General features: G+C 38.4%; 58 protein-coding genes (1 of these 58 running past the window's edge). 34 read left to right on the top strand and 24 right to left on the bottom strand.

Features of this window, described 5'->3' with window-relative positions; translation table 11 throughout:
- The 4 genes in view from VB118_09660 to VB118_09645 are tightly spaced (at most 30 nt apart) and all read left to right on the top strand, a layout consistent with a single transcriptional unit that may run on beyond the window.
- Positions 1-539: the 3' portion of a hydratase gene (locus tag VB118_09660; protein MEA4832863.1), read on the top strand. 1,738 nt of this gene lie to the left of the window's left edge; 539 of the gene's 2,277 nt are visible here — the last part of the coding sequence; the start codon falls outside the window, past its left edge; the stop codon is at positions 537-539.
- A 30-nt stretch (positions 540-569) separates the two neighbouring features.
- Positions 570-1,766: an NADP-dependent isocitrate dehydrogenase gene (locus tag VB118_09655; GenBank protein ID MEA4832862.1), complete on the top strand. Its 1,197-nt coding sequence runs from the start codon at positions 570-572 to the stop codon at positions 1,764-1,766.
- 30 nt (positions 1,767-1,796) lie between these two features.
- Positions 1,797-3,770 carry an SDR family oxidoreductase gene (locus tag VB118_09650; protein ID MEA4832861.1) on the top strand — a complete coding sequence of 658 codons (1,974 nt, stop codon included), beginning with the start codon at positions 1,797-1,799 and terminating at the stop codon, positions 3,768-3,770.
- Positions 3,767-4,951 carry a PHP domain-containing protein gene (locus VB118_09645; protein ID MEA4832860.1) on the top strand — a complete coding sequence of 395 codons (1,185 nt, stop codon included), beginning with the start codon at positions 3,767-3,769 and terminating at the stop codon, positions 4,949-4,951. Before VB118_09650 ends, VB118_09645 begins: the two co-directional genes overlap by 4 nt.
- Positions 4,952-5,118: 167 nt before the next feature.
- Here the strand turns inward: VB118_09645 and VB118_09640 are convergent, their stop codons facing one another.
- The 11 genes from VB118_09640 to VB118_09590 form a co-directional block, all read right to left on the bottom strand.
- A complete protein-coding gene (locus VB118_09640; GenBank protein MEA4832859.1) occupies positions 5,119-6,120 on the bottom strand; it encodes a DUF4340 domain-containing protein in 1,002 nt (333 codons plus the stop codon).
- A 234-nt stretch (positions 6,121-6,354) separates the two neighbouring features.
- Positions 6,355-7,794 (bottom strand): Gldg family protein, encoded by a 1,440-nt coding sequence (locus VB118_09635; protein ID MEA4832858.1) that lies wholly within the window; start codon positions 7,792-7,794, stop codon positions 6,355-6,357.
- A gap of 20 nt (positions 7,795-7,814) precedes the next feature.
- Complete coding sequence (locus tag VB118_09630; GenBank protein MEA4832857.1) at positions 7,815-8,678, bottom strand: ABC transporter permease; 864 nt, start codon at positions 8,676-8,678, stop codon at positions 7,815-7,817.
- Positions 8,675-9,793, bottom strand: coding sequence for an ABC transporter ATP-binding protein (locus tag VB118_09625; GenBank protein MEA4832856.1), 1,119 nt, complete (start codon positions 9,791-9,793; stop codon positions 8,675-8,677). Before VB118_09625 ends, VB118_09630 begins: the two co-directional genes overlap by 4 nt.
- Positions 9,794-9,975: 182 nt before the next feature.
- Positions 9,976-11,862, bottom strand: a complete 1,887-nt coding sequence (locus VB118_09620; GenBank protein ID MEA4832855.1) for a beta-N-acetylhexosaminidase — start codon at positions 11,860-11,862, stop codon at positions 9,976-9,978.
- Positions 11,863-11,981: 119 nt separating this feature from the next.
- A complete protein-coding gene (ispF, locus tag VB118_09615) occupies positions 11,982-12,455 on the bottom strand; it encodes a 2-C-methyl-D-erythritol 2,4-cyclodiphosphate synthase (GenBank protein ID MEA4832854.1) in 474 nt (157 codons plus the stop codon).
- Positions 12,456-12,476: 21 nt separating this feature from the next.
- Entirely contained in the window at positions 12,477-13,253 is a 777-nt protein-coding gene (gene ispD / locus VB118_09610) for a 2-C-methyl-D-erythritol 4-phosphate cytidylyltransferase (GenBank protein ID MEA4832853.1), read from the bottom strand.
- Between the two features lie 26 nt (positions 13,254-13,279).
- On the bottom strand, positions 13,280-13,819 hold the full coding sequence (locus tag VB118_09605) for a 2-oxoacid:acceptor oxidoreductase family protein (protein MEA4832852.1): 540 nt from the start codon (positions 13,817-13,819) through the stop codon (positions 13,280-13,282).
- Positions 13,816-14,568 (bottom strand): thiamine pyrophosphate-dependent enzyme, encoded by a 753-nt coding sequence (locus VB118_09600; GenBank protein MEA4832851.1) that lies wholly within the window; start codon positions 14,566-14,568, stop codon positions 13,816-13,818. Before VB118_09600 ends, VB118_09605 begins: the two co-directional genes overlap by 4 nt.
- A gap of 34 nt (positions 14,569-14,602) precedes the next feature.
- On the bottom strand, positions 14,603-15,661 hold the full coding sequence (locus VB118_09595; protein MEA4832850.1) for a 3-methyl-2-oxobutanoate dehydrogenase subunit VorB: 1,059 nt from the start codon (positions 15,659-15,661) through the stop codon (positions 14,603-14,605).
- 34 nt (positions 15,662-15,695) lie between these two features.
- Positions 15,696-15,908: a 4Fe-4S binding protein gene (locus VB118_09590; protein MEA4832849.1), complete on the bottom strand. Its 213-nt coding sequence runs from the start codon at positions 15,906-15,908 to the stop codon at positions 15,696-15,698.
- 275 nt (positions 15,909-16,183) lie between these two features.
- On the opposite strand from VB118_09590, the gene VB118_09585 reads away from it, so the two are divergent.
- The 10 genes from VB118_09585 to VB118_09540 are packed head-to-tail and all read left to right on the top strand — an operon-like array spanning position 16,184 to position 25,619.
- Entirely contained in the window at positions 16,184-16,504 is a 321-nt protein-coding gene (locus VB118_09585) for a hypothetical protein (protein ID MEA4832848.1), read from the top strand.
- A 7-nt stretch (positions 16,505-16,511) separates the two neighbouring features.
- On the top strand, positions 16,512-18,488 hold the full coding sequence (locus VB118_09580; protein MEA4832847.1) for a V-type ATP synthase subunit I: 1,977 nt from the start codon (positions 16,512-16,514) through the stop codon (positions 18,486-18,488).
- A 28-nt stretch (positions 18,489-18,516) separates the two neighbouring features.
- Positions 18,517-19,002: a V-type ATP synthase subunit K gene (locus VB118_09575; GenBank protein ID MEA4832846.1), complete on the top strand. Its 486-nt coding sequence runs from the start codon at positions 18,517-18,519 to the stop codon at positions 19,000-19,002.
- A 10-nt stretch (positions 19,003-19,012) separates the two neighbouring features.
- Entirely contained in the window at positions 19,013-19,621 is a 609-nt protein-coding gene (locus VB118_09570) for a V-type ATP synthase subunit E family protein (protein MEA4832845.1), read from the top strand.
- Positions 19,622-19,637: 16 nt separating this feature from the next.
- Positions 19,638-20,642 carry a V-type ATPase subunit gene (locus tag VB118_09565; GenBank protein ID MEA4832844.1) on the top strand — a complete coding sequence of 335 codons (1,005 nt, stop codon included), beginning with the start codon at positions 19,638-19,640 and terminating at the stop codon, positions 20,640-20,642.
- Between the two features lie 27 nt (positions 20,643-20,669).
- Positions 20,670-21,026 (top strand): V-type ATP synthase subunit F, encoded by a 357-nt coding sequence (locus VB118_09560; GenBank protein ID MEA4832843.1) that lies wholly within the window; start codon positions 20,670-20,672, stop codon positions 21,024-21,026.
- A gap of 2 nt (positions 21,027-21,028) precedes the next feature.
- Positions 21,029-22,816 carry a V-type ATP synthase subunit A gene (locus VB118_09555; protein ID MEA4832842.1) on the top strand — a complete coding sequence of 596 codons (1,788 nt, stop codon included), beginning with the start codon at positions 21,029-21,031 and terminating at the stop codon, positions 22,814-22,816.
- A gap of 20 nt (positions 22,817-22,836) precedes the next feature.
- The gene (locus VB118_09550; protein ID MEA4832841.1) at positions 22,837-24,213 is read left to right on the top strand and encodes a V-type ATP synthase subunit B; all 1,377 of its coding nucleotides are present in this window, start codon (positions 22,837-22,839) and stop codon (positions 24,211-24,213) included.
- Positions 24,214-24,242: 29 nt separating this feature from the next.
- Entirely contained in the window at positions 24,243-24,905 is a 663-nt protein-coding gene (locus VB118_09545; protein ID MEA4832840.1) for a V-type ATP synthase subunit D, read from the top strand.
- A 39-nt stretch (positions 24,906-24,944) separates the two neighbouring features.
- Entirely contained in the window at positions 24,945-25,619 is a 675-nt protein-coding gene (locus VB118_09540) for a hypothetical protein (GenBank protein MEA4832839.1), read from the top strand.
- A gap of 110 nt (positions 25,620-25,729) precedes the next feature.
- Here the strand turns inward: VB118_09540 and VB118_09535 are convergent, their stop codons facing one another.
- The gene (locus VB118_09535) at positions 25,730-26,080 is read right to left on the bottom strand and encodes a hypothetical protein (protein ID MEA4832838.1); all 351 of its coding nucleotides are present in this window, start codon (positions 26,078-26,080) and stop codon (positions 25,730-25,732) included.
- 22 nt (positions 26,081-26,102) lie between these two features.
- On the bottom strand, positions 26,103-27,206 hold the full coding sequence (gene prfB / locus VB118_09530; GenBank protein MEA4832837.1) for a peptide chain release factor 2: 1,104 nt from the start codon (positions 27,204-27,206) through the stop codon (positions 26,103-26,105).
- Between the two features lie 258 nt (positions 27,207-27,464).
- On the opposite strand from prfB, the gene VB118_09525 reads away from it, so the two are divergent.
- Positions 27,465-28,256, top strand: a complete 792-nt coding sequence (locus VB118_09525) for a sugar-binding protein (GenBank protein ID MEA4832836.1) — start codon at positions 27,465-27,467, stop codon at positions 28,254-28,256.
- Between the two features lie 227 nt (positions 28,257-28,483).
- On the opposite strand, the gene VB118_09520 is transcribed toward VB118_09525, so the two are convergent.
- Genes VB118_09520 through spoVAC form a run of 3 tightly spaced genes read right to left on the bottom strand, consistent with a single transcriptional unit; the run spans position 28,484 to position 30,285 of the window.
- Positions 28,484-28,837: a SpoVA/SpoVAEb family sporulation membrane protein gene (locus tag VB118_09520; GenBank protein ID MEA4832835.1), complete on the bottom strand. Its 354-nt coding sequence runs from the start codon at positions 28,835-28,837 to the stop codon at positions 28,484-28,486.
- A 3-nt stretch (positions 28,838-28,840) separates the two neighbouring features.
- Positions 28,841-29,842: a stage V sporulation protein AD gene (locus VB118_09515; protein MEA4832834.1), complete on the bottom strand. Its 1,002-nt coding sequence runs from the start codon at positions 29,840-29,842 to the stop codon at positions 28,841-28,843.
- Positions 29,839-30,285, bottom strand: a complete 447-nt coding sequence (gene spoVAC, locus VB118_09510; GenBank protein ID MEA4832833.1) for a stage V sporulation protein AC — start codon at positions 30,283-30,285, stop codon at positions 29,839-29,841. The genes VB118_09515 and spoVAC overlap by 4 nt, the downstream gene beginning before the upstream one ends.
- 559 nt (positions 30,286-30,844) lie before the next feature.
- Here spoVAC and VB118_09505 point away from each other — a divergent pair.
- From VB118_09505 to VB118_09495, 3 genes are all read left to right on the top strand, one after another.
- Positions 30,845-31,435: a hypothetical protein gene (locus VB118_09505; GenBank protein ID MEA4832832.1), complete on the top strand. Its 591-nt coding sequence runs from the start codon at positions 30,845-30,847 to the stop codon at positions 31,433-31,435.
- A 347-nt stretch (positions 31,436-31,782) separates the two neighbouring features.
- Positions 31,783-32,778 carry a phosphodiester glycosidase family protein gene (locus VB118_09500; GenBank protein MEA4832831.1) on the top strand — a complete coding sequence of 332 codons (996 nt, stop codon included), beginning with the start codon at positions 31,783-31,785 and terminating at the stop codon, positions 32,776-32,778.
- Positions 32,779-32,798: 20 nt separating this feature from the next.
- Entirely contained in the window at positions 32,799-34,241 is a 1,443-nt protein-coding gene (locus VB118_09495) for a hypothetical protein (protein MEA4832830.1), read from the top strand.
- 372 nt (positions 34,242-34,613) lie between these two features.
- On the opposite strand, the gene VB118_09490 is transcribed toward VB118_09495, so the two are convergent.
- From VB118_09490 to VB118_09470, 5 genes are all read right to left on the bottom strand, one after another.
- A complete protein-coding gene (locus VB118_09490) occupies positions 34,614-35,105 on the bottom strand; it encodes a hypothetical protein (GenBank protein ID MEA4832829.1) in 492 nt (163 codons plus the stop codon).
- 76 nt (positions 35,106-35,181) lie between these two features.
- Positions 35,182-36,762, bottom strand: coding sequence for a glycosyltransferase family 39 protein (locus VB118_09485; protein ID MEA4832828.1), 1,581 nt, complete (start codon positions 36,760-36,762; stop codon positions 35,182-35,184).
- Positions 36,746-38,701, bottom strand: a complete 1,956-nt coding sequence (locus tag VB118_09480) for a hypothetical protein (GenBank protein ID MEA4832827.1) — start codon at positions 38,699-38,701, stop codon at positions 36,746-36,748. The genes VB118_09485 and VB118_09480 overlap by 17 nt, the downstream gene beginning before the upstream one ends.
- Positions 38,702-39,065: 364 nt before the next feature.
- Positions 39,066-40,658: a HAMP domain-containing sensor histidine kinase gene (locus tag VB118_09475; GenBank protein MEA4832826.1), complete on the bottom strand. Its 1,593-nt coding sequence runs from the start codon at positions 40,656-40,658 to the stop codon at positions 39,066-39,068.
- Positions 40,648-41,316 (bottom strand): response regulator transcription factor, encoded by a 669-nt coding sequence (locus tag VB118_09470; protein MEA4832825.1) that lies wholly within the window; start codon positions 41,314-41,316, stop codon positions 40,648-40,650. Before VB118_09470 ends, VB118_09475 begins: the two co-directional genes overlap by 11 nt.
- Positions 41,317-41,834: 518 nt before the next feature.
- On the opposite strand from VB118_09470, the gene VB118_09465 reads away from it, so the two are divergent.
- Positions 41,835-42,989 (top strand): MFS transporter, encoded by a 1,155-nt coding sequence (locus VB118_09465; GenBank protein MEA4832824.1) that lies wholly within the window; start codon positions 41,835-41,837, stop codon positions 42,987-42,989.
- Positions 42,990-43,001: 12 nt separating this feature from the next.
- Here VB118_09465 and glpK read toward each other — a convergent pair whose 3' ends face one another.
- The gene (gene glpK, locus VB118_09460) at positions 43,002-44,504 is read right to left on the bottom strand and encodes a glycerol kinase GlpK (GenBank protein ID MEA4832823.1); all 1,503 of its coding nucleotides are present in this window, start codon (positions 44,502-44,504) and stop codon (positions 43,002-43,004) included.
- A 379-nt stretch (positions 44,505-44,883) separates the two neighbouring features.
- Here glpK and VB118_09455 point away from each other — a divergent pair, with 379 nt between their 5' ends.
- The 15 genes from VB118_09455 to VB118_09385 all read left to right on the top strand — a co-directional run bounded on the left by VB118_09455 (position 44,884) and on the right by VB118_09385 (position 56,606).
- Entirely contained in the window at positions 44,884-46,071 is a 1,188-nt protein-coding gene (locus tag VB118_09455) for a DUF3048 domain-containing protein (GenBank protein ID MEA4832822.1), read from the top strand.
- A gap of 27 nt (positions 46,072-46,098) precedes the next feature.
- The gene (argS, locus tag VB118_09450) at positions 46,099-47,826 is read left to right on the top strand and encodes an arginine--tRNA ligase (GenBank protein MEA4832821.1); all 1,728 of its coding nucleotides are present in this window, start codon (positions 46,099-46,101) and stop codon (positions 47,824-47,826) included.
- Between the two features lie 39 nt (positions 47,827-47,865).
- Positions 47,866-48,591 carry a YebC/PmpR family DNA-binding transcriptional regulator gene (locus VB118_09445; protein ID MEA4832820.1) on the top strand — a complete coding sequence of 242 codons (726 nt, stop codon included), beginning with the start codon at positions 47,866-47,868 and terminating at the stop codon, positions 48,589-48,591.
- 23 nt (positions 48,592-48,614) lie between these two features.
- Complete coding sequence (locus VB118_09440) at positions 48,615-49,388, top strand: RNA methyltransferase (protein ID MEA4832819.1); 774 nt, start codon at positions 48,615-48,617, stop codon at positions 49,386-49,388.
- A 56-nt stretch (positions 49,389-49,444) separates the two neighbouring features.
- On the top strand, positions 49,445-50,134 hold the full coding sequence (locus VB118_09435; protein MEA4832818.1) for a site-2 protease family protein: 690 nt from the start codon (positions 49,445-49,447) through the stop codon (positions 50,132-50,134).
- 6 nt (positions 50,135-50,140) lie between these two features.
- Complete coding sequence (locus VB118_09430; protein ID MEA4832817.1) at positions 50,141-50,893, top strand: segregation/condensation protein A; 753 nt, start codon at positions 50,141-50,143, stop codon at positions 50,891-50,893.
- Positions 50,883-51,458 carry an SMC-Scp complex subunit ScpB gene (gene scpB / locus VB118_09425; GenBank protein ID MEA4832816.1) on the top strand — a complete coding sequence of 192 codons (576 nt, stop codon included), beginning with the start codon at positions 50,883-50,885 and terminating at the stop codon, positions 51,456-51,458. The genes VB118_09430 and scpB overlap by 11 nt, the downstream gene beginning before the upstream one ends.
- Before the next feature lie 22 nt (positions 51,459-51,480).
- Positions 51,481-51,981, top strand: a complete 501-nt coding sequence (locus tag VB118_09420; GenBank protein ID MEA4832815.1) for a hypothetical protein — start codon at positions 51,481-51,483, stop codon at positions 51,979-51,981.
- Positions 51,982-52,075: 94 nt separating this feature from the next.
- Complete coding sequence (locus tag VB118_09415; GenBank protein MEA4832814.1) at positions 52,076-52,735, top strand: hypothetical protein; 660 nt, start codon at positions 52,076-52,078, stop codon at positions 52,733-52,735.
- Entirely contained in the window at positions 52,704-53,159 is a 456-nt protein-coding gene (locus VB118_09410) for a GerW family sporulation protein (protein MEA4832813.1), read from the top strand. Before VB118_09415 ends, VB118_09410 begins: the two co-directional genes overlap by 32 nt.
- A 117-nt stretch (positions 53,160-53,276) precedes the next feature.
- Positions 53,277-54,563: a D-alanyl-D-alanine carboxypeptidase family protein gene (locus VB118_09405; GenBank protein MEA4832812.1), complete on the top strand. Its 1,287-nt coding sequence runs from the start codon at positions 53,277-53,279 to the stop codon at positions 54,561-54,563.
- A 6-nt stretch (positions 54,564-54,569) separates the two neighbouring features.
- Positions 54,570-55,283, top strand: coding sequence for a pseudouridine synthase (locus VB118_09400; protein ID MEA4832811.1), 714 nt, complete (start codon positions 54,570-54,572; stop codon positions 55,281-55,283).
- A gap of 4 nt (positions 55,284-55,287) precedes the next feature.
- Positions 55,288-55,689, top strand: a complete 402-nt coding sequence (locus VB118_09395) for a hypothetical protein (protein MEA4832810.1) — start codon at positions 55,288-55,290, stop codon at positions 55,687-55,689.
- A 3-nt stretch (positions 55,690-55,692) separates the two neighbouring features.
- Positions 55,693-56,034, top strand: a complete 342-nt coding sequence (locus VB118_09390; protein MEA4832809.1) for a DUF6054 family protein — start codon at positions 55,693-55,695, stop codon at positions 56,032-56,034.
- 62 nt (positions 56,035-56,096) lie between these two features.
- Positions 56,097-56,606: a GNAT family N-acetyltransferase gene (locus VB118_09385; GenBank protein ID MEA4832808.1), complete on the top strand. Its 510-nt coding sequence runs from the start codon at positions 56,097-56,099 to the stop codon at positions 56,604-56,606.
- Between the two features lie 257 nt (positions 56,607-56,863).
- Here VB118_09385 and VB118_09380 read toward each other — a convergent pair whose 3' ends face one another.
- A complete protein-coding gene (locus VB118_09380; GenBank protein MEA4832807.1) occupies positions 56,864-57,076 on the bottom strand; it encodes a cold-shock protein in 213 nt (70 codons plus the stop codon).
- A 192-nt stretch (positions 57,077-57,268) separates the two neighbouring features.
- Complete coding sequence (locus tag VB118_09375) at positions 57,269-57,592, bottom strand: hypothetical protein (GenBank protein MEA4832806.1); 324 nt, start codon at positions 57,590-57,592, stop codon at positions 57,269-57,271.
- Positions 57,593-57,671: the final 79 nt, after the last annotated feature.

Here is a 57,671-nt window from a genome sequence, read left to right as displayed (position 1 = left end):
CAGAATTTGCGCTTTTCAGAAGAGTGCCGGAATATGTAGGCAGAGCAAAACTGATAAGATCCACAGATGAACAGAGAAGAGAAGGCGTCATTTCCGAAGAACTCGCAAATGTGTATAATAAGCTTGGAATAAGCGCTGAAAAAGCGCAGAAAACAGCATTAGGAAGCGTTATTTACGCCAATAAACCAGGAGATGGCTCCGCCCGCGAGCAGGCGGCTTCATGCCAGCGCGTTCTCGGCGGCTCTGCGAATATTGCGAGAGATTACGCGACAAAAAGATACAGAAGCAATCTGATAAACTGGGGTATAATACCTTTTATACTGCCCGCAGATCAGGAAGTTAATTTCAAGTCGGGAGATTTTATATATATTCCTGATGTAAAGAAAAATATTGCCGAAGGAAAACAGAATTTTGTTGCAAAGGTGGTTTCCGGCAATGATATTTACGAAATAAAGCTGAAATGCTCCGAACTCACGGATGACGAAAAGAGCATTATTCTTTCAGGCTGTCTTATTAACGAATATGCTAAGAAACTCTAAAAGCTGTTTATAATAAATGTGGGGTACAACATGGATAAAATTATAATGAAAACGCCGCTTGTCGAAATGGACGGCGACGAAATGACACGAATCATATGGCAGCAAATTAAAGAAAAGCTCATATGTCCATTCGTAGAGCTCAACACGGTTTATTTTGATTTGGGATTAAAAAAACGCGACGAAACATCAGATAAAATAACCGTTGATGCGGCGGAAGCTATAAAAAAATATGGCGTGGGAGTTAAATGCGCAACAATCACGCCAAACGCGGCGCGTGTAGTTGAATATAACCTTAAGGAAATGTGGAAAAGCCCGAACGGGACAATAAGAGCAATCCTCGACGGTACCGTATTTCGCGCGCCCATTCTTATAGACAGCATTAAACCAGTTGTACGCACATGGAAAAAGCCGATTACCATAGCGCGTCATGCATACGGTGACGTTTATAAATGTGCGGAGATAAGAGTTATAAAGCCTGGAAAAGCAGAGCTTGTATTTACGTCCGATGACGGCGAAACAATTAAAAAGCCGATATTCGATTTCAAATGCGGAGGAGTTTTACAGGGACAGTATAATAAAGACGATTCTATTTGCTCTTTTGCGTATTCATGCTTTAAATATGCCCTCTCAACCAAACAGGATCTATGGTTTTCAACAAAAGATACCATTTCCAAAATTTACGATCACACCTTCAAGGATATATTTCAGGAAATATTTGAACGAGATTATAAAACAGAATTTGAAAAGGCCGGTATTACTTATTTCTATACACTTATAGATGATGCTGTAGCGAGAGTGATTCGTTCTGAAGGCGGTTTTATATGGGCATGTAAAAATTATGATGGTGATGTTATGAGCGACATGGTTTCAACCGCATTCGGTTCGCTTGCTATGATGACAAGCGTGTTGGTTAGCCCCGATGGAAATTATGAATATGAAGCGGCTCACGGAACAGTGACTCGCCATTATTATAAGTATCTTAAAGGTGAAAAGTGTTCGACAAATCCTATTGCGACTATATATGCCTGGACCGGCGCGCTCAGAAAACGCGGTGAAAAAGACAACACACCGGAGCTTTGCGCTTTTGCCGACAAACTTGAGTCGGCATGTATCAAGACGCTCAACGACGGAGTAATGACAAAGGATCTGATTTCACTCTGCGATAATCCGGATGCCAAAGCAGTCAATACCGACGAATTTCTTGACGAAATAGCAAAACGGATATAACCATTTTATGTTAAAGGAGAGCGAACGGAAATGGGCTTAAATGAGCTTGTAGGAATGTCAAATAAATACGGCAGCAACACGGATTATGTTATTGCGGGCGGCGGAAACACATCATACAAGGATGATTCTGTAATATATGTAAAATCAAGCGGAAACACGCTTTCAGATATCACACAGGATGGTTTTGTAGCTCTTGACCGGATGAAGCTGTCGATAATATATGATAAAGAATATTCGAAGTCAGATGATGAAAGAGAAGCGTCTGCGCTTGAGGATCTTATGGCTTCGCGTCTTGTCAAGGATGCGATTGCAGGAAAAAGGCCGAGCGTGGAAACGCTTTTACATAATTTGTTTCCTTTTTCGTATGTACTTCATATTCATCCTTCTCTTGTGAACGGACTTACTTGTTCTTTTGACGGCGCATCAATCTGTGATGAGTTATTCGGAGAAAGCGCAGTCTGGATAGATGAAACAAAGCCCGGATATAAGCTTGCCAAAGAATGCGAATCCGCGCTTTTCGATCATAAGCGTTTCTGCGGAATAGACGCACAGATACTTTTCATTCAGAATCACGGTGTGTTCTTCGCAGCCGATACATGTGATGAAATAGATAAGCTTGTGGAAAGCGTATTTTTAAAACTGAAGGAAACTGTTTCAAACGAGCCTGATATTATAGAATCCGCGGAGACTGATTACGATTCCGTATTTACGCTTTTGCCTGTCGTCAGGATGCTTTATAATCCGCAATTGCCTTCAACCGTGCTTTTTTACAGCTCTCCTGCAGCTCAGGAGTTTTTAAAAGATGCCTCTTCATTCGCGCCGCTTATGCGTCCGTTTACGCCTGATCATATAGTTTACTGCCGAGCTTTTCCGCTTTTCATCGAGCGTGGAAGCACAGATGATGAAACGGCATTTTTGTTGAAAAAAGCGTTTGAGGCATATGCAGAAGATTACGGATATAAACCAAAGGTTATTGCTGTCACCGGGCTAGGCTTTTTTATATGTAACAACTCAAAAAAGAACGCTGATATTGTGAAATCGCTTTTAATAGACAGCATAAAAATAGCATATTATGCAGCTTGCTTTTCACATCCTCGAAATATGAGCGATGAACTGTGCGAATTCATTATTGGATGGGAAGCAGAAAGCTACAGAGCCGGCCTTTCTGAAAAAGGAGCACATCGTCTTTCCGGAAAAGTTGCCATCATAACAGGAAGTGCGCAGGGCTTCGGTAAAGGCATCGCGGAACGTCTCGCAGCAGAGGGCGCGTATACCGTGATCGCTGATATCAACTATGAAGGCGCGTCAATATGCTCGCAGCAGATCAATGAAAAATATAAATACGCTTTCGCTCTTCCGGTAAAAGTGAATGTTACCGATGAAAAAAGCGTCGAAAGCATGATAAAAACGACGGTAATGAATTTTGGCGGAATAGATATCTTTATAAATAATGCAGGAATTGTACGAGCCGGAAGTCTTGACGAAATGTCATTTGAAAGCTTTTCGCTTGTGACAGGAATTAATTACTCGGCTTATTTTCTTTGCGCTAAATACGCATCAAAGGTTATGAAGCGTCAATATGAATTCGCTCCGGATTACTATACCGACATAATTGAAATAAATTCAAAATCGGGTCTTACCGGAAGCAATAAGAATTTCGCATATGCAGGAAGCAAATTCGGCGGCATCGGACTTACTCAATCATTCGCACTTGAGCTTGTGCAGTATAATATAAAAGTTAATGCGATATGTCCGGGTAATTTTTTTGAAGGTCCGCTTTGGTCTGATCCTGAAAAAGGACTTTTTATTCAATATCTCAAAGCCGGAAAGGTGCCGGGCGCCAATTCGGTGGAGGATGTTAAGAAGTATTATGAAGAAAAGATACCGATGAAACGCGGATGCAGACCAGAAGACGTTGTTAAAGCAATATTGTATATCATTGACCAGAAATATGAAACAGGACAGGCTTTGCCGGTTACCGGCGGACAGGTAATGCTGAATTGAAATTTGAAGAGTTATATAAGTCGTTGTATTCGCCGGATCAAAACGAACGTATACTAACCGCCGATAAAATGGCCCAAGAATATAAAAACAACGGTTTAAATAGAAGCTCTGATCCGGCATACGTAAATAACCACATTCACACAACATTTTCTTTTTCACCGTACACGCCGTCAGCTGCCGTTTACGAAGCTTTTTCTAGAGGGCTGGTAACTGCCGGCATAATGGATCACGATTCGTTGGGCGGATCGCAGGAATTTATCAAAGCAGCAGAAGCATTTGGCATTGCTTCAACCGTAGGGACTGAAATAAGAGTAAGCTTTTCCGGCACACCTTTTGAAAAAATAAAACTGAATAGCCCTGACCAAAAAGGGATAGCATATGTTGCCGTTCACGGAATCCCGCATCAGAATATTAAGAAACTCCAGTCGATGCTTGCCCCTTACAGAGAAAAAAGGAATATAAGAAACCGCCAAATGATTGACAGGATAAATTCAATTGTTGGCGGCTGTGGACTGAAGCTTGATTTTGAAAATGATGTTATACCGATTTCCGAGTATAATAACGGCGGAACCATAACGGAAAGACATCTTTTATTTGCGCTCTCAAAAAAAATAAGAGCATGTTATTCGTCTCCTGATGAAATAATATGTTTTATCAGAGAAAGAATGAATATCGAAATCCCAGACAAGGTTTTATCTCGGATTAAAGAAAACAATCCCGCTTATATTGAATATGATCTGCTCGGATTATTAAAACAAAGCCTTATTAAACGAATATATATCGATGCCGATGATGAGCTGATGAATGTCAGGGAATACATAGAAATAGCACGCTCTGTCGGCGCATTAAGCGCATACGCATATCTCGGTGACGTGAAAGCTTCTGCCACAGGCGATAAAGCAGATGAAGAATTTGAAGACGGATTTCTTGACGAGCTTTTTTATTATTTAAAAGAGACAGGCTTCGATGCAGTTACTTTTATGCCTTCGCGCAATACGCTTTCACAACTCAACAGAGTAATGTCGCTGTGTGATAAATTAAGCCTGTTTCAAATCAGCGGCGAGGATATTAATTCACCGAGACAAAGCTTTATCTGTGACGCGATATCAAGGCCTGAATTCAGGCATCTCATTGCATCGACATGGAAGCTTATTGAGCATGAAAAGAATAAATCAAAATGATTTTGGAGGGTTTTGGCTGGTTTTTCAACTGCTAAAACCTATGCTGTTCGAAAACGGCATTTTCAATAGACATTAAATATTGCCCATGTGTTAAAAACCCGCACATAAAGAAAAGCCGCGACAAAAGGTTGAAGACTTTTTATCGAGGCTTTTTGCTTTTGAATATATTATTCAAACAGAGCCAGCATTGAATTAACGGTTTCTTTATCGGCAAGATAAGTTATTTTTGAAAAATCGACTGTAAACAATACTTTGTCAGGAAGCTCCGAAGGTGATACACCAAAATGTATGCTGTATTTGGAAAGCTTGTTTTCTACATCTTCCGGAATACTGCCATTATTCTCTCCGTCCGTCAATTCTCCGATAAGATCCTCTACGGATTTATCGCTTGATACATCGCCGTATAAGAATGTAATTGTTTTTCTGTTTTCTTTAGAAAGAGAATAAGTCGACAATTCATTATCTTCGGTATTATAATCGTAATAATTGCCGGTATTTATAGTTGTAAACAGTTTATACATAGCTGCAACCTTATCAGAATCGGTGATTGTAATATCATTCTCGGAGTCGGTCCCGGAAGAAAGCCTGAAAGCAACTGCTTTTTCGCTGTCAAATGTCGGAATGGTGTCGAGAACAGCAAGATCTTTTAAAGTATGGTTAAAATAATCGCTGAGAGCGCTTAACACCATATATACCTTTCCGGAGCCGTCTACCATAAAATAATTACATGCATTGAACAAATTATAATCGCCTATTAAATAAGTATAATTTGTTCCGTCTGAATAAGTTATTTTTATAGTATAATTCGGATGATCAAAACCGTATTGAGATATATCTGACGGGTTTTCCTCAACAAAACGTTCGGCACCGATAGATGCGATAGCCGTAGCCATTGCTGTTACCGCGGTCGTATCAAGAGGAAAGCTCCTGTCTGATGAAAGATACCATTTATCTGTATCTTTTTCAAATGACAAGGTTTCAGTCTGAGAGACGTACTCAATTTTACAAATATTTATATAATCAAAATCCGCGAGCATAATTTTTGAGGAACCGGTATCTGTCTCTCCGGTATCAGCAGGTTGTTCGCTATTTGACAATACGGCATATATAATTGAAAAGGCTCCGACAACGACGACAAGGATGACAAGTGTGATGATTTTCTTTTTCATTAATAAAGCCATGCCTTTCCGCCGAACCGTAAACTTTTGGCGGTTTCGGCTTGCTGGAATTATGGTTTTTTATTAACTCGGCAATTAAATTAAATTTGCTGTATAGGAGAAAAAAGCCCATATATAAGAATTTTTCTTCTCTTTAAGCGGTATTTATTTAAACGCCGAGTTAATAATTGCAAAGTTAATAAACCGCAATTGAAAAATTTGTTTGTAAAATTTAAGACCGTAAAATTATTTTTTACGCCGTCTCAACCATATTGACAAACCTATAACTATCACAGCCAACGGTATCACTAAGGTGAAAACGACACTCCACAAGGTATACTGTCCTTCGGTCAATAAAAGATATTCACTTGAAAGACGTTTTGACAGAATTGAAATCGAAGAAGTCTTTTCGCATAACAAACTTACAGAAGACATAAAAAATTCAAGGTTGCTGTATGCGTTTGTGAGTATAAACGGCGATGAATACCATATAAATTTACTGCCTGTATCCTTATTTGATGTGAGCGCTCCGACATAAAACGGCCCCTCTTCATTGCCTGTTTCCTTTTCGGCGCTTGTCGATTCCTTATCCTTTACGAAAGCGCTGTCTGAGGTAATTATAAGAGGCGAAACAGTGCCAACCCCTGCTGTCTCGGTCTTTTTAATGCCATGAGCAAAAGGCGTGAGAATATATACATTGGAATTTGTCATAAGCGCCGACACATCGCTGTCAGTCAGCTTAGGAAGGAGATAGTTCTGATACTTAGTATAATATCCTGAGGAAGGATCTATTATTACGCCATCGGAAGAACAAAGTCCGTTATACGTACACAGCTTTGTAATGTTTGGCATTCCTTCGGTAGTATAGTAGTTCATATATGTTATAAGAATGACTTTTCCGCCTGATTGCATATATGACAGCAAAAGCGTTGATTCTGTCTCCGTAATATCAGTAGTGGGATTGTTTATCAAAACGCAGTTTGCGTCATCCGGTACCGCAGACAATGATTCAAGTCTGAGCTCTCCGGTTTCTATATTCTCAAATTTTATTAATGATGTAACATCAGCGGTAAGAGCGGTCTCTCCGTGTCCCTGAAGAGTATATATTTTAGGGAGAGAAGGGCTTGTGACATAATCAATGGCGCCGGTAAATACGCTTTCCGCGGCAAAATATGAAGCAGTCGGCATTTCACCGTAAGACTGATAATAGTATTGCTGCATTTCAGTCCATTGGTCGTATGGAATATATTCTGTCACGTAGATATCGTTGTAATCAATAGCAAAGCTGCGTTTATTGTTTACTACGATGACACTGTTTGAATTAAGTGTTTCGGTTGTATAATCAGTTATAAATGTCGGACGAAGAACCGGATCCACCTTTTGAATTTTGATCTTTGAATTAAGAGCGGCATATCTGTCGAGCATTTCTACGATTTTAGTGTCTTCGCTGCCGGTCTCGGCTATCAAATAAAAAGTTATATCATCATTAAGCGATTTTATGATAGATTTTGTCTGTTCGGATAATGAAAAAACTTCTGAAGAAGTTGTATCAAATTTTGTAAAATTTGCCGGAAGCTTTGATATAACCAGATTCAATATAATAGCAAGAGCGATCACAACAAGCGAAACAACAGTGTTGTATGTTCCAATTTTTACTATTTTCGATTTTGATAAATTCTTATTCATGTTTTCGATACCTCCTATAATCAAGACCAGCGTCTTTTATCAAGGGATTGAACTGTAAAGAAAATAAATATCCCGATAATAGACAGATAATATATAACCGCCGAGAGGTCGAATATCCCGAGAACAAAGCTCTGGAGGCGATCAAAAAGAGAAATCGATTTCAGAAAGCCAGCAAATCCACCCTCAAAAAGGCTTTTATTTAATATATATACAGCGATTACAGCGATTTCACAAACAGAAAAAGAAATAACCGCGACAGGATAACTCTTCGTCAGCGTATATGTCACAACGCCCACTATCAGAGCTAATAAGGAAAAGGCAATCAACGAAGCAATTGCGCTTGTCGGTATCAGAGAAGAAAGCGATGACATGAGATATATCAATAAAAAAGTTCCGAAGCTTATTACAGCTGAAATGATTTGGCTCTCTGTAAGGGATGATATAAATAGACCTATCGAAATAAGTGATGAACCAAGAAGCATAAATCCAAAAAGCGTACTGTATGAAGTAAGCAAATCAACTTTACCAAAAAAAGACAATACAACCGGGCAAAGCATCATTACCGCAACAGCGAAAAGGAAGACGGTCGCCATCGATAAAAACTTTGCCATGACAATTTTATGAAGCGGCACCGGCAGTGAATAAATCAGCTGATCGGTTTTATTATGTTTTTCCTCCGCGAGAGCGCGCATTGTAATAATAGGAACCACAAGCAGAAACACAAAGCTTACTGTATAAACGCAATATTCAAAATTCGCATTTCCGCCGCGCAGATTCGTCGCGCTGAAAAATATACCGGTCATAAGAAGAATAAAAGCTATAAATATCCATCCGCTCATATTCTGAAAATACGATTTCAACTCTTTTTTATAAAAGGCGTTCATTTATTTTCTTCATCTCCTTCTTTGGGCATCTCAAACATCTTTTTATATGCTTCTTTGTCGTCGGTGTTTATTGCCGAAGCGGAAGAATCATCTGTATTTTCTTTTTTATCTTCGTCTTCTTCATCAGAATTTTCTGAACTCTGATTATTTTCAATGCAGGTGGCGTTCGAGTATACATCGCTGTGATCTTCTTTAGTGAGTTTCAGGAATATTTCTTCAAGTCCGATTTTCTGAGTATCCATATTAAGTATAATTGAATTTGTATTCCTGAGCTTTAAATAAACCTGTTCTCTTATATCAACTGAGGAGGCGGTTTCAATCGTGTATTCATATACATATTCGCCCTCTTCGGCGAGTTGTGAAACAGCAATATCAAACGATGGATCAATTGAATAAAGAATTGACATGACAGAAGATTTGTCGCCTTTAATTACGATTTTCATTATGTTTGTGACGTCGGTAAGGTTTTCAATTGTATCGCTGGCGACAAGCTTTCCCTTGGAAATTATCATTATATAGTCACAAATAGCGCTGATTTCAGAAAGGATATGGCTTGAAAGAATTACAGTGTGATCTTTGCCCAGAGAACGGATTAAATCACGTATTTCAATTATCTGTATCGGGTCAAGCCCTACCGTCGGTTCGTCAAGAATAATAACTTCCGGTGAATTCAGCATTGCTTGAGCGATGCCGACACGCTGTTTATACCCTTTAGAAAGATTTTTGATAAGTCTGTCCTGAACATCGGTTATCTGCGTTTTCTCCATAGCATCAAGGACATTTGCATAAATCATGTCATGCGGAACACCTTTTGCTTCAGCCACAAAGGACAGATACTCATTCGGTGTCATATCAGGATATAGAGGAGGGAATTCGGGTAGATAGCCGACAGAGCGTTTTGCTTCTACTGGATTTTCATATATGTCGTATCCATTTATACTTACCGTACCGCTCGTTGCGGCAAGGCATCCGGCGATGATATTCATTGTTGTCGATTTTCCTGCGCCGTTCGGACCGAGAAAGCCATATATCTTTCCATGCTCGATCGAAAAGGAAATATCCGACACAGCAGTATTATCGCCATATTTTTTTATCAGATTTTTAACTTCAATCAATGCGATATCCTCCGTTTTTAATATAGAAAAATAATAACTCAAATATGTGTATTTTCGGTGATGTATATGGGTATATACACAATATTTGATTGATAATGTCCTAATTATTAAATCAGAATTTTTATGTAATCCGACGGAAGTATAATAACCTCCGTCGGATTAACTGTAAATACGCTTTAATATTAATTAACAAAAGATGAACGGCTTGCAGAGAAAAGATATCCGTATCCGTTTGTGAAAACATTCGGTTCGAGTCTCGGAGTTGAAAGCTCATCGATTCCGGTTATTTCGCCGTTTATATACTTTGTAACTCTGGATATAGCCGTTTCAACTCTCGCTATTACTGTGCCATATCTTAAGTCGAACACTTCAAAGCCCATAGGCTTGTTGATAGTATACCAGTCCGAACGATGAAAATCCTTCAACTCGCACATTCTCTTTTTCAGCTCGTATAAACGCGGCAGAAGCTTTTGTAGATTTTCCTTGCTGCCGCTCTTATATGCCTCGATAAGCCTCATGCCAATGGAAGCTTTGTATTCAAGAGCACGCGCAACGAGCTTGTAATAAGTGAACATGGAATTATATTCGCCGTTCTGCGTTTCATATTTTTCATATCTTTCGGCGCAATCTCTGAAATGCTTTTCATATTTTTCGCAGTCATTTTCGAAAAATCTGTCATTGAAGCCGAGCAGAACATCATTCCACATAAAAGTTTTTGAGTATACAGCGTATCCTTGTCCATTTGTATTATGCTCCGGAAGAGCATCAAGATTTCCGAGGTCAAGAAGCTGGTCATATTTGATTCCGGTACAAAATTCAAACCGTTTAGAAAAGGCTTCGGCATTATAAGGGCCATTAAAGCTTATTTCGGCATACAGCTGAAGCCCCTGAAGTGTTGAATAAATATGCGCTTCCGTATTGTCGTCGCCCCAGATGGTACAGAAAACTTCGTCTATATTTTCTTCAACGCATACCTGCAAAGCGGCGTCTGTATAGGATATGGAAGGAATAACGCGCGGTGCAATAGAATACCATGTGTGAACCGCTCCGGCAAATACAGGTTTTGTGCCAAATTCATAATGGCGTTTGATATATGTCCTGTAAAAATCCTTATCGTCTCTGTAATAATCCCAATATACAAGCTGAACATCCTTTGGATATGCATCAAGCACTTCTTGAGGTATCACTACATCTTTATCGTAATACCCGCCTGATTTTGTAGCGCTTGAGAAGAACATATCGCTCCATATCATCGGTTTGAGTCCGTATTTATGACATATTGCTTTAACTCTGTCAAGATGCTCAAGCATTATATCAAATCTGCGGCGATAGCCGTGAAGCTTCAAATATTGACCTTCACCGAGATTTTCCGCTTCGTCCATACCTATGTGTATACGCTTTGATCGCACATTCTGAGACGCGGCCTTTATCATTGCATCTATAAAGTCATATACTTTTTCTTCACCGACAAGTAAGGTGTCCTTATCCATGCGCATACCATGATATGTGAACCACCAGCGGAGCGCATCTCTTAAATGCGCGAGAGTCTGTATGCACGGAATCAGTTCAATACCAAGCGCATAAGCATAATCATCCAGTTCTTTGATTTCTGCTCCTGAATATCTGCCGCGCATGTATCCGAAATACGGATAGCCCTCTACCTCATAATTATCTTCGCAATAAAGCATGAACATATTCAGTCCCATTATTGCTTCGCGGCGCAAAAGCATTTTAACGGCGGGAAGATCCGGAACGGCATTTGACTGAGCCACATCATACATTGCGCCGTTCAAAGTGAAACGAGGATGTTCTGTTATTTCAAAGGATTTTTCACCATAAGAAAGGTGTTCGAGCAAAAGCCCGATTCCTCTGTAAAAATGAGCTTTTTCATAATAAGTAATTTTTGCTTTATATCCTTCGCAGGAAACGCAAAGCTTCATTTCACCGGTTTTTTCATATGATACACATACGGAATCTCCGAAATTGGAAACAGTTATTCCTAGATCGTCCGAAAGAAGCATCAGCCCTTCTTCAAGGGAGGGATCGGAGGGAGAAAGATAAAGATTCATACTATACTCCTTATGTTTTATTTTTGTTTGTTCACGGTCAGAATTTAGCATTGGATGTATATTTATTAATGAGGCAATTATATCTGCTCATAATAATTCGAGGTAATAATTGCGTGGCTTTATACTTTCATTAAAAGTGCTGTTGCTTGAGCAGCTATTCCGAGTTCCGCGCCGGTAAAACCGAGACCTTCTTCAGTTTTTGCTTTAACGGAAACAAGAGAGCTTTCGATATTCAATGCTTCTGCAATCTTTTTTTGCATAAGCGGTATATATGGCATAAGCTTTGGCTTTTGGGCAATAACCACAGAGTCAATATTGATTATCCGATATCCGGCGGCGATGATCTTCTTGTTTGCAGCTATAAGCAGCTCTGACCCGGATATGTCTTTATATTTTTCGTCGGTATCGGGAAAATTTGTGCCGATATCTGAAAGGTACGCCGCTCCGAAAAGCGCGTCGATTATTGCATGCGCAAGAACATCCGCGTCTGAATGACCAAGAAGACCGAATTCATAAGGAATGTCGACGCAGCCAATAATAAGTTCTCTTCCTTTTACAAGCTTATGAACGTCATAACCTGTTCCTATTCTCAGGCACGTAAGGTCCATATCTTTTCATTCTCCCTTAAGTCTGGAATTGATAATTGAAGAAATAAGCTTTTCATCTCCCGGATAAGTCAGCTTTAAACTGAAATTACCGGTATCATATATACGGACTGTAAAACCGGCACGTTCGCAGAGCGCGCAGTCGTCAGTCGCCGTAAATCCGCCTTTTTGTGCCGCTGCAAGCGCAGACCGATAGATATCAGAGGAAAACACCTGCGGAGTGAAAACCGAAACCAGCCCTTCTCGGTCGGGCGTTTCGGTAACGCGGCGTTTGTTATCAATACGCTTAATTGTGTCAGATAAAGCGCGTCCGCAGGCGCACGCACCGCATTGCCGCACTTTTTTTGCAAGAGTGTCGATTTCTTTCGAGGTGACAAGCGGTCTGGCCGCGTCATGAATTGCGATGTATCTGCATTTTTTATCAGTGGCGTAAAAGCCGTTTGCGACTGATTCCGCTCGCGTCGCCCCTCCGGCTACTACTTTGACTGCTTTGGAATATTTGCCGCAAAAAGCGATGGATTTCATAATATCGAGTTCATCCTGTCGCGCGACGATGATAATTTCATCGAAAAAAGTACTGTTTTGGAATGCTTCAAGAGAATATTCGATAACGGTTTTATCATTGATTTTCAAAAGTTGCTTTGATATTCCGCCCATTCTTGCGCCGCTTCCGGCAGCCGAAATTACAGCGCTCATAAAGCATGAATCGCCGTTAAAAATATCGGTAACTTTGTCAAGCGTTTGAGAAACAACCGAGGTTATCTGCTTCAGCTTTTTGAAATCCATAATAAAACCGTTATATGAAATCTATATTATATTGTGTAATTATACCCTAAATCAAGAGCTTTTTTATTTATTTCTATCAGGTGAGCCTTTGACGCGGGAATAGATTCTGTGAGCAGCTTAAGAAAATAATCATATTCGAACATTTGTGTCTTGGCAATGATGGCTCCGAGAAAAATGACGTTTGCCATTCCGGAAAGATTGTTTTTTTCAGCAAGCTCGGAAGCGGGTATATAGAAAGCTTTTATATCGCTTCTCACGCATTTTCTGGATATAAGGCTGCTGTCTATAAAGACTGAACCGCCGGATACGACGGATGATTCGAATTTGTCCAGAGAAGGCAGGTTCATAGCAATAAGGATATCGGGTTCTGTGACGAGAGGAGAACCGATTTGATCGTCTGATATAATAACAGAGCAATTGCATGTACCGCCGCGCATTTCGGGGCCGTATGAGGGAAGCCATGTTACGAATTTATCTGCGTGCATCGCGGTTTTTGCTATTTGTTTTCCCGCAAAAAGAATGCCCTGTCCACCGAAGCCGGCAAGCAGAATTCTGTACATATTCATTTTACCTCCTTTTCGCCTGTAGTATCTTTATACACTCCGAGAGGATAATAAGGAATCATATCCGTTCTTATCCATTCAAGAGCCTGCTCGGGTGTTTTGCCCCAGTTAGTCGGGCAGGATGACAAAACCTCTACAATTGAGAATCCAAGACCTTTGATCTGTGTTTCAAAAGCTTTTTTAATTGCTTTTTTAGCATTTTTAATGTTCTTTACACAATCGACAGCGACTCGCTCGGCATAAGCGGTACCGGAAAGAGTGGAGAGCATTTCACATACTCTAATGGGGTTGCCTTGAATTTTAACGTCACGTCCGTATGGAGTGGTTGTCGAAACCTGTCCTGGAAGCGTGGTGGGAGCCATCTGGCCGCCTGTCATACCGTATATAGCGTTGTTGATAAAAATTATGGTTATATTTTCGCCGCGGGCACCGACATGAACAGTTTCGGCTGTCCCGATAGCGGCAAGATCTCCGTCGCCTTGATATGTAAAGACGACATTCTCCGGGCATGCGCGTTTTACTCCGGTTGCAACGGCAGGCGCTCTGCCGTGCGGAGCTTCTATCATATCGCAGTTGAAATAATTATATGCGAAAACAGAGCATCCTACCGGAGCAATGCCAACCGTTCGTCCTTCGCATCCAAGCTCGTCTATTACTTCAGCAACAAGTCTGTGAACTATGCCATGGGTGCATCCGGGACAATAATGAAATGGCATTTCAGTCAGAGCATGTGGTTTATCGAAAACTATCATTAGTTAATATCCTTTCATTTTGATCAGAGGAAAATCAGAGAGATTTGCTCATTTCGGAAAGTTTTCCGAATATTTCATCCACCGAGGGAATCATTCCCCCTGTTCTGCCGTAAAATTCAACAGGCTTCTTGCATTCAACAGCGAGCTTAACATCGCTGACCATCTGTCCCATATTCAATTCTACAGATAGAAAAGTCTTGGCAGTATCGGCAAGGGAACGCAGCTTTTTAGCAGGGAATGGCCAAACAGTAATCGGTCTGAGAAGCCCCGCTTTAATGCCTGCGGCTCTTGCTTTGATAATTGCGGACTTTGAGATTCTCGATGCGATGCCAAAAGATACAATTACTATATCCGCATCGTCCGTCATAAAGCTCTCATATTTAACTTCAGTATTTTCAATATTTTTATATCTTTCAAAACGCGAAATAATATTTTTTTCGAGATCTTCAGGCTGAATATACAGAGAATTTATTATATTATGAGCTCTTTTATTATGATGTCCGGAAGCTACCCATGTCTTTTCGGGAATTTCTCTCGGTGTTCTTGCATCAAAGTCGATCGGTTCCATCATTTGTCCCAGTGCGCCGTCAGCAAGGATCATAACAGGCGTCCTGTATATATCCGCAAGATCAAAGGCTTCCTGTGTCAGATCTCCTATTTCCTGTATAGATGCCGGGGCAAGGACAATAATATGCATATCACCGTGGCCAAGAGCTCTTGTAGCTTGAAAATAATCCGCTTGCGAAGGCTGTATACCGCCAAGGCCAGGGCCTCCGCGTTGTACGTTTACAATAACGCAAGGAAGATCAGAGCCTACTATGTAGGAAATTCCTTCACTTTTAAGGCTGAGCCCGGGCGATGAGGAACTTGTCAGAACGCGTTTTCCTGTAGAAGATGCGCCGAGAACCATGTTTATCGCGGCAATTTCACTTTCTGCCTGCATACAAAGACCGCCGACTTTAGGCATTCTTTTAGCAAGCGTTTCGGAAATTTCCGTTTGAGGAGTTATCGGGTAACCGAAATACAGACGACAGCCGGCTTTTATAGCCGCTTCCGCAATTACTTCGTTGCCCTTCATTAAGACTTTACTCATTTTTGCTTGTGAACCGTTTCCTTTCTTTTATATATTACTTTTCAACAATTATAGCAACATCAGGACATATAGTTGCGCAGAATGCGCATGCAATGCATTTATCCTCGTCGACAGCTGCGATGCCGGCCGGATGATGTCCTTTTTTATTTAACTTTGTCGTTTCAAGCGAAATGATCTTTTTGGGGCATACAGTGACGCAGAGCCCGCATCCCTTGCATAGATCAATTTTAAACGTGACTTTGTTCATCTTATACATAACCTTTCCGATAAATATCTCGATAAAATCTCATATAATAATATCACAATCAAAAGGCGATGTAAATAGTAAAAAATGAATAAAATATTATAAAATTCGGAATAAAATCATTTTTCTAATATATGAATAAACACGTTTAAATCTGAAATAGTCTAAAAAAAAGCAAAAAAGCAATTGAAATAATGAATAATCTATGATATAATTAATGGAGTTATCGTATTTTTATGGCAATCCTCATTTAAACTTCATACGGAAGGAATAATTAAATGGCGCTCGAAGCTGTTGAAAAAATAATATCCGCTGAAAAAGAAGCGGAAAAAATAAGACGTTTGGCTGATGTCGCCGCAAAAGCTCGCATTGCCGAAGCCGAAAAAAAAGCCGCAGAGGTTTTTGCATCCGTACGTGCGACGGCATTGTCGGAAGCAAAAAATAGCTCAGCTAAAAATGTCGATCAAATAGCACAAAGGAAAAAAGCCGCAAAAGAGAATTCATTGGTAAAAATTAAAGAAATAAGAAACTCATCAAAAAAGAATTTTAATGTAGCAAGCGACTATATCGTAAAATATGTCATCAGCAAAGGAAATTAAACGATAAATGTCCATATTAAAAATGAAAAAGCTTTCTCTTCTCTCATTGAAGGAAAGCTGTGATGAATTATCAAAGGAGCTTTGCTGGTTAAGCGCACTTGAGACTGTGAAACCGGATGAAGATAAGCTTACAAAGCTATACGGTTCTTCAATATCAGTATTGCAAACAGATTCCGATGTACAAAAGCTTGAAAAGAAGAAACAGGATTTAATTTACGCACTTGAATGTGTGGGAAAATATAGAGAAAAGAAAAAAATTCTGGATTTTACCAAAAAATCAATGACCAGATCGGATTTTGAAGCTCTTGACTCATCACTTTATGACACATTCAATAAGGTTGACAGTATTCTTGATATTTCAAAAAAGCTGACAGAATACAAAGCAAAGGTAAATCAGCTTAATAACAGGATCGCTTCTTTTAAGCCTTGGGAAGATTATACACTTCCGCTGTCTGAAAAAGTAACGAAAACATGTTCGATTGAATTGTTTACATTACCATCTCAGTTTCCATCGGAAACCGTAATTTCAGAGCTTGAACAAAAAAACTGTTACGCTGTTTTAGTATCAACTCAGAACGAGCTTTCATATTACACTGGAATATATTTGAATGACAATGATGATATATTCAGAAGCACACTTTCATTCTTTGGTTATATGCGACCTTCCTTTGGAGATGCGGTTATGACGGCAAAGGATGAGATAAAATCCTGCATAAATGAAATAAATCAAATTGAAGCCGCGTCTTTACAGCTTGACTCGGAATACCGTGCTCTTGCGAAATACGCTGACGAATTTGAATATGCCGTCGATTATATAAACTCAAAGCTTTCGGTGCTTTCGCTTCGATCTGATATGATAACGACAGATTCATCGGTTTTCATCACCGGATTTGTTTGTGAAAAGGATATCGGAAAGCTCGAAAAGCTTTTAAGTAAATTTTTATGTTATTATGAAATAACGGATCCGGAAAGCGATGATTCTGTTCCGGTAATGCTTCAAAACAGTGTGCTTGCGACACCATTTGAAGCAATACTGGGAATGTATTCTTATCCCGATTATAACGGATATGATCCGACGGCTGTAATGGGGCTGTTTTATTTTGTAATATTTGGTTTTATGTTTGCGGATTTTATATATGGTGTTCTTCTTTCGGTTGGATGCTTTATACTTAACAAGCTCATGAAGCCTAAAGGTACATCAAAAAAAATGTTGCTGTCATTTGCTATTTCTGGCATTTCATCTGCTATAGCGGGAATTCTTTTCGGAGCATATATGGGTGATCTGCCCAGTGTGTTCAAAGAAAGTATTCTTTTAAGTCCGGGAAAGCTTAATACAGCATTATGGTTCGATCCTTTAAACGACCCTCTCAAGCTTTTGATCGTTTCAATAGCTATCGGAGCGCTGCATCTGCTTACAGGTCTTATCATAAAATTTTATATGTTATGCAAGCGCGGGCAAGTGTTTGACGCTATCTGCGATGTCGGCAGCTGGTTGGTGTTGTTTATTGGCTTCGGTGTTTACGCAGCGGGAGCAGCCGCATCGGGCACTGCTTTGCCTCAAATAGGTAAATATGTCGTTATTTCCGGAATGCTGATGCTTGTTTTAACTCAGGGCAGAGCGGAAAAAAATATATTTTTAAAGTTCGGCAAGGGTCTTTTAAGCTTGTATAACATTGTAAGCTACGCCTCTGATCTTCTTTCTTATTCACGAATACTCGCACTTAGTCTCGCGTCGGCGGTAATCGCAAGTGTTGTCAACATTATGGCTACGCTCGCCGGTCCGTCAGTCATTGGTATAATAATGATGCTCCTGATAATTCCTGTCGGGCATGCATTAAATATTGCGCTCAATCTGCTCGGCACATTTGTTCACACAAGCAGACTTCAATACATCGAATTTTTCGGAAAATTTTATGAAGACGGCGGAAGAGAATTTTCTCCGTATTCAATAGATACAAAATATATTGAAATCATCAATGAATAAAAGATGACATATAAGAAAGGTTAAAAAAATGAACTTACCAGATTTTTCAGCAAATAATGTTGCTCTTATCGGAGCAGGACTGTCCGTAATACTTGCCTGTATCGGTTCGGCAAGAGGAGTTGGCATGGTCGGAGAAGCCGCCGCAGGTGTAGTTACAGAGGATCCGACTAAGTTCGGTAAAGCTTTATTATTACAAGCTCTTCCGGGTACGCAGGGTATATATGGTTTTATCACCGCATTTATAGTGATACTTAAACTTAATGTACTTGCCGGAGATCCCGTGATACTGACAGACGCTCAAGGCTGGTATATTTTTTGCGCTTGTATTTCCATCGCTTTTGTCGGACTTTTTTCAGCATTATATCAGGCACGAGTTGCATGCGCTGGAGTTAATATATTGGCAAAGCGTCCGGATCAATTTATTAAAGGCGTTATATCATCAGCTCTCGTTGAAACATATGCGATATTCTCCCTCCTTGTTTCACTGCTTATGATTCTCTCGCTTAAGATATAAATAGTTAATTATGAACAGTATTGACGTAATTACGGATAAAATAATAGCCGACGCAAATAAGTATGCATCGGATCTTCTCGAGTCATCAGAACGACAGGCAAAAGACATAATAGAGCAGACTCAAAAATCAGCCGAGCAGGAAGCATCTGTTATTAAAGAACGTTCTAAAAAATCAGACGATCTTGAATTAACAAGATCTGACAGCTCAAACGAACTTGCTTTGAGAAACGCACTTCTCAATGAAAAAATTACAATATCCGAAGAATGTTTTTCAGATGCCGAGAAGAAACTGGCTTCTCTTGATAAAGATGCTTATATTAAATTTCTTTGTTCTTATTTTAAAGACTGCTGTGAAAACTCGGACGCTGTCATATCTTTGAACGAAAAAGATACCGCGGAAATAGGACATGATTTTCTCATTGCCGCACTGTCTGTCCAAAGCAATAAATTTCCGGATGCTGTGTCAAAACTTACTCTTTCGCGCATTCCGGCGAAAATAGACGGCGGATTTATTCTGACTATAGGCGATATAGATTATAATTGTTCCATACATTCGATTGTTTCCATATATAAAAAAGCTTTGGAAGCAAAAGTGTTGGAGCTGTTGTTTAAAGCCTGAAAAGGAACCGGCTTAAATGTACAACGAAAACGATTATTTATATGCTGGAGCAAGACTCCGAGCGTATGATGCCAAAAACGCGTCAAAAATATCTACGGATAAGCTTATCGAAGCAAAGAGCTATAATGAGGCTTTGGATATGCTTACAGAATCCGAACAAACGGATACTGTAATAATCAATTATGAGGATTATTTTGAAAAAAGGCTTGAGGAAGCTTACAATATCTGCGGTGAATTTGCTCCTGTAAAATCACCTGTAAGTATTCTGCGCCTACCATATGATTGCCACAATATTAAATCGGCAATCAAATGCGATGCGCTTGGGATATCGGCAAGTGATCTGTATTTTAAAACAGGGAATGTGTCTCCTGCGGAAATAAATCTTGCAATTAAAAACCGTGATTTTAGATGCTTACAGACAAATATGTGTGCTGCTTCAGGTGAAGCTGTTGAATCACTTGCAAAGACAGGAGATCCGCAGAATGTCGATATTTTAATTGACAAAGCCTGTTTTGACGATATGCTATCCGGCGCGGAAAGCTTTGGCAGCAAGTTTATGATTGATTATGTTAAAACAAAAATTGATGTGTATAATATTACTTCATTCATCAGATGCTCAAAGATGAATAAAAGTTTCATCTTTCTTGATCTCATTCTTTCCGATAAAGGATATATTGAAAAATGCGTTTTCAATGATCGTTATTCAAAAAAAGGAGAGAATGAAGACGGAAATACTTCTGCGAGCAAGCTTTTTGAATTGCTTAGTATGACACAATACAGTTCTCTATTTTCAAAATACAACGCAGAAAGTTTTTCATCGCTTAGCTTTGCAGAAGTGGAAAGAATATTTGATTTCTTTTTCGCCGGTAAAATCAATTCTCTGAAATATATTCCGTTCGGTCCGGAAGTTATAATAGAATATATATTAAACAGAGAACGTGAAATTAAAAATATGCGGCTTGTATTTGCCGGGAAGAGAGTATCTCTTTCAAACGATGAGATTCGTCTGAATCTGAGATAATTCTTTAAATGCGTTTCGGAGAATAATATGAATAAAGACATTAAAAAGATTGCTGTCATCGGTGACAAAGAAAGCGTGCTTGGCTTCAGAGCTGTAGGTTTCGATGTTAGATTCTGCGAGACTACAGAAAATGCTGCAGCGGAGCTTGACAAGATGTTTATCTCAAATGAATACGCTATAATTTATATTACTGATATTTTGTTGGCCGGATTAGAAAACGATGCTGATAAATATTCAGAAAAAACGATCCCGGCACTTATACCAATTCCATCAAAGCTAGGTACAAACGGATATGGAGTTCGCATGATTAAAAAATCCGTTGAACGAGCAGTCGGAGCGGATATTCTTTTTAAAGATGAAAATAATGATTCAAGAGGTTTATAAAGATGCAGGAAAACCAAACCACAGGTAAGGTAATAAAGGTTTCCGGACCGCTGGTAATTGCAGATAACATGAGAAATGCCAACATGTTCGATGTTGTGAGAGTCGGCAAAAGCAAGCTTATCGGTGAAATCATCGAAATGCGCGGTGATAAGGCCTCTATTCAGGTATATGAAGAGACAGCCGGAATCGGACCAGGAGATATAGTTTATTCGACAGGCTCGCCTTTGTCTGTCGAACTCGGACCGGGACTCATAAAAAATATTTATGACGGTATACAGCGTCCGCTTGAAAATATATATACAAAATACGGAACAAATTTACCTAAAGGAATTGACGAACCGGCTCTCAGTCGCGATACAGACTGGGATTTTGTACCGTGTGCGAAACCGGGTGATAAGCTTGGCGAAGGCGATTTTCTAGGTTCTGTCCAGGAATACGAGATTATATCTCATAAAATAATGGTTCCACAAGGAATCAACGGAACACTTAAAGCAATATATGCCGGTAAACATAAGGTTGACGATACTATTGCAGTGCTTGTTTCTGACAGTGGAGAAGAAATTAATATCAGCATGATTCAGAAATGGCCGGTCAGAAAAGCACGTCGGTATAAAGAAAAGCTGCCTCCGCTTGAGCCGATGATTACCGGTCAGCGTACAATTGATGCAATGTTTCCGATTGCAAAAGGCGGCACGGCATGCATACCGGGTCCTTTCGGCAGCGGAAAAACCGTCGTACAGCATCAGCTCGCCAAATGGAGCGATGTCGATATTGTTATCTATATCGGATGCGGTGAGCGCGGCAACGAGATGACAGATGTATTAAGAGAATTTCCGGAGCTTATTGATCCGCATACCGGATATTCATTGATGAAAAGAACAGTACTGATCGCTAATACATCAGATATGCCCGTGGCGGCGCGCGAAGCATCTATTTATACCGGAATCACTATTGCGGAATATTTCAGAGATATGGGATATTCGGTTGCGGTTATTGCGGATTCTACATCAAGATGGGCCGAGGCATTGCGCGAAATGTCCGGTAGACTTGAGGAAATGCCAGGAGAAGAAGGCTATCCCGCTTATCTGACATCAAGACTTGCCCAATTTTACGAACGTGCCGGAAAGGTTAGATGTCTGGGCTCCGATAACAGGATCGGCACGCTTACAGCTATAGGCGCGGTTTCTCCACAGGGTGGTGACCTTTCAGAACCCGTTACGCAGGCGACTCTTAGAATAGTAAAGGTCTTCTGGGGTCTTGAAGCTACTCTGGCGTACCGTCGTCATTTTCCGGCTATCAACTGGCTGAATTCATATTCACTGTACAAAGACAGACTTGAAAAGTGGTTATCAGAAAACGTTAACGAAAACTGGAATAAATATACAAGTGAAGCTCTTAAGATCCTTCAACTCGAAAGCGAGCTTGACGAAATAGTAAAGCTTGTCGGCATTGACGCTCTTTCCGCTTCGGACAGACTCGTAATGGAAACCGCGCGTTCAATCAGAGAAGATTTTTTACAACAGGATGCATTCAGCACTGATGATGCTTATTCACCGCTTAAAAAGCAATTTAAGCTTGTGTCTCTGATTCTGAGCTTCTATCATAAATGTCAGAAGGCACTTGAATCCGGTGTTACCATCGATGATATTACATCGCTCCCGGTTATAGAAAAGATTGGGAGAGCAAAGACGATTGCTCCTGATATTTTCGATGCTGAATGCGATAAAATTATTGACGAACTTGACGATCAGCTGTCATCGATATCAACTCCGGGCATTAAAAAAGCATAAGCGCAACGGGAGAAAATAAAATGATCAAAGAATACAAAACGATTCAAGAGGTCGCCGGTCCTCTGATGCTCGTAAAGCAGGTTGAAAACGTAAAGTACGATGAGCTGGGTGAAATTGAGCTGCCAAACGGCGATATCAGAAGATGCAAAGTGTTGGAGGTCAACGGTTCGAACGCTCTTGTACAGCTTTTCGAAAGCAGCGCGGGATTAAATCTCGCAGAAAGCAAAGTCAGGTTTTCAGGACATGGCGTTCAGCTCGATGTCTCTCAGGATATGCTGGGACGTGTTTTCGGCGGAATGGGAAATCCGATAGACGGCGGTCCGAAGATCATCGCAGAAAAAACGCTTGACATAAACGGCACTCCGATAAATCCAGCGGCACGAAATTATCCAAGCGAATTTATCCAAACCGGTATATCCACAATAGACGGATTGAATACACTTGTCCGCGGACAAAAGCTGCCAATCTTTTCTGGTTCCGGACTTCCTCACGCGAATCTGGCAGCTCAGATTGCAAGACAATCAAAAGTTCTCGGATCAGATGAAAAATTCGCAGTCGTTTTTGCAGCCATTGGAATTACATTCGAAGAAGCAGATTTCTTTATAAGTGATTTTAGAAAAACAGGCGCTATCGACAGAACAATTCTGTTTATAAATCTTGCCAGCGACCCTGCAATAGAAAGAATATCAACGCCCCGTATGGCTTTGACAGCAGCAGAATATCTAGCATACGACTGCGATATGCAGGTCCTCGTTATTCTGACAGATATCACGAATTACGCCGAAGCATTACGTGAAATTTCCGCCGCACGAAAAGAAGTCCCCGGAAGAAGAGGATATCCAGGCTATTTATATACCGATCTTGCAAGCATTTATGAAAGAGCCGGCAGGAAACTGGGTCAAAAGGGCAGTATTACAATGATTCCGATATTGACTATGCCTGAAGATGACAAAACACATCCGATTCCAGACCTTACAGGATATATTACTGAAGGACAGATTATACTTTCCAGAGAATTGTACAGAAAGGGAATACTTCCGCCGGTTGATGTTTTACCGTCGCTTTCACGCTTAAAAGACAAGGGAATAGGCGAAGGAAAAACAAGAGAAGATCATGCGAATACAATGAACCAGCTCTTTTCATGTTATGCACGTGGAAAAGAAGCAAAAGAACTGATGATTGTTCTTGGTGAAGCCGCCTTGACTCCTACCGACAGGCTTTATGCTGCATTTGCAGATGAATTTGAAAAGCAATATATAAATCAGGGCTTTGACGAAAACAGATCAATACAACAGACCCTTGATATCGGCTGGAAACTGCTAAAAATATTCCCAAAATCCGAGCTTAAAAGAATCAAGCCGAAGCTGTTTGATAAATATTGGCCTGAAAAGGATTGATTACTGCCGAAAGGATAAGATAAATCACTGTGGCACAGACGCATGTTAACCCGACGCGTATGGAGCTTACAAAGCTCAAAAAGCGTCTGAAAACCGCAAAACGCGGTCATAAGTTACTCAAAGATAAACGCGATGAGCTAATGAAAAAATATCTTGCGATCGCAAAAGAAAATATGGAACTGCGCATTAAGGTTGAAGCTGCTCTGATAAAGCTAAATGAGAGTTTTACCGTTGCCGCCGCCGCTACATCGGATAAAATAATAGAAGAATCCCTGATATATCCGAAGCTGACTGCTTCTCTTGAGGTTTCAAGCGAAAACATAATGAGTGTAATCGTTCCGACCTTTAAAACGGAAATCAACTCCGGTAACGATTCTTCAGATATTTTTTCGTACGGTTTTGCCTTTACTTCTGGGGAACTTGACAGCGCATTGGAATATCTTCAACGGATTTTACCTGATATGATTACTTTGGCGGAAAAAGAAAAGGCTGCACAGTTATTATCAGCTGAAATAGAACGTACCAGACGCCGCGTTAATGCGCTTGAGTATATCATGATTCCGAACCTTGAATTGAATATTCATTCGATCACAATGAAGCTTGATGAAAATGAACGAGGAAACCTTACTCGCTTAATGAAAGTCAAAGACATGATGATAAAAGCGCAAATAGAATCCAAGCAGAAAGAATAGTATTACTAATATTTCTTAACAATGATCGGAGTAATATCAATGAATATAAAGAAATTAAGTATATATGCTGTTGCAATTATTATGATCATTTGTTGCTTTTTAGGTGGTAAAAGTGTTCAAAGCCCAGATAATTCAACATTATCAACATTACCATCGACTTCCTTACAATCAGATCAGCAAAATATAGCAAGCCAAGCTATTAACTCTCCAAACGAAACTGTTTTACCTCCAGAAAATCTGGCAGAAACAGACTTCATAAACTCCCAAAACAAATACGGAGAGAATTTATGCTCTGAAAATGAGCAGTTATTATTCAGTTTTAAGACGGAAGATTCACTTAAAACATTATCCGTGTGTATATCAGAAATGCAGCCGGATTATATAGTATATCGTTTCGGGAAAGAAGATAATATTGAACTTGAATATCCGGAAAATATAGCCGATTCATGGAATAAATTTACCTACTCTTATTATTTGCGCGGAGGTGGAGCAGATAATGAAGGTATGGATTTAAATTATTTAACATTTATTAACTGCGGATTCGAATACAGAATATACGAGGAGTATACAGCTTCTGATAATAAAACGCGAGTTGGGATAAAAATAACTGATACTGTAACAAAAAAAGAGACAGAGATAAAAGGCTTAAGCGGCAGTATTATAGGAAGCCTTATTCAACTGAGAAATAATAATAAAATCAAAATTGATAATTAAGAAACAAAAGACAGAGCCATCTGCACTACTTTTCGTAGGCATTTGGCTCTGTTTTCTTTTTGAATTTTTTCTGCAACATCTTTCAATGCGATAACGGGTCAGATAAAGAATTACTTATCATCCTCAGATTCAATTGAACAATCAATATCAGATGAATCTTCTTCATCAAACAAGTCTGATTTGTCAAGACATTCATCATCATTGCATTCATCGCAGTCACATTCACAATCACAACTGCAGTCGTAATTTGATTTTTCTAATTCGATAGCTTTATATTCATTATAAAGCATCCATGCTCCGGAAAGCCCTCCTAAAAGGCCTAAAGAAAAGAATGCCCCTGAAAGTCCTTTGTTCTTCTTCATAAAAGCAAGAAACATTACAAAGCAAACAAAGGCCTGTCCAATAAGAGCGGCACCGATAATGAGTTTTGAGTTCTTTTTGATGATTTTTTCGCAGTCCATTTTGATCTCCTTTACTTGATTATTAATTAGTTTCAGTGTTATGTTTAAGATATGCGTTTATAAAGCCGTCGAGATCTCCGTCCATGATTTTATTTATATCGCCGTCTTCATAATTTGTCCTGTGATCTTTAACAAGAGTATATGGCATAAAGACATAGGATCTGATCTGCGCCCCCCACTCAATATTGAGTTTTACACCCTTAATGTCTTCAATTTTTTCATAATTTTCGCGTTTTTTGATTTCAAGCAGCTTTGATTTTAACATTTTCATAGCTACTTCCTTATTTTGAAGCTGGCTTCTCTCATTTTGACAGCCAACTACAATACCAGAAGGTATGTGTATAATTCTAATGGCAGAATCGGTTTTATTGATATGCTGACCGCCGGCTCCGCTGGCACGGTGGGCCTCAATTTTCAAGTCTTCATCTCGAATTTCAATCTTTAATGCATCTGTAAATTCAGGCGTAACTTCTACAGAAGCAAATGAAGTATGCCTTCTGCCGGAAGCGTCAAATGGAGATACACGAACAAGCCTATGAACACCGGCTTCACCTTTTAAATAACCATATGCATATTCACCTTCGACAGAGAAGGTGGCGCTTTTAATGCCTGCTTCATCGCCGTCAAGATAATCCAGCATTTTAAATTTGAATCCATCACGTTCAGCAAAACGCATATACATTCTGTAAAGCATCTCAGCCCAATCCTGTGCTTCTGTGCCGCCCGCACCCGGATGAATAGAAAGAATTGCGTTGAGTTTGTCATATTCACCGGAAAGCAAAAGCCGGGTACGCTGATGCTCATACATATTCTGCATCCGTTTTACATCAGCCATGATATCGGCGCTTAATGAATCGTCATCGGTGTCCGAAGCCAGCTCAATAAGTTCTTCGGTCGATTTCATCAACTCACATAGTTCAATGTATGAGTCATATACGGATTTTTTGTCTTTAAGAACGGCCATAATTGTCTGAGAACGGTTGGAGTCAAGCCAAAAGTCCGATTGTTGTGTCTGTTCTTCAAGTGTAGATAATTCATTTTTCAGCTTTTCTATTTGTATTGCATTTCCAAGCTCTGTTATATCTTTTTTAAGATCACGAGCCAGTTGATTTGCCTGTTCCAAAATTAAAACCAAGGGTTTATCCTCCGGAGATTCTTAAATACTCATATATATTATACAACACCAAATGCAATTTGTAAACACATTAATTGTTAACGATTTACTTTTTATAAGATCAATATTATACATCGTCTATAATATAGAAAGTAAACGCAATATGAATAATATACAATAAATATATTAAAATATTGTTGACAATGTATTTATGATATGATATAATAAGGTTAGATGTTCAAATCACAATATATTTAAGGTGGTATTGTAATGAAAAAGCTTTTATTAACCGCAATTCTTTCTATTTTGATTCTCTGTCTTTGCTTGCCTATTAGTGCTTTAGGAGCAGATGATTTTGGCAAGCTCTCGGTTCTTCCAAAGGAAATTGAAGTTGATGGCGTCAAAGATGCATTTTATGATCAATATGGAATAAAGCTTGATATTAACAGAATTCTCGGCGGGAAGCTTGATGTTCAAGGTAAAGCTTATTTTATCTGCAGCGAAAAATATCTTTATATCTTTATAGAAGTATCAGATAAAACGGACTGTCTTTCAAAAACAGGCAATGAGTGGGATTTTGACTGCTGTGAGTATTTATTTAATCCGGATAGTTCAGGTTTATTCCAGTACCGTATAAACAGTGACAGCGTTATAAGCGGAAGTGATAATACTAAAGATGCTGATTTTGCAGGAAAAGCTATTAAGGTATCAGAAGGATACAACACAGAATTCAGAGCTCCTCGTTCCTTGATCAGCAGTAAAAACGAAAACAAAATCGCCCTTGCTTTAATGATCACAGATATTTACCAAAACGGTTCAGGAAATCAAAACAATATCGTACTTCAAAACACCGCTACGAATTTCAGTCTTTGGTCACCTGATACATATGGCTTTTTCTCTGTTGGTGATATAATAACGCTTCCTGCAGAACCGACAGAAACAGAAACAGAAAAAGAAGAAGATACTACATCGCCTTCAACAGGAGATTCAATGATTATTTTTGTCATGACAACAGTTATTTCATTAGCGGTGGCTATAACTGTATCAAAGAAAAAAATATAAATATTGATTAGAATAAATTTATAAATTGATGCGTTCCGTATAAATTATTATCACATCAAAAATAATTTCTATTAAAAAGGATTATTTAATTGCTGTTTTAATATAATACGGAGCGCTTTTTCTATTATTAACGTTATTAACACTTAAAGAAAATGCTTTGATATACACAAAACTCTTGAGAATTCATAAAATCTGTAATATAATATAAATGCAGAATACTTGATGGCTCATAAAGGCTTACTGTTAAAAAGCATAGCAATTGTAAAACCGAATATTATAGCCGCGCCAATTCCGGCAGCAGTGCCGGAAAGGCCACCCGAAATAACCCCTAACAATCCGAATTCTTCTACTGCATCTTTAACACCGTTGGCAAGAGAATAGCCAAAACCTGTAAGAGGCACAGTTGCACCGCATCCGGCAAACTTAACAAGAGGCTCATAAAAACCTATCGCTGTAAGGAGAACGCCTCCGCATACATATCCGGTTAATATACGAGCCGGAGTAATCCCTGTAAAATCAATGAGAAGCTGTGCGATTCCGCAAAGCATACCACCTATAAGAAAAACATTTAAATACATCATAATTTAAGTCTCCCTGGTAATTCTAATCAAATGCGCTATACCGGGTGTCTCCATCCCTTGCAGAGATGAGAGCGGGCTCAAAAGAGCTCCGGTTCCTATTATCAATAAATCTTTTATTTTATTTTCTATAAGAAGCTTATAAAAATATGCGTTTGTAACAGCTGCAGAGCATCCGCACCCTGAACCCCCGGCGTGCATATCTTGTTTTTTAATATCATAAATGAGTTTTCCGCAATCAGTAAAATTACTGCCTATTTCTACACCTTCACGGGATAATATTTCAAGTAATATTGAATGTCCTTCTTCTCCCAAATCTCCTGTCGCAATGATATCAAAATTTCTAGGATTATTCCCGCTTAGTTTAAAATACCTTATTATAGTATCAGCCGCTGCAGGAGCCATTGCGGCTCCCATATTATTGATGTCAGTAATCCCTTTTTGAATCGGTATTCCGCATAACGCTTCGTTTAAATATATATTTGACTCATGTTTTGATGAAATAATAACTGCTCCTGCTGCCGTGACCGTATTCTGAGATGTCGGGGTTCTCTGACATCCATATTCGATAGGGAAGCGATATTGTCTTTCCGCAGTACAAAAATGAGACGAAGTAGCAGACGCGCTGATTTCCGAAAAGCCTGATTCGACTGCATTACCTGATAATATAAGACCTTCCGCGAAAGTAGAACATGCTCCGTAAATACCGAAATACGGTATTTGTCTGTCAATCAATCCATATGTGCTTACTGTGCATTGATTTATGAGATCACCGCAGAAAACAGTATCAACATCGTCATTTTTCAAACTTGCTTTGGATAATGCTATTTCAAAAGCTTTTTTAACAAATTCGCTTTCAGCTTTTTCCCATGTCTTCTGAGAAGCTTTAGTATCCGCATATGAAAAATCAAATAACGACCCTAAAGGACCATCCTTTTCCTTTTTTCCTACAACAGATGAAACAGATATTATTTTGGGCTTTTTCGTAAAAACAAATACTTTTCTCATTTTATGCTCACCGCTTTTACAATAAATAATAAAATACCATATATACAGGATGATAATGTTCCGAAAACAATTACCGGACCTGCGACAGTAAACATTTTTGCTCCTACGCCAAGAATAAGTCCTTCGGTTTTATAATCCATAGCGGGAGCAATCATTGCATTGGCAAATCCGGTAATCGGCACTAAGGTTCCGGCGCCGCAGTATTTAGCTATTTTATCAAAAATTCCAATTCCGGTTAAAAGACATGCAAAAAAAACAAGTGTTGAAGGCACCAGCATTTTTACGCTTTTTTCATTTAATCCTAAATATATATATAGATCATAAAAACCTTGTCCAATCATACAGATTATTCCGCCGCAAAAGTATGCAAGTAAAAAATCCTTAATGAATTTTGATTTTTTTGCATGATGCTTACTGTATTTTTTATACTCGTTATTATTCATTCCATATATACCTTTCATTAGCATGAGTCGGGAATAAAAAACTATATCACCCAGCATTGTATTCATATATAAAACTCTGTCTTGCTGTCGGATTTATTATTTTGCATTTTCCTTTTGTAATATTTACACTGTTCAAGTCCTGTTATGCCGAATATTTCTGAGCTCAATTCATTGATCGTTCGATCGTTCTGATATCTGTATGCTGTACAAAAACCGTCCGATTGATACTTACAATCCTTATTACAGCTCAGCAGGGAAGAGATAAGCATCGTTATACATCCTTTCAATATATTTGCATATATAAAATTCGACTTTACTGCATATTAAATTCACGTTTAACAAAACAGTAATTGAAATATAAAATTTGAAATAATAATAGGACCTAATAATAATGAATTCTGAGCTGAATCGTATTAAATCAATAAATTATTCAAATTTATTGATTGTTGATTATAGAATAACAGATGAAATAATATATAATCTGAGACTTTTGGGAGCAGAATGCATAAAAACTGTTCCGAATTTTAATTTTGACAATGCTGTTTCAGGACATCCTGATATGCTTTATTTTAATTCATTAAAATTTATTTTTGTTGAATATAATAATAAGCTTAGTTTTGATAAATTAGGTATAACCGATTGTATAAATTATTCAGGAAAAGCAATAGAAACCGTGCTGTTTGAGAATCATACATATAAATATCCATGCGATGTCCTTTTAAATGGTGTAGAGATCGGTGAAAAGCTTTTATGTAATCCTTTAACAATTGATAAAAAAATAATGAATATATATGACAGTAAGAATATAATCAGAGTTTCACAGGGATATACAAAATGTAATGCCTGCGTAATAACTAACAATGCGTTGATAACCGAAGATGAAGGTATTTTCATAGCATGCAGAAATAACAGTATTGATTGTCTTAAGCTTGAATCTCATTCTGTGAAACTCGATGGATATGATTATGGATTTATAGGAGGAGCATCTGGAAAAATTTCAAAAGAAATCATAGCTTTTTGCGGAGATATCGATAAACATCCTGAATTTGATAAAATATATAGCTTTTGTAAAAATCACGGTGTTAATCCAATATCGCTGTCTTCGGATCCGCTTTATGATTATGGCAGCATTATAGCTGTAGGATTATAAGAGAAGAGTTTTCTTGCTTTATTGTAAAGCATATAATTATACAAAATGCAAATTTTGTATAATTGAAAGTATTACTTGATGAGATTGATAAACAGAAAATTTATATTTATCAATATTTAATGTAGAATTATTAACAATTTTGCATTACAATATCATTATGGTTGCTAGTATTACCAAAATATTATTTTAATCAATCGGAAATGGCTATGATCATAAATAAAAATAAATCCAATTCAAAAATTAATGTAAAAAGCAGAAAACACAAGTTTATTCTTGTTATAAACAGGATTATAATTTGTGTTTGCACTTTTTTAATATTGACCTTAGGAACGGCATTTTCTGTATTGATGATGATTCTTTACGGACCGTCAAAATCAATGAGAGATACCTTTGTGCTGTCGATGCTGGAAACGTCGGCTGCTGATTTTTTAGCAACGTCATTTTTGCCGGCAAGTACAATAAAAGAAATAGTTATGAAGAATAAGATAAGTGATAATAAAGATGTCACAGATCCATCGATAATCAATATATCAATTGGTTCAGAAAAGCCGGACGAATCAGGCTCTGATGAAACGGGAGAAACAAATCCTCAAACAGATGATTTTAAATTTAATTACAATAATCAAGGTATATGTATTTTAGATATATACGGTAAAACATATCATGGAAAACTGCTTGCCATAAAAGATCCTTCAAGGGTTTTTATTGGCACTCCTGCTGAATATGGAAAAGGACTGGGCGGAGAAACTGTTCTTAATATGGTAAAAGAAACAAACTCATTGGCAGGAATAAACGGAGGTGGTTTTTATGATCCGGGAAAGGTCTCTAGTCTTGACGGAGATATTCCGACCGGTATAAACAACAGCGCAGGAATTGTAATTAAAGATGGAAAAATAAAATATATAACTGAAGGATTCGAAAATGAGAAATTTGATCTCGTGGGTATCACCGATGAAAATATTTTAATTGTCGGCACAATGACAGCCAAGCAAGCTCTTGATTTAGGTATGCGCGACTGCCTAAATTTCGGTCCGACATTGATTGTAAACGGTGTACCAAGACGTGTTGAAGGTTATGGAAGCGGTCTTAATCCGAGATCAGCAATAGGTCAACGATTAGACGGAGCAATTTTGATGTTGGTGATTGATGGCAGGCAAGCGAATAGTGTCGGCGCTAATTATGAAGATATAATGAGAATAATGCTTGAATACGGAGCGGTTAATGCGGCAAATCTTGACGGAGGTCAATCTTCTATGATGATATATGATTCAAAAATCATAACAACACCGGCCTCATTATACAAGCCGAGAAAAATTGCGACTACCTTCTTAGTAAAAAAATAATAATCATAGCAGGTTTAAAAATGAATAATAACAGCTATAAACGCCGGAATTCACACTTAAAACCAATTAGAGATATTAAAAAGCAACGTAAAAAATCAAATAAATTCAGATTAATATATTCAGTTATAACTTTGTCTTCAATAGCAGTTATCTTTATAGCATTATTAACTTTTAATAGCTTTCTGTTGGATTATGAAAAAACAAGACCGGAGAATATTCTTAATAATTTTATTGATCAATTATATAAAGCATCGGTAACCGACAATTATTCATTTATTGATAAATATATCGTAATTCCCGGGAGCTTTGAATCTGGCGAAGCATGTACAAAAAGTTTATATGATAAGATTAAAACAGACCTCCCTGTTGCGGTAAAAGAACTAACTTCAGGACAAAATAAATCAGAGTATAAGCTTTATGTAAAAGAGGATTATATCGCCACTGTTGTTTTAAAGCTTGAAGATAAAAAGTCTGCTTTCGGGTTTGATATATATAATATCAATTCAATTGAAGATATTTCAGGTTTTAACAAAGCTGTAACGATTACTATTCCGTCAGAATGTAAATTATTTATCAATGGTATTGCTGTTAGCTCTGAATATATTAAAAATACTTTTAAGCTTTCTCAGGAAGATTGCAGTTTTGCGTTGAGTGATAAATATAGTACGATGAATACTTATTACGTTGATAAGCTCATTGATCCGGTAATTGCCGTAAAAGACGAAAATGGAAAAAGCCTTGATCTTGTATATGATAATAATAAACCCGAATTAGGATCAACGGTTAATTTTCAAAATGTAAGTTTCATTGTTCCATATAATTATTCTGTTTCAGTAAACGGTGTAAGAATAGATAATGAAGACAGATTTTACACAAAAGATTCAAATGCCGATGAAACGCTTACGGCTTCTCTTTCTAAATATAAAAGTAGTTATTTACCGTTATTACCATATTATAAATATTATACGGTAAAATATCTTACCAACGAACCGGACGTCAAAATCTGCAGCTACGATGGATCTGAGGTTAAGGCCGAATATAATTCACAGAAAAAGCTGTATACAGTAAAATACGGAATTGCTGAATCAAGAAAAACAGAATATTCAAATTTCATAAAGGATTTTTCTCTGTTATATTCAAAATATATTACTACTGATGCAGCTTATTCTGATATTTCAGGTTATCTTTTAAAAGGAACCGACATTGAATACATATTGAATCCGAAAAACGAGCAAATTCAACCTGAGTTTTATACCAAACATATCGGATATGAATTTAAAGATATAGAAATTTCAGAATTAACCGAATATTCAACCGATTTTTATAGCGGCAGAATTAAATATAATCAATTAATAAAAAAGACTGAATACGATACCCGTTCTTTCCCATGTAATTTTACATATTATGTGATTCGTATAAACGGTAAATGGTTTATACTTGATTATATGATTAACATAAGCTGATAACGATATATAAATAGAGTGGACGGAGGGTGTAGTCCTCATGCCTTCAATTTCACCGTATGTACAGATCTAGTATACGGCGCTGTATAATTCCAGGTATTACTCCACGCTGCTTAAATATTAGATAATAGACAAATAGCCGACCAAACAGGGTCGGCTATTGTATTTTTCGCCAACACTTTAGGTAACAAAAGATAGTTTACTACATTCGTTTTACATTGTCTGTACAGCCTTAGACGCGAATTTACTACTGTACCTTCATTATCTCCAAAGCTATACACATTAAAAGACGCGCTTACACAAGCTGCGTCTTTTAATGTGTATAGCTTTCTATGAACCGTTGTATATTTAAGCAGCATAATACAATAGACGTTATTTTAAAAATATCTTTTGGCCAGTCAAAATAATTTTATCGTTTTCTTCACCGTTATCTGACTTCTTATAAAAACGCCATTGCTCATCATTGTCGGAAGCGTCAGTAAATGTTTGAAATATAATTTCTTTATCAGTTTTAAAACACATATCATTTTGTTTACTTATTCCGATGCAGCTCACCTTCCCTGCTTCGTTTGCGATTATTAGCTGTTTTGTTTTCCTATCGAAAATATTAGCTCCGTACCTGTTCCAATCATACATATCACGTCTTTCAGAATAGTATATGCTGGTTTTATTTAAATACACGGGTGCTAATTTATATATATCTTTGCATCCTACATAAACAGAATTGTTTTTAATCATACGCCATGAGCATTTAATATTGATATAATAATGATCTTCGCCATTTATGAATAGAATCCATATTATATCATGCTGTCGACCAATATCTGCAAAATTCGATCCTTCAAGCTGCTTAAGTGATTTCAATGCTTTGATCAGATTGAGCATAGTTAATTACGGATATCCGTTTTCTCCTTTTGTTTATCTGTTGTATCACTAAATATTATGATTTCTTTGATTTTATTCGCAGTAATGACTCTGACATATTATGAATTAATAATATAAAATTATTAATTCCGCATGCGGCCAAAGGAAGCATTAATACAAGATACGGTATAACATATTGAGATTTAGCTTCAAATAAAATATGATATAGTACACCTCCAAAAATAATTAATGGTATTACCAGTAATTCCGGTGATTCTTTGGCATATTTATTTTTTTTGAATATGGTTGTTAAAAAAAATACAACAACGCCTCCGAAAACAAACTGCATAAAATAATCCATGAACTTTTTAATTGCGCTTTTTCCTTCGTTGCAGACATAATCAGCAATGCATCCATAATTTTTCTCGGTGTTTCTTACCTCCGTTATCCATATGCTTTGATAAGTTGTTTCATTCCATTGGCTTAAAAACTTATTTCGAAAGAATCCAAAAGTATATCGAGGATTATCTGAAAAGTAATCGATACGTTCTTTAATTTGAAGCTTAGATATTTCTGAAGCGGCCGATGAATCCATATCAGTATTTTCAAAATTTGATATTGTATATTTCCTGTAAAACCATCCGGGAGCTATCGGTCCTTCATTGATACCCATACACAGCCATGAAACCATAGGAATACCTTTGCCAAAATCAATGCCTGTGCGTTCTTGATATTGATTGATACAGATCTTTTGTGTACCGAATCCAATAATAAACGCAATGATTATAAATACAAGATATTTAATATTCTTTTTTTCTATAGACTTTAAAATGGAGATAATTGATATTGAAATTATTGTTATTAAATAATTGGGCTTTATTACAAAAGCTTCTGCTGCAAAAAAGCCTGACGCAAGAAGACATAGCCAGGAAAACTTTTTACATGTTTTTATAAATAAGTATATAGAAACACATGAAAACATTAAACCGGGAATATTTCCATATGTGAAAGAACAAAATATCGGAGACTGAAGGCAAAAAATCATTAAAACAGAAGTAATAATATCTATATATTTATTATTGAATAACAGCTTTTCACTGAGAAGTATAAAAAAATACGATACAGATAAAAATATTACATTTAAAATTTGAATAAACATAAAGTAATATTCATTATTAAATATTCTGAAGATCATTTCGTTAAAAAACACATATCCAAGCTGGAAGGGATAATATTTAAAATATGATTCGGAAAGCATTGAATAATCGCCGTGAGAAGATAAATATGCGGCTTGAACTACTTTATAAGAATCGGATATCGGCATTGCCTTTGCCGATGTTATCCATAACAAACCAAATATTAATGTAAAAAACATGACTAACGATACCATTATTGAAAATGGTATATCACATAGAAAATGTCTGAAGAAAAACATTATGCCAACAGAAAAAGCGAGAATAATAATATTTAATATAACGTTATCGTTTATAAATATAACACTTTCATGAATTGAATTTGAAGTCAACATATCGCAGGTCACGATAATCGAGCAAATAAACAGAAAGGTGAATATTATAAACATCAGACTATTAAGTGAATATGATGAGATAGAACAAATTGTGTTTGCAAATTCCTTTTTTTTATGCAGCTTTTTCATTCAAATATCTCTCCCAATATAAATCATTAGCATCTTCAAGTGATTTAAATGATTTTCTTAAAACCTTACATAAATATTTTGCTCGTTCTGCTAGATGCGATGACTGAAAGCAGCTGCCGTCTCCCGCAAACAGATTTTCAAAAATTCTAGCCTTATCTTCACACGGGAATGTTTTTGAATATGCGTCAACAAACCATGCGTCAGACAAGTTTTCTGCTGTTGTATATTTATTATCGTTATAATCGCCACCGTCATCATTAATATATGACCAGTTATAATCAAATCCTTTTGGAAGATAATTATTCCATTTTGAAAAGCCTGATGTATAGCCAGACATAGCGAGTTGCGATATTTTACAATCTATTGCATGCATCAATTCGTGTGCTATTGTTGATTCCAAGCCGTACCAATATGTACCATCCAGAACCATATACTGCACTTTTTCATCAAAATCCTGAAATGCATATGCAATCGGTGAATTTGTACTTGTATTGTTCCCTCTTATAAGTCTACCGGTAATGCAGATTACATAGGAAGTCATGGGTGAATCGCCTTTTTGGTCAAGTAATTCACCAATGAAATTTTCCGGAAATTTCGATAATACTTCATCAACAGCATTTAATGTGCGTAGAATATTATCTTCATTGTATAATGGAATAGCCGCAAAATCCGGGAAAAACCTGATGGCATTTTCGGCTGTTTTTATAGTGACGCCATATTTATGAGATAATTCCTCCGCTACAGCTGATGAGGATTCTTTAGCATCAGTTACTTGCCGCTCTATTGGAGAGAGCTCTGATAAATTGACAAGCAAATATGTATATGAGGTTTCATCGGAAAGCATGCGATATCTGATCATTGCATACTTCCCATCCTGAGAAATTGAAGCAGTTTCCGCTAAAAGATTATTATCTTTACCATTGTCGCGAAAAATCAGTGTTCCATCCGAACAAGAATATATTCTGACCGTTGATGTTTCTGTTTCGGTAGAATATTCGGCTGTCGTTATATATCCCATACAATAATCATTCGGTGATTCGTTCGATGACTCAGGTTTAAGAGTTGTATAAACTTCCGGAGAACCGTGGTCATAAATTTTAATATCGTCTTTTTCGTATTCTTTCGACACTGTCCCGGAATAGAAATTTTGATATGAATCACTATTTGTGGTTTCATAACATTTAAATGTATAATCTGTAAGATTCAATACTGCGCAGTATGTTTTTTTATAATCCAGAGAGTTTGCGCCGAAATATACATAATTTTTCAATTTGTATTTAGGATATAAATATACTAGTTCATCACCGCAGTTTTTTTCATAAAGTGTATTTCCTTCGAATTGTTCAACATATATTGTGTTATTTTGGGTTTTGATATATGTCTTTGTATCTATAAATAAATAATCAGATGGAAATTCATCATTGATTTCTGTTTTTATTGAATATTCGGGATTATTTAGCTTTGAGGAAGTTTTATATATATATATATATCCATCATATGAGCCAAAGGCGCAACCGCCATCAATATTAAATATATTGGTATATGTATTGCCATCGATAAATTTTACATCTGTAACGGCATTCTGTTTTATATCATAAACAGCGTAGCCGGTTTTATTACTGTCTTTATATGTAAAGGATATTAGGTAATGCCTATCAGAAATAAAAGCACATGAATTTACATAAGCTTCTCCTCCGAGATCAATACCTTCTATTTCTATACCTTTTTCGGTTTGATGAATTTCAGATGTTTTATACAGGTGATTATCTGTTACATCTTCGGTTTTATCAGTATTAATTGTATCTGTTATTTCTGAATAGTTTTGACCTTTCGTGTTCTCTGTTATTAATTGATCTGTGTTCTTTTTTGTAAAATCGCATGAGAAAAGGAATAAAACAGAAATAATAACACAAAAAACTCTATAAAACTTATTTTGCATCTTTGTTCCCTCTTATCGTTAAAAACGACTATTAGTATAACGGCAATTAATTTTTTTTATAATATAGAAAAACCCATATATTAAAGAGTAATGATCTTATTATCTCATAAAATTCATGTTGTGTCAATATTTACATGCCACCGTCATTTCATTTAAAAATTGCAAGTTTAATTGTCGCAGATTTTTATCAGTTAAGATTAAGTGAGTTAACCCAGTCCTCTATTCGTCGCAGTTCTTTTTCTGTCGGTCTCTCTTTAAGTTTAAGCGGTAATTATTTAAATGCCGAGTTAATAAAGAGATAAGCATAAAAAAACAAAAGTTATTTACTAATGAAACACGGCTCCGCTGATCACGGAGCCGTGTTTCATTCCATTTTCATTTCAAACCAAAACGTGCTGCCTTCTCCCAACTTGCTTTCAACCCCGAATTTTGCATCGTGCATTAGTAAAACCTTTTTTACAATCGAGAGCCCCAGCCCGCTCCCCACATTCGCGCGTTTATGCATATTGGCATTTTCAACTTTATAATATCTGTCCCATATCAATGGAATTTTTGATTGCTCTATACCGCTTCCGTGATCGATAACCTCAAGTCTTACAAAGCCGCCAGCTGTTACCTGCTTAACTATTACGGTTTTATCCTCGCCGCAATAATTAATCGCATTATTGACAAGATTATATATTACCTGAGATATTTTCGTCGGATCGGCATTTACAATTGCTTCGCCTTCATATTCATAGTCAATTTTATAGCCGTCGTTATCAATGAGCTTTTTATAACGGTATAATATTTCTTTAGTAAGCTCGGTTAAAGAAAAGTTTTCTTTGTTAGCTTTATCCATACCGTTCTCAAGTTTGGAAATATTAAGCATATCTGTAACAAGATTGTTGAGCCGTTTTGCTTCGTCGATTACAATTTGCAGATTCTCAGCTGTATTTTCACCCGGAATGTCGCGCATAACCTCGCTGTATCCTGATATAAGTGTCAAAGGAGTTCTCAGGTCGTGTGAAACATTTGCGATCAATTCTTTTCTAAGTTCATCGACCTTTGATATTTCTTCTGCGGCGCATTGCAGAGTGTCTCCCAGCTCATCAATTTCTTTATATACTCCGGAATTATATTTTTTAAATTCGCCTGAAGAAAGTGTCTTTGCCGAATTGTTAAGCGCAATAATCGGAGCAGATATCCTGTCGGATATAACTTTCGCCATAATCAGTGACAGCATAATCAAAATAACAGTAATTATTATCAACTGAAAAGTAAGAGTTTCGGCTGTGGCGTCAACCGGCTGAATAAAGCTGGTCAAAATAACGAAAATATCGTCTCCGGCACTGTTTTTGCTTGCGCGGCAGTAAAGAATGCATTCTACACCGTCATATTTCGAAAGAGGTTCTCCGCGCTTTATATTCGGAAACATACCCATGCGGATATCGGGCAAATCATTATAAGGAGCATATTCGAACATATTAAGGTATATATCCAGATTGTGCTGTATTATATCCGCTTCGCCGTTTCCTTGTGTTTTATTATACCCGCTTTTTTCATCCTTGGGCTTTATGCTGTCGTTATTCTTCCTGTCTCCAAATATATATGTATCTATATATACTCCTCCGGATGAGACGGCAAAATTATAAAGCGAATTAATTTTAACGGCGGTCATATTATAAATAAAATAAAACCTGTCTATTTCCTGTATCGCTATCAGATTTTTATCAATATTAAAAACCATAACTCCGGTATCCGATACAGGTTCGTTAAGCTTTAAATACTCCGGAAGCTCAGATGTGTTTATTTTAAATAAAGTGTCAGAGTATTTTTTCAGTTCTTCTGTTTTGATTAATTTGTAAAAATCATTGAGAAAGACAATTTGAAATACCCACAACATTCCTATTATTATCGCGTTGAATAAAATAAAATATAAAAGCAGTCGCCATTTAATACCATATTTATGCTTCAAATCTATATCCCACCCCGCGTAATGTAACTATAAACTTACTGTATTGTCCAATGCTCTTTCTTAAAAGCTTAATATGTGTATCGAGTGTTCTGTCATCTCCTACGAAGTCATAACCCCATACGTCTGAAATAAGCTTTTCTCGTGTCAGAGCGATATTTTTATTTCTGACCATATAAAATAAAAGCTCATATTCTTTTGGAGAAAGATCCGCTCTTTTTCCGTCGATATAGACGATTCTGCCTATAAAATCAATTTTGAGTCCCTCAAGCTCGAAGGCATCTTTACCGGGTGAAGATTTTTTTGAAGACCGGTTTATTATTGCATTAACCCGCAGCATCAGTTCCTTGGGAGAAAAAGGCTTTATAACATAATCGTCTATACCTAATTCAAATCCATGAATTTTATCATATTCTTCTCCGCGAGCAGACAATATTATCAGTGGAACATTTGATTTTTTTCGTATTTCCCTGCAAGCTGAAAAACCGTCAAGCTCAGGCATCATAACATCCATTATAACAAGATCGTATTCGGTTTTTCTGCATTTTGTCACCGCATCCATGCCATCTGTCGCTTCATCAACTTCAAAGCCCTCAAATTCGGCATATTTTTTAATAATTCCCCTGATTTTTGTCTCGTCGTCTACAACCAGCAGCTTCATGACATACCTCCGTATTTTTAATTATTTTAAAACAATTCTTTGAAGACCTTGTGAAAAAGTGCTGAATTATTATATTTAATGGCTTCTGACTTTAAAAGCCATAGCTTTATAAAGCTTTGTGTAGTGTTTACTCTACATTGAGGAACTGTAAGCGCGATAATAAACACCGGTGAAGATTTTCCTATTCAGATTTTGGAAAAGCTGCTAAACTTCAACATGAAACCGGAGATTGTACAAAAACTAATGCTGCCAAGCATGAACGCAACAAGAAGCAAACCGCCAATCATAACGACAGCCGTACCTGAGACTTAACCGATCGGTATGAGCGAAGTGACACTGTAAAACAAAAAAGTCCGCAGTGGCAAAAGTTATTATCTTTTTATATCCGAAGCGTAAATAACCATGAAACAGTGATGCCATAAAATTCTCAATAATCAGGTATTGAATTAACTCATGCAATATTGTATAATTATAATTCGTATTTACCTTAAAAACAAGTATATGAAAGAACAGTGTCTATGAAAAATAAATCATCCGTATCGTCTCTTACCGCGCTCTTCTCTTTAAACTTCTTTCTCTACGGACTTAACGCATTGTATTATTCTTTCATGCCGGTATATCTTGATATGTATCACACAAACGTTTCAAAAGGTATACTGCTTTCAGTCGGACCTGTTGTTTCCGTTATCGCCCCGATATTCTGGGGCAAAATTGCCGATAAATCGAGCACAAAAAACCGAATAGTCGCGCTTACCATAATCTTATCGGCGGCGGCATTTTTTTCCGCGTATTTTTCACATTCGTTTTTATATCTTTTTATTATATTTATTGTTATTATGTTTTTCATGTCGCCGTTCGGCGGTCTTGTTGATACAATAACGCTTGAGTATTCTTCTCAAAACGGTGTCAATTACGGTCCGATACGTTTGATGGGTACGATAGGATACGGTCTTATAGCTTTCATTATATCACTTTTTACAGCCAATGGTATACTACCGGTATTTGTATCTTATATTGTCATCGCAGCCATCGCCGCCGTATCGGCAATGATGTCTCCTTCTGTCCGAGGACACGCGCAGCCGAAGCAAAAGCTTTCGCTCGCTCCGATATTCAGAGATAAAGGTCTTATGCTGATTTTCGCTTTTACCGCGATATCGTATTTCGTCTTTTCGTTTTATCAGAATTTTTATTCAGAATATGTGCTTAAAACACTCGGGCTTCCTGACTGGGTTTGGGGACTCAACGTATTTCTTACTATTACCGGCGAAATACCATTTTTTATTTTTTTTGGTTTTATCATGAAAAAGCTCGGAAAAACAAAGGTCATCGCAATTTCATTCGTAATCACTGTTATAAGATGCTTTGCTCTTGCGTTTGCGAAGGATGCTTTTTCAATTCTGACGACCGCCGTACTGACCGGCTTTTGTGTTACTCCAGTTACATATTGTGCTTCTGTTTATATAAATGAACACATTCCCGAAAATCTCAAAGCAAGCGGGCAGAGCGTGATGTACGCATTTTTCACCAGTATTCCGAGAATCATTTCCAGCCTGGCGGGAGGCTTTATAGTAAGCTCAATCGGTGTTTCCGGCGCTTTGATCATTTGCGGAATCATTTCGGCGATATCGCTTTTATTGCTCCCGCTTACCCGTAAATATAAAATTGATTATTAAAACTTCTCTGGCTTATTCCGACAGCGTCCTTTTTATGGCGTTTTTCCATTCGTTTCTGAGCTTCTCCGCATTGTCTTTTTTTATATGCGGTAAAAACTCCCTCGGCTTTGTTTTTTCACCGGGATTCATAAAACCTTCTTCATTAATTCCTGTTCCTATAATTGCAAGTTCAGCGGCGCCGAGAGCAGTTTTTTCCGCTTCAATGGGACAAATAATCTTTTTATCTGATATGTCCGCTTGAAACTGCATCAATATATCGCTAGCGGCGGCACCTCCGTCCGCTTTCAATTCTCCCACGGTGACAGGAAGATTATTCGCTTCACAGTCTTCATTTATGCAATTAATTATGTCGTTAACCTGAAATGCTATCGACTCCAGCACGGCCCGGCAAATATGAGCCGCGGTTGTCGCCCTGGTCAACCCGCATACCAGCCCGCGTGCTTTGGAATCCCAATAAGGAGCGGACAGCCCGACAAAAGCCGGAACAAAAACTACTCCTCCGCTGTCAGGTACGGTCGAAGCAACTGTGTTTATTTCTTCTGATGTTTTTATAATACCCAGGCCGTCACGCAACCATTGAACCGCGGCTCCTCCCGTAAAAACGCTTCCTTCCAGGCAATATGATGTCCTTCCGCCAATAGTCCAGGCGATCCCGGATAAAAGCCGGTTGTTTGATACCACAATGCTTGAACCTGTATTTACCAACATAAAGCATCCCGTGCCGTATGTACACTTGGCGCTGCCTTCGGCTTTACATGACTGACCGAAGAGAGCGGATTGCTGATCACCGACAGCGGCGCGTATACAAATGTTTTTTTCAAACAGCTTTATATCACATATTCCGTAATCGTCCGCAGTGTTTTTAACTGCCGGAAGCATTTGGAGCGGAATGCCGAACAGCTCCGCCAGATCGGTATCGTATGACATACTATGTATATTGAAAAGCATTGTACGCGAAGCGTTCGTCGTATCCGTCGCGTGAACTTTTCCGCCTGTAAGCCGCCATATCAAATATGAATCCACAGTACCGCAGATCAAGCTTCCTTCATATGCTTTTCGTCGCAGCTCGGGGCGCCGGTCAAAAAGCCATTTAAGCTTTGATGCCGAAAAATATGCGTCTATGACAAGACCCGTTTTACCGTAAATGCGTTGTTCCCAGCCGGATTTTTTTAAAGCTTCACAGATTTCCGCGGAGCGCCGGCACTGCCACACGATAGCTGGGCAGACATGTTTTCCCGTTTCTCTCTCCCACACAATAACTGTTTCACGCTGGTTTGTTATTCCCAGCGATACCGCCTCATATCCGCCCGCTTCCGCAAAGGCGAGAACATCGCGGATACAGTATACAGCGGCGGAGAATATTTCTTCCGGATCTTCCTCGACATATCCGTTTTCAGGATAGTACTGTTTAATACCGCGTCGTGATATATGTAATATATTTCCTTGAAGATCACAAAGCAGAGCGCGGGAAGACGTAGTTCCGGAATCGAGAGCTATAACAGCGGCTTTTTTCATATGTTCATACCTTTCCGCCGAACCGTAAACTAAGGTTTCGGCTTGCCTGAATTACGGTTGATCAGACAGTAAATGTAAAAATTATCTGATTGAAAATATATTACAATTCTTAAGCCATATTTATTATCACATATATTAATGGCAATTTCTATATAAGATAAAAGCCAATATAGCAAATTCTTTCTCAAATAAAGAAAATTATTTTCGTTTAATGAATTTTTACAATAAGTGTTATTGTGTTATATAGATTATATAGCTTTTTTTCTTCTTTTTCCACCACTTTTTAAATAAAATACGTTTATTCTTGATTTTTTAATTTTTTCTTGTTATAATAACTTGAATTGGTATCATTAAATCGTTGATAACCTCGGAGAGCCTTATGAATAAATTCTTGTCTTTCTTTATAATACTTATTTCTTTTGCCGCCTTATTCTGCTCATGCGATAATACTCCTCCATCATCAACGGATTCACCGAATACGACGTCCGTAAAAACGTATATAACATATGACAGTTCTGATCTCATCCCTGTTACCAGAGACATACCGAATTTTACGTTTGGGTTTTCCACCGACGGAAACATGCTTTCCGGCTCCGCTCAGCCAGATGCAATCATATTGTCCGATTTCAGGAGCGGTCTCACGGGGTTGCCTATTTCAGAAAAATGCCTGTCTCAAAGACCAATTGCTGTGATGATCAATAATGAACGCCGCGGTCTTCCTCAATCAGGAATTTCACTTGCAAGTGTTATTTATGAATGCAACATAGAGGGCGGAGTAAACAGACTTATAGCAATTTTCGAGGATTATGCTGCTCTCCCGTATATCGGCACCGTTCGTTCCTCCCGTCCTTATTTTATTGATATAGCTCAGATGCACGATGCGATCTATGTACATTGCGGCGGCAGCCCCGGCGCATATGAAAGCTTAAAAGAACGCAATATTGATAATATCGACGGAGTAAACGGCGGATATTATGAATCTCAGCTGTTTTATTACGATCAGGACAGATTGAAAAACAAGGGTCTTGAGCATTGCCGCTATATAAGCGGAGCAAAGATCGTCGAAGGAATCAAAAAAGCAGGATTTAGAACCGCTCATAAAGAAGATAATTATAAAACCACATATAATTTCATTGACTCATATACTCCATTTGACACAAATTATTCTCCCCAACCCGCTTCATACATATATTTGCCGCATCATTCTACATCTATAACCGAATTCTCATATAATTCAGAAACCAAAAAATATTATAGAAGTCAATATGGCGCTCCTACAATCGACGCATTAAACGGCAAGCAGGTATGCTTTGAAAACGTAATCGTGATCTTTACCCTCCGACATGAAATTGACGACTACGGAAGGCTTTTTGTCGAGTTGACCGGCACCGGCGAAGGATATTATGCCTGCGAAGGAAAGTACATTCCGATAAAATGGAAACGAGACAGTATTGACGGAAAAATGGATTACCTGAATGCTGATGGTACACCGCTTTACCTTAATCCCGGAAAGACCTTTGTTTCCGTTGCCTCGACCGGAATCAAAAAAAATGTTGTCATAAAATAAATAATCTTCTATATATTAAGGAACAAAATGAACGAACTCAAAAAAAATATATCGGCTGTGATTTCTTCACTCCTACCGGATGTGTCTGCCGATGATATTATGTCTCTCATCGCTCCGACGCCGGACAGCTCGATGGGCGATTTTACCGTCGCGTGCTTCAAGCTGGCAAAATCGCTCCGCAAGCCTCCGATTAAAATAGCCGGTGAGCTTATGGATAAGCTTAACGCTTCTCTTCCGGAGGGTATCTCAAAAATCGAAGCGCTCAACGGATATTTGAATTTTTACGTTTCCGATAAATACATCGCAGATAATATAATAGGAAAAATTATATCAGTCGGAAACGATTACGGTAAAAATGACATCGGTAACGGAAAAACAATGGTAATAGATTACTCGTCGCCGAACATAGCAAAACCGTTTCATATAGGACATCTTGGCACAACTGCAATCGGAAATTCGATAAAAAGGATACATCAGTTTTCCGGGTATAAATGCATAGGCATAAATCATCTCGGCGACTGGGGCACACAGTTTGGACGTTTGATTGTCGCTTATCACGGATGGGGTAATAAAGAAGCCATAGAAAAAATTGGCGTTAAGGAGCTTGCTCGCATATATGCAGAATTTTATGTGAGAGCAGAATCCGACCCCACGCTAAACGATAAAGCCCGCGAAGAATTCTCCAAGCTTGAGCACGGCGATAAAGAAGCTCTTGATCTTTGGAAATGGTTCAAGGAAATAAGCCTGAATGAATTCATGCGCCTTTATAAGGTGCTCGGAATAGAATTCGAAAGCTATTCCGGCGAAAGCTTTTATTACGATAAAATGCAGGCTGTTGAAGAGTTGCAGGAAAAAGGACTGCTCAAAGAGAGCGACGGCGCGATGATCGTCCCGCTTGACGAATATAAAATGCCGCCTTGTCTTATACTTAAAAAAGACGGCACAACACTTTATGCAACCCGCGACATAACCGCGGCCATATATCGCTGGAACACATATCATTTTGATAAATGCCTTTATGTCACTGATGCGGGACAGAGCCTTTACTTTGCCCAATGGTTTAAAGTTATAGGCCTTATGGGTTATGAATTTGAAAAGCGCCTTGTACATGTTCCTTACGGAAAAATAAGCGTAAACGGAGCAAAGCTTGCGACTCGTACCGGAAATGTAGTGCTTCTTGAAGAATTATTTGATGAAGCGATTTCTCGCGTAAGGGCAATAATAGAAGAAAAGAATCCCGGAATGTCTTCTGAAAATAAAGATGAAATCGCTAAAAAGGTCGGGCTCGGAGCAGTCATATTTAATCAGCTGTCGGCGGGCAGAATAAAAGACGTAAATTTTGTCTGGGAAGATGTACTCAATTTCGATGGAAATACCGGCCCATACGCGCAGTACACATATGCGCGCTGCTGTAGCGTCGTGTCAAAATGCGACGATGAAACTAAAGCCGGTAATTCAAATATTAACAACGGATATAGCTGCGCGGCTTTAAATGAGGATGAGCGCGCGCTTGCTTTGCTGCTTGCGTCATTCCCCGACAGAGTCATACAGGCTCTTGGCGAATACGAACCCTCTGACATAACAAGATTCATAATCGATCTTTGCCAGACATTCAACAGGTTTTATCATAATTGTCCCGTAATCAACGCCGAAAGCGATATAAAACGTTTGCGCGCCGATCTCTGCCGTTCAACAAAAGCCGTGCTTGGAAACGCATTATGGCTTATCGGTCTTAAACAGACAGAGCGGGTATAATTTTATTCAGTAAATATTTTATTATAAGGTGGTATCATCATGTCAGGTCATTCCAAATGGAAAAACATAATGCACAAAAAAGAAAAGACGGACGCGCAGCGCGCAAGCGTCTTTACTAAAATAGGCAAGGAAATTGCGATGGCTGTAAAATCAGGAGGTGCCGATCCGGTTGCGAATACAAAATTAAGAGACCTTATTATAAAGGCAAAAGCAAATAACGTACCAAACGATAACATAGAAAGAACAATCAAAAAAGCCGCAAGCAGCGATGCCGAAACATACGAAACAATATTCTATGAGGGTTACGGACCAAATGGTATCGCCGTGATCGTAGAAGCCGCAACGGACAACAGAAACCGCACCGGCTCCGATATGCGCCATTATTTTGATAAATTCGGCGGAAACCTCGGCACCACAGGCTGTGTCTCATTCATGTTCTCTGATAAAGGCGTAATAATAATAGATGCCGAGGGTATATCCGAAGATAAGATAATGGAGGATGCTCTCGAAGCCGGAGCGGAGGATATCGCGCTCGACGAAGATATATACGAAATCACCTGTGATCCCAATGATTTATATATAGTCAAGGATGCTCTTGAAGCGGCAGGATATAAAATTTCATCATCGGAAACAGATAAAATACCTACGACATATGTTTCGCTTACCGATGAAGAAAGCATCACAAAAATGAACAGGCTCCTTGAAATGCTCGAGGAAAACGACGATGTCACTAATGTATGGCACAACTGGGATAATGCCGAATAATTTCTGACAGTAAGGAAAATTAATTGAAAAACGAAGCCTTTAAGGAAAGAGACAGCTCATATGCAGAGGGCGCTCTTTCAATCAACGCGGTGTTTGACTCAGGTTCCAGAGAAATAAAAGAAATTTTTATAGCTTCCGGCGCCAAGGTTGAAGATATAAATATCCATCGAATAATCGTAAAAGCAAAACAGCTCAATATTCCCGTAAATTGCTGCTCTGATGAGTTTTATGAAGAACATTCGACCGCAAAAACCGGCGGCGGAATTTTGGCCGAAGTATCTGACAGAAAGCTTTATTCACTTGAAGAGCTTTTATTAAAACAGCATAAGTTGATATTTCTTCTTTCCGGTATCGAAGACCCTTATAATTTCGGATATTCCGTTCGCTCCCTTTATGCCTCCGGCGCCGGCGGAATGCTTCTTCCTCCTCGCAGCTGGATGAGCGCGGCCGGCGTCTGTATACGCGCGTCTGCCGGAGCAACGGAATTAATTGACTGCGCCGGTTATACCGATGAAAAAGAGCTCGTTTTCGCGTTGAAATCAAACGGATACTCTATTGTCTGTGCAGCGGAAGTAAAAAACTCCGTTTCTCTTTATAAAGCAGAAATTTCTTTTCCGTGCGTGCTTATTATAGGAGGAGAAAAACGCGGAATATCCAAAGCTCTGATTGAAAACGCAGATAACATAATAAGGATTCCTTACGGCAGAAGCTTTAATAAATCTCTGACCACTTCTGCCGCAAGCGCTGTCATAGGCTTTGAATTCATGAGGCGCTTCAACGGATATTCGCAGAAATAGTTTTATATCCGATAACTACACAAGTTAAACGATGAAATAAAAAATGAAAGGTATTAATGATGTTCGGATACGACTCAATAAGAGAATGGCTCGTAGGAATATTATACATGCTGCCGGTATGTTTATTATCGCTTTCCGTGCATGAATTTTCTCACGGCTTTGTCGCCGACAAACTCGGTGACCCCACCGCCCGCATGGCAGGGAGACTGACTCTGAATCCCATGAAACACATTGATCCTCTCGGATTTATTGCATTTATCGTCCTGCGTTTCGGATGGGCGAAGCCTGTCCCCGTTAATATCTCAAATTTTAAAAACAAAAAGCGTGATATTGCGCTTACAGCGATAGCGGGCCCAATATCAAACTTTTTGCTTGCGTTGATATTTGCCTTTATATTTCAGGGGTTTTATAAGCTTATATATTTAAATTACAGCACGATAGCTACAAACTCAGTTATATCAAAATTAATACCAATACTCTCTAACCTTTTATATTACTTTGTAATATCGAATATTTGTCTTGCTATTTTTAATCTCATACCCGTATATCCGCTCGACGGCTCGAGAGTTTTATATTCCTTTTTGCCATATACGGCCGAAAATAAAATGAAGCGTATTGAAAAATATCTGCAGCTCGCTCTTATTCTCGTTTTAATAACGGGATATCTCGGTAACCCTTTGTATATAGCGGCAACAACGGTATCGAATTGGTTTTTCGCTCTTGCCGGGCTTGTCATACCAATTTAAAGAATCATGCCAGAAGCCGTAAATTTTAAACTGGGAGCCTTTGACGGTCCGCTTGACCTTTTGATTGCGCTAATATCGAAACATAAGATCGATATATACGACATACCGATCGCTCTGATACTGGAGCAATATCTCGATTATCTTGATGATATGAATCACAGTAATATTGAGCTTTCAAGCGAATTCGTTGTCATGGCGTGCGAGCTTTTATATATAAAAAGCAAATTACTGCTGCCCGCCGAGGAAGCGCCGGAAGAAGACCCGAGAACAGAGCTTGTCGAAACGCTTCTCGAATACTCCCGCGTAAAAGCGGCAGCCGAATATCTCAGAACTCTTGAAGAAAAATTTTATAAACGGTATTACCCGACTCCGCAACCGTTTTTTTACCAGACAGAAACAACGGAATATGACAAAAGCTTTCTTCCCTCTTCGTTTCGTACATTAAAAATAGCGCTTAAAGCTGAACGTGAGACAAAGAAAAAACAAAGCGTAGAAAACCTGTTTTCTGTAAAGCAGGTATCAATCGAACAGAAAATCATCTTTGTGCTAAGGCATCTTGTAAAAGCAATAAGAAATGGCAGCTCAGTGTCGTTTATGTCTCTTTTTGATAATTCTCCATCAAAAAGAGACGCGGTGGCGACATTTCTTGCAATGATCGAGCTGGTTTCCACAGGCAGAATTTCCTATAAGAAATACAGCGGCGATTACATAATATGCCTTAATACCGAAAAAGGAGGAAACACTGCGGATGTCTCTTGAAGATAGCTTCAACGAACAAAAAATTAAATTTTTAGTCAACGCAATGGAAGCGGTTCTGTTCGCGGGTGGCGATCCCGTGCCCGCCTCAAAGCTTACGGAAATTTTCGGACTTGACCTTGAAAGCATATCGGAGCTTGCGGTTTTACTGCGAAAAAAGCTTGCCTCTTCATGTGATACAAGCTTTGAGCTTTGCTTTCTGGACGGAAATTATCAGCTGTGCACAAAGCAGGAATATGCCGGCTATGTTTCCGATTTCCTTAAAATCAAGAGAACCGCGCCTCTTTCAAAGCCCGCGCTTGAGGCGCTCGCTGTGATAGCATATAAACAGCCGGTAACACGCTCTTATATCGAAAAGATCCGCGGCGTCGACTGTTCGGGAATTGTCAATACGCTTGTTCAAAGAGAGCTTATAGAAGAAGCCGGGCGATTGGACGCACCCGGAAAGCCGATTCTTTACCGTACCACATCTGCTTTTTTACGATCTTTCGGGCTTACTTCCCTGTCAGAGCTTCCTCCTATAGAAGGCGAGATACAGATATCGTTAAACGAAACGATCAATCAATAACAAAATGATGAGTATATAAAATATGCCACATTTTAATATATATGGTAAAATCGTTTTTAAGGAAACACCTGATAATAATTCTGTCTTGGACCTTGCCTATTTTTTAATTTCACGAACTATAGAATATAGAATCGGAATAAACATATGGTGTAATCTGTCGGAATCAGTTCGGAATAAATTCAATATAAGCAAATGTATAGCTGAAAAATATATTCCCTTTGAAATACTCGATAATCCTGCAACCAACGAATGTTATCACATTTTTGACGGGATATGGATTGGCAAAAATGATTATATTGGAATAGAAAACAGCAAGCTACCTTCGCTGGAAAAGTTCTTGTCTGAAATTTTAAATTACGATAATATACTTTATATTGCGCTTAATTTTAATGATGTGCACGGAGATGAGAACGCAAGAGCAACAACGCATAAAATACACCCTGACGAACTATGTAAAACAATTGAAAAAGCACCAAGGATTCATACAGAATTACCGAATCTTGAGTTAGTTATTACCATATAAAAATCGCGCTATATGTATAATATATACCGATTATTATCAGATCATTGTTTAAATAACATTGTAGAATTATTTCGGTTGAGGGAGGCGATAATAATTGACAGCGTTGTATATTGCGTTGGTGCTTTTGGCAATTATTATTATTCTGCTGCTTCTTGATGTCGGAATTATTTTTGAACTCGACGGTGATTTTTCTGTAAGATTCAGAATTTCCGCATTTACGCTTAGCTTTAAAAATGCGGTAAAAATAATAAATAAATTCAGCGAAAAAAAGAAAAAGAAAGCCGCAGTCACAAAAATAAAAAAGAAAAAGCCTGCACGCGGCTCTGTAAAGCCAAGACCTCCGAAAAAGAAAAAAACACCGAGAGATGTGTTCGGCTTTATAAAAATGCTGACAAAAATCACTGCCGCCGCATCCGAAAGCCTATTTAAAAGAATAAGAATCAAACTGTATTATCTGTCATTCAGATGCGCCGCTGCCGAAGCGCAGTCAACCGCGGAAATGTACGCAGCCGCGTCTTCCGCCATTTTCGGATTGCTTGAAATACTAGACAGGTTTTTACACTTTAAATACAATCCGGATTTGGTTTTCATCTTTCCCGATTTCACATCGGAAAAGCCCGAATTTGCGTTTAAAATACAAATTGTTATAAAACCGATACATTTATTTTCCGTTGCCTTTTCACTATTGAAAGCATATATAAAGAGAAAGGATAAACCTCAAAATGAACGAAATACCGTTAAAGCAAGTGATTGACGCTTCACTTGAAAATTTAAAGCAGGTTATTTCCGCAGATAATGTAATCGGCACTCCAATCACATTGCCTGACAAGACCGTAATAATACCGATATCAAAGGTTTCCGTCGGATTCACCTCCGGCGGCGTTGACTTTGACAGCAAGCATAATCCTCTCAGACAACAGGCACATTTTGGAGGAGGAAACGCCGCCGGTCTGACTGTTACTCCGCTCGCATTTTTGGTGGCATCAAATTCTGATGTCAGGCTTTTAAATATAAACGATCCTCTTACACCGGAAGCCGGCAATATAGTAGGAACAATCAGCGATCTTGTGGACCGCTCTCCCGCGATTATCGAACGAATAATGAATATATTCAAAAATTTCAAAAAGCCGGAAAGCACTGAAGCTTCTGATGATTCATCCGAAGCATCGGAAAAATAATATTTTTACTGAAACGCGGATACAAACGCCTCATATTATAAAAATATTGCATTTTTAACCCGTAAAATTCATATAAATCCATATGTGAATACTTATATTTATTGATCGGGAAAAGATATGAAAAAAGCGGTTGTACTGTTGATTTTTGTTTTGATATTTTTTAATTCATGCGCCCATATTGCTTCCAAGGATACATATTTGCCGTGTGCCTGTGCATATTGCGATTTCGAGCGGCAAAATGTTATATCCGGAATCTCCGGCGTGTCAGAGACGGTCGCCGTTCCTCATATTTACGCAAGAAGCTATTGTCTCATGGATGCGGACTCTGGCGCTTTACTCCTTTCAAATAATATGAACGCGAGGCTTCCGATAGCAAGCACCACAAAAATCATGACTGCCATCGTCGCAATTGAGAATTCGTCTCCCGATGAAATTGTCACAATCGATAAAGCCGCCGCGGGTACGGAAGGTTCGTCGGCATATCTATATGCGGGCGAAAAAGTATTAATGCTGGACCTTATATATGCCCTTATGCTTCAAAGCGCAAACGACGCGGCGGCCGCTATCGCAATACACATTTCCGGCTCAATTCAGGATTTCGCAGCTTTGATGAACGAAAAAGCCGCTGATCTCGGTATGAAAAATACTCATTTCACTAATCCGCATGGTCTTCACAATCAAAATCATTATTCCAGCGCGTATGACATGTCACTGCTTCTTTCATACGCAATAAAAAATGAACTTTTTGCCTTAGTGGCATCCGCAAAATCATACCGTACTCATCCGGTCGAAAAGAGCACAGAAAGATTCTTTTCCAATCACAACAGGCTTCTGCATCTTTCGCAGGAATGTATAGGAGGAAAGACAGGTTATACAAAGAATGCAGGCAGATGTCTCGCTTCCGCCTTCAGACGCGACGGTAAAACACTCTGCCTTATGACAATAGATGACGGAAATGACTGGAACGATCATCTCTCCTTGGCAGCGTATGGCTTTTCTCTTTATAATGATATAGAGCTGCTTGCAGCGGAAGGCTTTAAACTTGATATTCCGGTAGTTGGCGCAGCCACAAATACAAGCGCGGGAAACGGCTCTGATCAAGTCGCCGGAGCGCATAATTATATTACAGCTACGAATTTGATATCTGTAACGGCATGTATACGTTCCAGTTCTAAAATAACATTTTCCGCCGAAGCACCTCACTTTCTTTACGCTCCGGTTTACGGCATTGACAGCTTTCCGGCTGATGCTCTGTCAACCGCCGCCATGCATCCTGTTGGAATACTGATAATAAACGCGGACGGATATCCCGTTGCTGAAGTTCCTCTTTATGCCAGGAATACCGCATTATTATATATTAAACCTTCATTCTGGCACAAATTATTTAAAATTAAGGAAGATTAATAAAACATGGAGCAAATGAGAATTCAAAAATACCTTTCAGACTGCGGAATAATGTCCAGGCGAAAAGCGGAGGAAGAAATTTCGGCAGGCAGAGTCTTTATAAACGGAGCTCCGGCAGTCACCGGTCAAAAGGTTGATCCGAATAACGACGCGGTCGTTTATAACGGTATTCTCGTTGAAAAAACTGATCGAAGAATATATATTAAGCTATATAAACCTCGCGGTTATGTCGTTACAATGTCCGATGAAAAGGGACGCAAATGCATTACCGAGCTTGTTAATGATATACCGGAACGTATATATCCTATTGGCAGATTGGACTTAGACTCCGAAGGATTAATTCTGATGACAAATGACGGAGAATTCGCAAACCGTCTAATGCATCCTTCGACTTCAGTTGATAAAGTATATATTGTAAAGCTTAAATCATCGGCATCGCCGGAACAAATTATAAAGCTAAATTCTCCGATGGTTATAGACGGTTACAGAATAAGGCCATGTAAAGTGATCGTGGAATCGGGCTTTGATGCTTCGATATTGAAATTTGTTCTTGGAGAAGGCAGAAACCGCCAAATCAGGAAAATGTGTCTTCAGGCCGGGCTTGATGTATCGCGCCTTACGCGAATAGCGATCGGTAAAATAACGCTCGGCGACCTTAAAAGCGGAGCATACGAAAAGCTTACAAAAGAACAGATTGATTATCTGAAAGGACTTGCTTGAATAAATGCTTGTTATCTCTCCCATATACGACCGTAAGGAGCAACATGATCTCTGTGCTGAATGCGGGCAGGAATACAACGAAACCGAGCTTTGTTATAAAGCTCACGAAGATGGTGAACTTAAAGGTCTCTGTATGTTTAAATTTTCTGGAGATACCGGAATTATAACAAGGCTTTTTTCCAAGAATTTTGAAAACGCGGATCTTTTCGCGCTTGAAGCCGCCGCAAGGACGGTTCTTGATCTTTTTGAACGCGCAGGAATCACGACCGCTTATTATTATCCGGACAAAAAATACGGTGCACAGCTATGTTCTCTTCTCCGTTTCGACAACACGGTTTCACCGGCGTACGTAAATATTAAAGGTTATTTTGACGAACCTTGCCGCGGAGAGAAAGAATTTAAATAAAATATGGACAATACCTTTTTTGTTTCATCCGATATTATTTCATCTGCCAATAAAATCAAAGAGGAAATAAACCGCAGTTTTTCCGGAGAGCTTGTAAACGATTATAATATACAATGCGAAAATCATTGTTCGGTTCATGTCATGGTTTTTGAAAAATACTACTCAAGAGTCAGCAACCGGCTTACGCTTACTGTTATACTTGACGATGTTTCCGGTAAAACGAGAGTGCATTATACCTCCGCCGGAGGCGGAACCGGAGTGTTATTCAGATTTGACTGGGGCGCCGCGGACAGCTTTGCCGAATCTGTTCGTTCCGCACTTTCAGACTGTATTATTTCGGATTGATTATTTTATATAAATCGCGATTATTTATTAACGCGTTATAAATTGCCAAAGCGAGGAAGATTATGAATCAAAACTCATATAAGGTCAGTATTACTAAAATTACTGATCACTCGAATTTATCTGATTGCTTAAGCGTTATAAGTAATTCGTTTTTGACCGTTGCAAAGGATTATAATATTACCAAAGATAATTGCCCTTCATATGCAGCTTTCAGGACTATAAATGACCTTGATAACATGTTAAATAGCGGTATTGACTTTTATGGCTTGTATGAAAATAACAAACAGGCAGGATTTGTCTGTATGAAAAAAAATGATGATAATACATATATTTTGGGGCTTCTGTCTGTTTTGCCTGAGAATCGGCATAAAGGCTATGGAAAGGCTCTGATCGATTATATATTTAATGAAGTTAAAATTCTTGGCGGCCATAAAGTTGTTATTTGGTTAATGAATGAAAACGATATTCTAAAAAAATGGTATATTAATTATGGCTTTTCGGAAACCAATATAAGAAAATCCGAAGGAATGCCGTTTTCGATATGTGATATGGAAAAAGTTATTGATTATTAAAAGGCAATAATATTATTTTATAGAAAGCCCGCACACAAAAGCTTTTTCTCTCTTTTAGCAGATCGTGTTGTTTATCACACCGCTTCCTTCACCTCTGACATTGCTGCAAAGGGCTTGCGGTTCACTACGCTTGGCAGTAATTACCTGCGATCGGTCTTCCACCGGCAAGATTCGTATCATTCCCGAAACACCCAAAAAACCGACGCGAAACAGATTTCTGTTTCGCGTCGGTTTGCTTTAGCAACTTACAAATTCAATTATGCAATACGAACATTGACCGCTCTGAGTTTACGGCTGTTCTTGGGATCTTTTTCAGTGTCAAAAGTTACTTTTTGACCTTCTGTAAGAGATTTATAGCCATTTGATATAATAGCGGAGAAATGCACGAATATATCGTCGCCGCCCTCATCATTTGATATGAATCCGAATCCTTTATCAGCATTGAACCATTTAACAGTACCATTAAGCATTTAAGGTACCTCCTAAAAATATTTTACCCATATATAATAACAAAACCCACAAAGCTTGCAGTTCATTAAAAGACAATGACTTACAAACATGTGAGCTCAAAGCATTTATATTGAATAGTATTTACATTATATCACGATATTTTTAAAAGTCAATAGGTATTTTTGAATTTTATAATATTTTTTGTTGAAATGTCAATGATAGGTGACAAGAAGGAGATGTCGTGTATAGCCATTTTTTCGTAAAGTGTCCCACAAGTTAATACGATCATCTTTATCATGCTTCCAATGCCGTAGGATCATTTCTTTTTCGGCTTCCGTATGCTGATTCGGATGACTGTGCGGTTTGTGCGACTTTTCTAGCAGGCTGCGCCAGCTCTTCCCGTCATATTTCGCCCGCCATTCATAGATTGCCTGTCGGCTTCGCCTGAACCGTATACTTGCAACTGTTACTCCATTTTTGTAAGAATATTTCACTACCCGTTGACGAAAGTGTGCTTCTGATGTTATACTGTTCATAGAAAAACGTCCTCTTCTTGTATGTGTTTTTGTTGTTATTAACATCATACTATATTTGAGTTCGTTTTTCTACTTCTTT

The sequence above is a fragment of the Oscillospiraceae bacterium genome (assembly GCA_034925865.1).
Taxonomy (GTDB): Bacteria; Bacillota; Clostridia; order Oscillospirales; family SIG627; genus SIG704.
Note: the sequence above shows the minus strand (reverse complement) of the source record. Positions and strands in the feature narration are given on the sequence as shown.

Excerpts from the sequence above, each read along its gene's own strand:
- VB118_09655 (MEA4832862.1), top strand. The coding sequence starts at position 570 with ATGGATAAAATTATAATGAAAACGCCGCTTGTCGAAATGGACGGCGAC.
- VB118_09575 (MEA4832846.1), top strand. The coding sequence starts at position 18,517 with ATGAACTTACCAGATTTTTCAGCAAATAATGTTGCTCTTATCGGAGCA.
- VB118_09630 (MEA4832857.1), bottom strand. The coding sequence starts at position 8,678 with ATGAACGCCTTTTATAAAAAAGAGTTGAAATCGTATTTTCAGAATATG.
- VB118_09590 (MEA4832849.1), bottom strand. The coding sequence starts at position 15,908 with ATGAACAAAGTCACGTTTAAAATTGATCTATGCAAGGGATGCGGGCTC.
- VB118_09635 (MEA4832858.1), bottom strand. The coding sequence starts at position 7,794 with ATGAATAAGAATTTATCAAAATCGAAAATAGTAAAAATTGGAACATAC.
- VB118_09540 (MEA4832839.1), top strand. The coding sequence starts at position 24,945 with ATGAATATAAAGAAATTAAGTATATATGCTGTTGCAATTATTATGATC.
- VB118_09430 (MEA4832817.1), top strand. The coding sequence starts at position 50,141 with ATGCCAGAAGCCGTAAATTTTAAACTGGGAGCCTTTGACGGTCCGCTT.
- VB118_09595 (MEA4832850.1), bottom strand. The coding sequence starts at position 15,661 with ATGAGTAAAGTCTTAATGAAGGGCAACGAAGTAATTGCGGAAGCGGCT.
- VB118_09535 (MEA4832838.1), bottom strand. The coding sequence starts at position 26,080 with ATGGACTGCGAAAAAATCATCAAAAAGAACTCAAAACTCATTATCGGT.
- VB118_09385 (MEA4832808.1), top strand. The coding sequence starts at position 56,097 with ATGAATCAAAACTCATATAAGGTCAGTATTACTAAAATTACTGATCAC.
- VB118_09400 (MEA4832811.1), top strand. The coding sequence starts at position 54,570 with ATGGAGCAAATGAGAATTCAAAAATACCTTTCAGACTGCGGAATAATG.
- VB118_09640 (MEA4832859.1), bottom strand. The coding sequence starts at position 6,120 with ATGAAAAAGAAAATCATCACACTTGTCATCCTTGTCGTCGTTGTCGGA.
- VB118_09605 (MEA4832852.1), bottom strand. The coding sequence starts at position 13,819 with ATGAATATGTACAGAATTCTGCTTGCCGGCTTCGGTGGACAGGGCATT.
- VB118_09390 (MEA4832809.1), top strand. The coding sequence starts at position 55,693 with ATGGACAATACCTTTTTTGTTTCATCCGATATTATTTCATCTGCCAAT.
- VB118_09525 (MEA4832836.1), top strand. The coding sequence starts at position 27,465 with ATGAAAAAGCTTTTATTAACCGCAATTCTTTCTATTTTGATTCTCTGT.
- VB118_09505 (MEA4832832.1), top strand. The coding sequence starts at position 30,845 with ATGCTTTATTTTAATTCATTAAAATTTATTTTTGTTGAATATAATAAT.
- VB118_09435 (MEA4832818.1), top strand. The coding sequence starts at position 49,445 with ATGATGTTCGGATACGACTCAATAAGAGAATGGCTCGTAGGAATATTA.
- VB118_09500 (MEA4832831.1), top strand. The coding sequence starts at position 31,783 with ATGATGATTCTTTACGGACCGTCAAAATCAATGAGAGATACCTTTGTG.
- VB118_09620 (MEA4832855.1), bottom strand. The coding sequence starts at position 11,862 with ATGAATCTTTATCTTTCTCCCTCCGATCCCTCCCTTGAAGAAGGGCTG.
- VB118_09560 (MEA4832843.1), top strand. The coding sequence starts at position 20,670 with ATGAATAAAGACATTAAAAAGATTGCTGTCATCGGTGACAAAGAAAGC.
- VB118_09600 (MEA4832851.1), bottom strand. The coding sequence starts at position 14,568 with ATGATAGTTTTCGATAAACCACATGCTCTGACTGAAATGCCATTTCAT.
- VB118_09520 (MEA4832835.1), bottom strand. The coding sequence starts at position 28,837 with ATGATGTATTTAAATGTTTTTCTTATAGGTGGTATGCTTTGCGGAATC.
- ispD (MEA4832853.1), bottom strand. The coding sequence starts at position 13,253 with ATGGATTTCAAAAAGCTGAAGCAGATAACCTCGGTTGTTTCTCAAACG.
- VB118_09410 (MEA4832813.1), top strand. The coding sequence starts at position 52,704 with ATGAACGAAATACCGTTAAAGCAAGTGATTGACGCTTCACTTGAAAAT.
- VB118_09420 (MEA4832815.1), top strand. The coding sequence starts at position 51,481 with ATGCCACATTTTAATATATATGGTAAAATCGTTTTTAAGGAAACACCT.
- VB118_09485 (MEA4832828.1), bottom strand. The coding sequence starts at position 36,762 with ATGAAAAAGCTGCATAAAAAAAAGGAATTTGCAAACACAATTTGTTCT.
- VB118_09650 (MEA4832861.1), top strand. The coding sequence starts at position 1,797 with ATGGGCTTAAATGAGCTTGTAGGAATGTCAAATAAATACGGCAGCAAC.
- VB118_09495 (MEA4832830.1), top strand. The coding sequence starts at position 32,799 with ATGAATAATAACAGCTATAAACGCCGGAATTCACACTTAAAACCAATT.
- argS (MEA4832821.1), top strand. The coding sequence starts at position 46,099 with ATGAACGAACTCAAAAAAAATATATCGGCTGTGATTTCTTCACTCCTA.
- glpK (MEA4832823.1), bottom strand. The coding sequence starts at position 44,504 with ATGAAAAAAGCCGCTGTTATAGCTCTCGATTCCGGAACTACGTCTTCC.
- spoVAC (MEA4832833.1), bottom strand. The coding sequence starts at position 30,285 with ATGAATAATAACGAGTATAAAAAATACAGTAAGCATCATGCAAAAAAA.
- VB118_09565 (MEA4832844.1), top strand. The coding sequence starts at position 19,638 with ATGTACAACGAAAACGATTATTTATATGCTGGAGCAAGACTCCGAGCG.
- VB118_09375 (MEA4832806.1), bottom strand. The coding sequence starts at position 57,592 with ATGAACAGTATAACATCAGAAGCACACTTTCGTCAACGGGTAGTGAAA.
- scpB (MEA4832816.1), top strand. The coding sequence starts at position 50,883 with ATGTCTCTTGAAGATAGCTTCAACGAACAAAAAATTAAATTTTTAGTC.
- VB118_09550 (MEA4832841.1), top strand. The coding sequence starts at position 22,837 with ATGATCAAAGAATACAAAACGATTCAAGAGGTCGCCGGTCCTCTGATG.
- VB118_09470 (MEA4832825.1), bottom strand. The coding sequence starts at position 41,316 with ATGAAGCTGCTGGTTGTAGACGACGAGACAAAAATCAGGGGAATTATT.
- VB118_09585 (MEA4832848.1), top strand. The coding sequence starts at position 16,184 with ATGGCGCTCGAAGCTGTTGAAAAAATAATATCCGCTGAAAAAGAAGCG.
- VB118_09395 (MEA4832810.1), top strand. The coding sequence starts at position 55,288 with ATGCTTGTTATCTCTCCCATATACGACCGTAAGGAGCAACATGATCTC.
- VB118_09405 (MEA4832812.1), top strand. The coding sequence starts at position 53,277 with ATGAAAAAAGCGGTTGTACTGTTGATTTTTGTTTTGATATTTTTTAAT.
- VB118_09580 (MEA4832847.1), top strand. The coding sequence starts at position 16,512 with ATGTCCATATTAAAAATGAAAAAGCTTTCTCTTCTCTCATTGAAGGAA.
- VB118_09445 (MEA4832820.1), top strand. The coding sequence starts at position 47,866 with ATGTCAGGTCATTCCAAATGGAAAAACATAATGCACAAAAAAGAAAAG.
- VB118_09380 (MEA4832807.1), bottom strand. The coding sequence starts at position 57,076 with ATGCTTAATGGTACTGTTAAATGGTTCAATGCTGATAAAGGATTCGGA.
- VB118_09455 (MEA4832822.1), top strand. The coding sequence starts at position 44,884 with ATGAATAAATTCTTGTCTTTCTTTATAATACTTATTTCTTTTGCCGCC.
- VB118_09465 (MEA4832824.1), top strand. The coding sequence starts at position 41,835 with ATGAAAAATAAATCATCCGTATCGTCTCTTACCGCGCTCTTCTCTTTA.
- VB118_09480 (MEA4832827.1), bottom strand. The coding sequence starts at position 38,701 with ATGCAAAATAAGTTTTATAGAGTTTTTTGTGTTATTATTTCTGTTTTA.
- VB118_09515 (MEA4832834.1), bottom strand. The coding sequence starts at position 29,842 with ATGAGAAAAGTATTTGTTTTTACGAAAAAGCCCAAAATAATATCTGTT.
- VB118_09570 (MEA4832845.1), top strand. The coding sequence starts at position 19,013 with ATGAACAGTATTGACGTAATTACGGATAAAATAATAGCCGACGCAAAT.
- VB118_09555 (MEA4832842.1), top strand. The coding sequence starts at position 21,029 with ATGCAGGAAAACCAAACCACAGGTAAGGTAATAAAGGTTTCCGGACCG.